The 57,671-nt window shown below is 43.2% G+C and carries 59 protein-coding genes (2 of these 59 running past the window's edge); 49 read left to right on the top strand and 10 right to left on the bottom strand.

The genetic code is table 11. The features are described 5' to 3' along the window. Window positions 1–342, top strand: partial view of a 2-oxoglutarate dehydrogenase E1 component gene (locus tag JWG44_RS15615; protein ID WP_205275931.1) — the 3' end only. Its footprint begins 2,430 nt before the window's first position; only the last 342 of its 2,772 coding nucleotides appear in the window; the start codon falls outside the window, past its left edge; its stop codon occupies window positions 340–342. Window positions 343–775: 433 nt separating this feature from the next. Further along, window positions 776–1,264 (top strand): GNAT family N-acetyltransferase, encoded by a 489-nt coding sequence (locus tag JWG44_RS15610; RefSeq protein WP_205275930.1) that lies wholly within the window; start codon window positions 776–778, stop codon window positions 1,262–1,264. Window positions 1,265–1,348: 84 nt separating this feature from the next. On the opposite strand, the gene JWG44_RS15605 is transcribed toward JWG44_RS15610, so the two are convergent. From JWG44_RS15605 to carA, 4 genes are all read right to left on the bottom strand, one after another. Then, entirely contained in the window at window positions 1,349–2,896 is a 1,548-nt protein-coding gene (locus JWG44_RS15605; RefSeq protein WP_205275929.1) for a tetratricopeptide repeat protein, read from the bottom strand. A gap of 236 nt (window positions 2,897–3,132) precedes the next feature. After that, window positions 3,133–4,398 (bottom strand): ankyrin repeat domain-containing protein, encoded by a 1,266-nt coding sequence (locus JWG44_RS15600; protein ID WP_205275928.1) that lies wholly within the window; start codon window positions 4,396–4,398, stop codon window positions 3,133–3,135. Between the two features lie 419 nt (window positions 4,399–4,817). Beyond that, window positions 4,818–5,006 carry a hypothetical protein gene (locus JWG44_RS15595; RefSeq protein ID WP_205275927.1) on the bottom strand — a complete coding sequence of 63 codons (189 nt, stop codon included), beginning with the start codon at window positions 5,004–5,006 and terminating at the stop codon, window positions 4,818–4,820. Between the two features lie 5 nt (window positions 5,007–5,011). Further along, window positions 5,012–6,100 (bottom strand): glutamine-hydrolyzing carbamoyl-phosphate synthase small subunit, encoded by a 1,089-nt coding sequence (carA, locus tag JWG44_RS15590; protein WP_205275945.1) that lies wholly within the window; start codon window positions 6,098–6,100, stop codon window positions 5,012–5,014. A gap of 134 nt (window positions 6,101–6,234) precedes the next feature. Here carA and thrS point away from each other — a divergent pair, with 134 nt between their 5' ends. The 26 genes from thrS (at window position 6,235) to JWG44_RS15460 (ending at window position 29,193) form a co-directional block, all read left to right on the top strand. Beyond that, entirely contained in the window at window positions 6,235–8,151 is a 1,917-nt protein-coding gene (thrS, locus tag JWG44_RS15585) for a threonine--tRNA ligase (protein WP_205275926.1), read from the top strand. Window positions 8,152–8,610: 459 nt separating this feature from the next. Continuing rightward, complete coding sequence (gene infC, locus JWG44_RS15580; RefSeq protein WP_069606589.1) at window positions 8,611–9,150, top strand: translation initiation factor IF-3; 540 nt, start codon at window positions 8,611–8,613, stop codon at window positions 9,148–9,150. 31 nt (window positions 9,151–9,181) lie between these two features. Then, complete coding sequence (gene rpmI, locus JWG44_RS15575) at window positions 9,182–9,385, top strand: 50S ribosomal protein L35 (RefSeq protein ID WP_002765180.1); 204 nt, start codon at window positions 9,182–9,184, stop codon at window positions 9,383–9,385. Next, on the top strand, window positions 9,385–9,738 hold the full coding sequence (gene rplT / locus JWG44_RS15570) for a 50S ribosomal protein L20 (RefSeq protein ID WP_069606590.1): 354 nt from the start codon (window positions 9,385–9,387) through the stop codon (window positions 9,736–9,738). The genes rpmI and rplT overlap by 1 nt, the downstream gene beginning before the upstream one ends. 87 nt (window positions 9,739–9,825) lie before the next feature. After that, the gene (locus JWG44_RS15565; RefSeq protein WP_205275925.1) at window positions 9,826–10,506 is read left to right on the top strand and encodes a coiled-coil domain-containing protein; all 681 of its coding nucleotides are present in this window, start codon (window positions 9,826–9,828) and stop codon (window positions 10,504–10,506) included. 8 nt (window positions 10,507–10,514) lie between these two features. Further along, on the top strand, window positions 10,515–10,829 hold the full coding sequence (locus tag JWG44_RS15560) for a cell division protein ZapA (protein WP_205275924.1): 315 nt from the start codon (window positions 10,515–10,517) through the stop codon (window positions 10,827–10,829). Window positions 10,830–10,872: 43 nt separating this feature from the next. Continuing rightward, window positions 10,873–11,403, top strand: coding sequence for a 5-formyltetrahydrofolate cyclo-ligase (locus JWG44_RS15555; protein ID WP_205275923.1), 531 nt, complete (start codon window positions 10,873–10,875; stop codon window positions 11,401–11,403). 150 nt (window positions 11,404–11,553) lie between these two features. Beyond that, the gene (locus JWG44_RS15550) at window positions 11,554–12,048 is read left to right on the top strand and encodes a chemotaxis protein CheW (protein WP_205275922.1); all 495 of its coding nucleotides are present in this window, start codon (window positions 11,554–11,556) and stop codon (window positions 12,046–12,048) included. After that, on the top strand, window positions 12,048–15,281 hold the full coding sequence (locus JWG44_RS15545) for a chemotaxis protein CheW (protein WP_205275921.1): 3,234 nt from the start codon (window positions 12,048–12,050) through the stop codon (window positions 15,279–15,281). Before JWG44_RS15550 ends, JWG44_RS15545 begins: the two co-directional genes overlap by 1 nt. Window positions 15,282–15,286: 5 nt before the next feature. Continuing rightward, on the top strand, window positions 15,287–16,354 hold the full coding sequence (locus tag JWG44_RS15540; RefSeq protein ID WP_232371676.1) for a protein-glutamate methylesterase/protein-glutamine glutaminase: 1,068 nt from the start codon (window positions 15,287–15,289) through the stop codon (window positions 16,352–16,354). Window position 16,355: 1 nt separating this feature from the next. After that, entirely contained in the window at window positions 16,356–16,718 is a 363-nt protein-coding gene (locus JWG44_RS15535) for a response regulator (protein ID WP_205275920.1), read from the top strand. 14 nt (window positions 16,719–16,732) lie between these two features. Continuing rightward, window positions 16,733–17,518: a segregation and condensation protein A gene (locus JWG44_RS15530; protein WP_205275919.1), complete on the top strand. Its 786-nt coding sequence runs from the start codon at window positions 16,733–16,735 to the stop codon at window positions 17,516–17,518. Continuing rightward, window positions 17,485–18,048, top strand: a complete 564-nt coding sequence (gene scpB, locus JWG44_RS15525; protein ID WP_118969754.1) for an SMC-Scp complex subunit ScpB — start codon at window positions 17,485–17,487, stop codon at window positions 18,046–18,048. The genes JWG44_RS15530 and scpB overlap by 34 nt, the downstream gene beginning before the upstream one ends. Further along, window positions 18,041–19,132, top strand: a complete 1,092-nt coding sequence (gene pheA, locus JWG44_RS15520; protein ID WP_205275918.1) for a prephenate dehydratase — start codon at window positions 18,041–18,043, stop codon at window positions 19,130–19,132. Before scpB ends, pheA begins: the two co-directional genes overlap by 8 nt. Next, a complete protein-coding gene (locus tag JWG44_RS15515; protein ID WP_205275917.1) occupies window positions 19,129–20,046 on the top strand; it encodes a prephenate dehydrogenase in 918 nt (305 codons plus the stop codon). Before pheA ends, JWG44_RS15515 begins: the two co-directional genes overlap by 4 nt. Next, window positions 20,027–21,349: a 3-phosphoshikimate 1-carboxyvinyltransferase gene (gene aroA, locus JWG44_RS15510; protein WP_205275916.1), complete on the top strand. Its 1,323-nt coding sequence runs from the start codon at window positions 20,027–20,029 to the stop codon at window positions 21,347–21,349. Before JWG44_RS15515 ends, aroA begins: the two co-directional genes overlap by 20 nt. Then, entirely contained in the window at window positions 21,342–22,034 is a 693-nt protein-coding gene (gene cmk, locus JWG44_RS15505) for a (d)CMP kinase (protein ID WP_205275915.1), read from the top strand. Before aroA ends, cmk begins: the two co-directional genes overlap by 8 nt. A 55-nt stretch (window positions 22,035–22,089) precedes the next feature. Beyond that, window positions 22,090–23,772 carry a 30S ribosomal protein S1 gene (locus JWG44_RS15500; protein ID WP_205275914.1) on the top strand — a complete coding sequence of 561 codons (1,683 nt, stop codon included), beginning with the start codon at window positions 22,090–22,092 and terminating at the stop codon, window positions 23,770–23,772. Window positions 23,773–23,796: 24 nt separating this feature from the next. Then, window positions 23,797–24,540 carry a YfgM family protein gene (locus JWG44_RS15495; RefSeq protein ID WP_205275913.1) on the top strand — a complete coding sequence of 248 codons (744 nt, stop codon included), beginning with the start codon at window positions 23,797–23,799 and terminating at the stop codon, window positions 24,538–24,540. Beyond that, on the top strand, window positions 24,540–25,157 hold the full coding sequence (gene hisG, locus JWG44_RS15490) for an ATP phosphoribosyltransferase (RefSeq protein WP_205275912.1): 618 nt from the start codon (window positions 24,540–24,542) through the stop codon (window positions 25,155–25,157). Before JWG44_RS15495 ends, hisG begins: the two co-directional genes overlap by 1 nt. 193 nt (window positions 25,158–25,350) lie before the next feature. Further along, window positions 25,351–25,551, top strand: coding sequence for a 50S ribosomal protein L32 (gene rpmF / locus JWG44_RS15485; protein WP_205275911.1), 201 nt, complete (start codon window positions 25,351–25,353; stop codon window positions 25,549–25,551). A 5-nt stretch (window positions 25,552–25,556) separates the two neighbouring features. Beyond that, the gene (gene plsX, locus JWG44_RS15480; protein ID WP_205275910.1) at window positions 25,557–26,564 is read left to right on the top strand and encodes a phosphate acyltransferase PlsX; all 1,008 of its coding nucleotides are present in this window, start codon (window positions 25,557–25,559) and stop codon (window positions 26,562–26,564) included. A 71-nt stretch (window positions 26,565–26,635) separates the two neighbouring features. After that, window positions 26,636–27,097, top strand: a complete 462-nt coding sequence (locus tag JWG44_RS15475) for a DUF4303 domain-containing protein (protein ID WP_205275909.1) — start codon at window positions 26,636–26,638, stop codon at window positions 27,095–27,097. 396 nt (window positions 27,098–27,493) lie between these two features. Continuing rightward, on the top strand, window positions 27,494–27,961 hold the full coding sequence (locus JWG44_RS15470; protein ID WP_232371674.1) for an acyl-CoA thioesterase: 468 nt from the start codon (window positions 27,494–27,496) through the stop codon (window positions 27,959–27,961). Window positions 27,962–28,170: 209 nt separating this feature from the next. Then, a complete protein-coding gene (locus JWG44_RS15465; RefSeq protein WP_205275908.1) occupies window positions 28,171–28,641 on the top strand; it encodes a DUF4303 domain-containing protein in 471 nt (156 codons plus the stop codon). A gap of 3 nt (window positions 28,642–28,644) precedes the next feature. Further along, entirely contained in the window at window positions 28,645–29,193 is a 549-nt protein-coding gene (locus JWG44_RS15460; protein ID WP_205275907.1) for a hypothetical protein, read from the top strand. A 10-nt stretch (window positions 29,194–29,203) separates the two neighbouring features. Here the strand turns inward: JWG44_RS15460 and arsN2 are convergent, their stop codons facing one another. Beyond that, window positions 29,204–29,638, bottom strand: a complete 435-nt coding sequence (gene arsN2, locus JWG44_RS15455; protein ID WP_205275906.1) for an arsenic resistance N-acetyltransferase ArsN2 — start codon at window positions 29,636–29,638, stop codon at window positions 29,204–29,206. 68 nt (window positions 29,639–29,706) lie between these two features. Between arsN2 and JWG44_RS15450 the strand changes: the two genes are divergently transcribed. From JWG44_RS15450 to lepB, 14 genes are all read left to right on the top strand, one after another. After that, the gene (locus tag JWG44_RS15450) at window positions 29,707–30,063 is read left to right on the top strand and encodes an ArsR/SmtB family transcription factor (protein WP_332460797.1); all 357 of its coding nucleotides are present in this window, start codon (window positions 29,707–29,709) and stop codon (window positions 30,061–30,063) included. Then, the gene (locus JWG44_RS15445) at window positions 30,060–30,503 is read left to right on the top strand and encodes an arsenate reductase ArsC (RefSeq protein ID WP_205275905.1); all 444 of its coding nucleotides are present in this window, start codon (window positions 30,060–30,062) and stop codon (window positions 30,501–30,503) included. The genes JWG44_RS15450 and JWG44_RS15445 overlap by 4 nt, the downstream gene beginning before the upstream one ends. A 7-nt stretch (window positions 30,504–30,510) precedes the next feature. Beyond that, complete coding sequence (gene arsB / locus JWG44_RS15440; RefSeq protein WP_205275904.1) at window positions 30,511–31,563, top strand: ACR3 family arsenite efflux transporter; 1,053 nt, start codon at window positions 30,511–30,513, stop codon at window positions 31,561–31,563. Window position 31,564: 1 nt separating this feature from the next. Then, window positions 31,565–32,857 (top strand): circularly permuted ATPgrasp domain protein, encoded by a 1,293-nt coding sequence (locus JWG44_RS15435; protein ID WP_205275903.1) that lies wholly within the window; start codon window positions 31,565–31,567, stop codon window positions 32,855–32,857. 920 nt (window positions 32,858–33,777) lie between these two features. Next, entirely contained in the window at window positions 33,778–34,542 is a 765-nt protein-coding gene (gene fabG / locus JWG44_RS15430) for a 3-oxoacyl-[acyl-carrier-protein] reductase (protein ID WP_205275902.1), read from the top strand. A 562-nt stretch (window positions 34,543–35,104) separates the two neighbouring features. Beyond that, entirely contained in the window at window positions 35,105–35,338 is a 234-nt protein-coding gene (gene acpP, locus JWG44_RS15425; RefSeq protein WP_000753030.1) for an acyl carrier protein, read from the top strand. Window positions 35,339–35,392: 54 nt separating this feature from the next. After that, window positions 35,393–36,136: a ribonuclease III gene (rnc, locus tag JWG44_RS15420; RefSeq protein WP_205275901.1), complete on the top strand. Its 744-nt coding sequence runs from the start codon at window positions 35,393–35,395 to the stop codon at window positions 36,134–36,136. Window positions 36,137–36,196: 60 nt separating this feature from the next. Continuing rightward, on the top strand, window positions 36,197–36,661 hold the full coding sequence (locus JWG44_RS15415) for an NUDIX hydrolase (RefSeq protein WP_205275900.1): 465 nt from the start codon (window positions 36,197–36,199) through the stop codon (window positions 36,659–36,661). Further along, window positions 36,658–37,749, top strand: coding sequence for a 3-dehydroquinate synthase (aroB, locus tag JWG44_RS15410; protein ID WP_205275899.1), 1,092 nt, complete (start codon window positions 36,658–36,660; stop codon window positions 37,747–37,749). The genes JWG44_RS15415 and aroB overlap by 4 nt, the downstream gene beginning before the upstream one ends. Then, a complete protein-coding gene (locus JWG44_RS15405) occupies window positions 37,749–38,630 on the top strand; it encodes a mechanosensitive ion channel domain-containing protein (protein ID WP_205275898.1) in 882 nt (293 codons plus the stop codon). The genes aroB and JWG44_RS15405 overlap by 1 nt, the downstream gene beginning before the upstream one ends. A 20-nt stretch (window positions 38,631–38,650) precedes the next feature. Further along, complete coding sequence (locus tag JWG44_RS15400) at window positions 38,651–39,031, top strand: hypothetical protein (RefSeq protein WP_205275897.1); 381 nt, start codon at window positions 38,651–38,653, stop codon at window positions 39,029–39,031. A gap of 535 nt (window positions 39,032–39,566) precedes the next feature. Then, window positions 39,567–39,986 (top strand): hypothetical protein, encoded by a 420-nt coding sequence (locus tag JWG44_RS15395; protein ID WP_205275896.1) that lies wholly within the window; start codon window positions 39,567–39,569, stop codon window positions 39,984–39,986. Window positions 39,987–40,216: 230 nt separating this feature from the next. Next, the gene (locus JWG44_RS15390) at window positions 40,217–40,591 is read left to right on the top strand and encodes an alpha/beta hydrolase (RefSeq protein ID WP_205275895.1); all 375 of its coding nucleotides are present in this window, start codon (window positions 40,217–40,219) and stop codon (window positions 40,589–40,591) included. Between the two features lie 94 nt (window positions 40,592–40,685). Next, window positions 40,686–41,717 carry a signal peptidase I gene (gene lepB, locus JWG44_RS15385; RefSeq protein ID WP_205275894.1) on the top strand — a complete coding sequence of 344 codons (1,032 nt, stop codon included), beginning with the start codon at window positions 40,686–40,688 and terminating at the stop codon, window positions 41,715–41,717. Window positions 41,718–42,412: 695 nt separating this feature from the next. Here lepB and pyk read toward each other — a convergent pair. Continuing rightward, window positions 42,413–43,840, bottom strand: coding sequence for a pyruvate kinase (pyk, locus tag JWG44_RS15380; RefSeq protein ID WP_205275893.1), 1,428 nt, complete (start codon window positions 43,838–43,840; stop codon window positions 42,413–42,415). A gap of 103 nt (window positions 43,841–43,943) precedes the next feature. Here pyk and JWG44_RS15375 point away from each other — a divergent pair, with 103 nt between their 5' ends. The 3 genes from JWG44_RS15375 to JWG44_RS15365 are packed head-to-tail and all read left to right on the top strand — an operon-like array spanning window position 43,944 to window position 46,780. Continuing rightward, window positions 43,944–44,849 carry a histone deacetylase family protein gene (locus JWG44_RS15375; RefSeq protein WP_205275892.1) on the top strand — a complete coding sequence of 302 codons (906 nt, stop codon included), beginning with the start codon at window positions 43,944–43,946 and terminating at the stop codon, window positions 44,847–44,849. A 4-nt stretch (window positions 44,850–44,853) separates the two neighbouring features. Next, window positions 44,854–45,669 (top strand): hypothetical protein, encoded by an 816-nt coding sequence (locus JWG44_RS15370; RefSeq protein ID WP_205275891.1) that lies wholly within the window; start codon window positions 44,854–44,856, stop codon window positions 45,667–45,669. Window position 45,670: 1 nt separating this feature from the next. Next, entirely contained in the window at window positions 45,671–46,780 is a 1,110-nt protein-coding gene (locus JWG44_RS15365) for a SpoIIE family protein phosphatase (RefSeq protein WP_205275890.1), read from the top strand. A gap of 385 nt (window positions 46,781–47,165) precedes the next feature. Here the strand turns inward: JWG44_RS15365 and JWG44_RS15360 are convergent, their stop codons facing one another. From JWG44_RS15360 to JWG44_RS15350, 3 genes are all read right to left on the bottom strand, one after another. Further along, complete coding sequence (locus tag JWG44_RS15360) at window positions 47,166–48,974, bottom strand: hypothetical protein (RefSeq protein ID WP_205275941.1); 1,809 nt, start codon at window positions 48,972–48,974, stop codon at window positions 47,166–47,168. Window positions 48,975–49,000: 26 nt separating this feature from the next. Then, window positions 49,001–49,486, bottom strand: a complete 486-nt coding sequence (locus JWG44_RS15355) for a putative lipoprotein (RefSeq protein ID WP_205275889.1) — start codon at window positions 49,484–49,486, stop codon at window positions 49,001–49,003. A gap of 62 nt (window positions 49,487–49,548) precedes the next feature. Next, a complete protein-coding gene (locus JWG44_RS15350) occupies window positions 49,549–51,489 on the bottom strand; it encodes a glycoside hydrolase family 36 protein (protein ID WP_205275888.1) in 1,941 nt (646 codons plus the stop codon). A 123-nt stretch (window positions 51,490–51,612) separates the two neighbouring features. Between JWG44_RS15350 and JWG44_RS15345 the strand changes: the two genes are divergently transcribed. From JWG44_RS15345 to JWG44_RS15335, 3 genes are all read left to right on the top strand, one after another. Then, on the top strand, window positions 51,613–52,251 hold the full coding sequence (locus tag JWG44_RS15345; protein WP_205275887.1) for a ribonuclease D: 639 nt from the start codon (window positions 51,613–51,615) through the stop codon (window positions 52,249–52,251). Then, entirely contained in the window at window positions 52,248–53,627 is a 1,380-nt protein-coding gene (gene radA / locus JWG44_RS15340; RefSeq protein ID WP_205275886.1) for a DNA repair protein RadA, read from the top strand. The genes JWG44_RS15345 and radA overlap by 4 nt, the downstream gene beginning before the upstream one ends. Window positions 53,628–53,772: 145 nt before the next feature. Beyond that, window positions 53,773–54,504, top strand: coding sequence for a hypothetical protein (locus JWG44_RS15335; RefSeq protein ID WP_205275885.1), 732 nt, complete (start codon window positions 53,773–53,775; stop codon window positions 54,502–54,504). Window positions 54,505–54,533: 29 nt separating this feature from the next. On the opposite strand, the gene JWG44_RS15330 is transcribed toward JWG44_RS15335, so the two are convergent. Beyond that, window positions 54,534–56,147 (bottom strand): lactonase family protein, encoded by a 1,614-nt coding sequence (locus JWG44_RS15330; protein WP_205275884.1) that lies wholly within the window; start codon window positions 56,145–56,147, stop codon window positions 54,534–54,536. Between the two features lie 519 nt (window positions 56,148–56,666). Here JWG44_RS15330 and JWG44_RS15325 point away from each other — a divergent pair. Further along, window positions 56,667–57,671, top strand: partial view of an LIC10775 family protein gene (locus tag JWG44_RS15325; RefSeq protein ID WP_205275940.1) — the 5' portion only. 21 nt of this gene lie beyond the right edge of the window; 1,005 of the gene's 1,026 nt are visible here — the first part of the coding sequence; the start codon lies at window positions 56,667–56,669; the stop codon falls past the right edge of the window.

The following is a 57,671-nucleotide window of genomic DNA, read 5'->3' as shown; positions in this document are numbered from 1 at the left end:
GCCGGTAAAGTATATTATGATTTAATGAAATACCGTGACGAGAATAAGATCAAAAACGTGGCTTTGGTCCGAGTGGAACAGATCTATCCGTTTGCCGGAAAAGAAATCGAAAACGCAGTCGTGAAAACGTTTAAAAACGCAAAACAATTCGTTTGGTGTCAGGAAGAGCCTAAAAACCAAGGAGCTTGGTTTTTTGTAAGAGATAGAATCGAAGACTTGCTTCCTTCCGGCATTCGTCTGAGTTATGCGGGAAGACATGAATCTCCGAGCCCTGCGGCCGGACATATGAAACTGCATTTGCAAGAACAAGACCAGCTCGTTTTGGATGCGTTTCAGGCGTAAGAAAGAATAGAATCAAAAGAAGAATTTTGCGATTCTTTGAAAAAGCCCGAGAGAAAAATCTTGGGCTTTTTTGTTTTAACGGTAAACGTAGTTTTGTCGTAGTTCCGGAAAAGGCGCGCTTTCGTAGGGTCTGTAATTCTTGTTCACTGGTTGAAAATGGATTTGGATAGGCACGCTTTTTTCATCGGATCTTTTGTAAGAGTTCCTACCTTCGAGACTTTGTACCTGCAAAATCCTAATTCTTTCCAACAAAAAGTAGGAACTCTTACTGCTCTCTATCGGAAAATTCGACTCATAACCTCGACGGAATGAATTTTAAAACAAATATGAGTTTTATTCTTTTTCCGTAACTTCTTTTTAAATATTACGAATCTTATCATGGAGATTCACTTCATTGGATCCTTCCAAGAAAAACGAAACGGATCCGGTAAAGATGAACCAGTTAGAAATAAAAATAAAACCTTACGAGGAGAAATTTCGAGAGCCGATGATCTTGCTCTGGGAACGTTCGGTTCGCGCAACTCACGATTTTGTTTCCCTGGAAGATATAGAATATTTCAAATCATTGGTCAAAAATATCGATTTTTCTTCGTTCCGAGTCCATTGCTGTTTTCAAGAAGATCAAAGTTTGAGCGGCTTTATCGGAGTTTCCGAAAACAAGATCGAGATGCTCTTTTTAGAACCGAAATATATCGGTAAGGGAATCGGAAAATCTCTCATCGAATTTGCGATAGAAGAATTGGCAGTCACTGAAGTAGAAGTGAACGAACAGAATTTGAACGCGGTTCGATTTTATTCAAAGTTCGGATTTAGAACCTATGATCGGACAGAATTGGACGGGGAAGGAAAAAACTATCCGATTCTAAAAATGAAACTTTCCAATTCGCAAGAAAAAAATGAGATCCGTTTTTCGTCCTTGTGATTGATGGAAACCCTACGCACAATAAGAGATTCGATTCTTTTATTGTTTCAAATCGTTTGGACCAAGTTTGTATTTTTTCGTTTTTTATGGTTTTCTTTTTACCGTTTCCCGAAAAATCGTTTCGACGATTTCAGATCTGTTTCCCAGACTTTTTGCCTTTTGGGCATATCGCTTGGCGGATCTTTTGTCTCCTAATTTCCAAAAAATTTTCGCGAGGTTTGCAGGATAAACGGACTCCTGCGGTGATAACTTTTCCGCTTTTTGAAAGGATTGGATCGCTTCTTCCGGTCTTTTTATTTCGTCTAACGCGCATCCGATCAGGTTGTGAAGTCTGCTTCTGCCTGTGTGATCGCCTGGGGCGGCCTTGAGTAGATTTTTTTCCGCGCGTTTTATTCCCTCTTCCGGAGATCCATATTTTAACCAAATGAGTCTGGCATCCAAAAAAAGGGCTTCTGCGTCTTCCGGATAATCCGAGAATATCGAAACGAGCAGTTCTTCGACTTTCGAATATTCCTTTTTCTTTATGTGTTCCCAACCCTGAGCGAGGCGATCGATGATCTTTTGATGTCGTATCTTATGGATATCTTGTCCGGAGAAAATTCCATCGGGTGACGAAAGGACAAATTCGTGAATTATCACAATCAGTTTAGATATCGTTTCCATCGCATTTCGATTCTTTTTGAGTTTTGAGGCGAGCGGATCGTCGGTCACGGTAAGAGCCCAATTCTTTGCGGTTTCGATGGAGCGTAGTGCCCCGATCGTATATTTTTGAATTTTAGAAATTTCTAAAATACCTTCCCAACGGTCCGGATGATAGAGTAGAATTGCGGAAATCAAATCTGCACCGCCTGCATATTCGGGTAATTTTCGGTCTTTTTCTAGGAGATTCTTAAATGTTTTAAATCCGAAATCCGCTGAAACCCACGCACAAATTTCCGCGCCCTTCCTTTCGTGATAAAACGCGTCTTCGGGATAATAATTTAGAATCCGTAGACATTTTTCTTTCCAGAACTCTTCCCGACCCGGATCTATTTTACCCATTCGAAAATATACGTTTGCTAATGCGAAATAGGCATCGTCCAGAGTGGAAGCATTCGGGTGACGAAGGATTGCGGTTTCTTGTTGATTGAGAAATTCTGAAAGTTCTTCGTCGGAAATTTTTTCCGCCTTTTCGTCCAGGTTGTAAGGAATAAAATCGAAGGCCCCAGAATATTCGTTCGGATCCTCCATCGTTAAAGATTCAATTTTATTTTTCCCTTCATAACTTCCCCATTGCGCTTCGATAAAGGGAACTAAATCCGATTTCATACTCGTCCAGGTTTGGTTTGGAAAAATATGAAGTTCATCATGACTGGAGTCCCAGGTTCCGTAGATTTGCAAACGGGGAAGCCAAACGAGTATCTCGGGATCTTCGCCATAGGCCTCGGAATTTTTGATCAGTCCAGCAGAGTTCGTGTAATATTGACCATCTTCTTCTTTTTGAAAGGGGCCGATCTTTACCGAGCTAAGATGAATTCCCTCGACGGACGCGAGATCAAACCAACCTTGGGAATCGGTTTCAATCCTTCTTCCAAATGATAAATCTTCTACGAGATCCCGAGGGAGATTCAGTATATTATGATTTTCTTTCATTGTTTTGATTTAATCCTTTAAACGGAGCCGGTTTCGGAATTTCAATTGAGTCGGAAACATTTAGCATTTCTCCCAAGGCCGATTTGAAAATCCATTTACGATTTTTTGAAAGATAGTAATAAAAACGCTGGAGATCCCACCGATCACTTTCCGTTAGCGGTTTACGAACTTTCTAATAGGCTGATTGCAGTTAGATTCTTATTGTGGTTCCTACATTTTGAGGTTGATACAAGTTTTTAATATACGTGCTCTAAAAACAGATACTTAAAATTTCCGCTTCTGTTCAGAGTCTCAAAAACTCCACGTCGATTCAGGTCTTCTAACATTTCTCTGAATACATCCGGACTTATATCACCATTCTCATAAGCGTCACGATCGAAAGATTCCTCCGGAATTTCATAATAGCCTTGGTATTTCCAAGAACCGGATTGATCTAAATTTTCACCTTCGATCGCAAAGGATAAGACGCCGTCTTCAACGGCAAAAACGGCTACGGTTTTGTCTGCGTGTTCGAGAGAGAATTTTTGAATGCCCGCTTCGATCGCTGTAACGAGTTTTTTCGGAAGAGAAGGATGCTCCTTCTTTTCCATTAAGTAGGCCACGGTTTTTCCGCAACCGTTTCCCTTTGCTCTTCCTAAGGCGGTATATCCTTCCCAGTTTTTGGTATTGGGATCGGCTCCACATTCCAACAAAAAACGAAACGGTTCTATATATTCGTTTTCGGAGGCCAATCTTACAAGACATTCCCCTAAGACGGGGTTCGGCGTTTTTTGAATGATTTTGCGCATGAGCTCGATCGTTTCCAAATCTTCTCTCGTGTACAAATGCCAAGCCGCTGCCTCCGGTAAATAGGCGGCGGAACCTTTGGGAGTTAAAATTTGGAGGGTTAAAAAAGAAGGAACGATGGTAAGTATGTTTTCAAAAGTTGTAAAATCCAAGGTCTCGATTGCGTTTTGGATCAATGTATCGATTTCGTGATATCGGTCGAGAATTGAAGTGAAATCGGAATCTTCGAAATAAACCTGAAAATATTCGTCCTCCAAAAAAAGGCTTTTGGAAGAACCCATGATCAAACAATCTCGAATCGATTCCAACATTTCCTCTTTTTGATCGGTGACCGCGTAATATCTCGCTTTCTGAAACGGTATATCCGAGTCTTCGCAATCGTAATTTTCAAGAATCGACTCCATCCGATCCGCGATTTCCTTATCTTTTACTAACGCCGCTAATAAAAACGAACTCGCGGCGAATTCTTTTGCTTCCGTATGCTTTTTTCCGGATCGTAAAATTTTGATAAAATCATCCTTTCGCGTAAGAAAAACATCAGTCCAGATGGATTTGGCCTTATTTAGGTTTTGAGTTTCCAAACATTTAGCAAATTGGCCGTATTCTCTTTTACACCGGCTCGTTAGGATGGAAAATTCAGGTCCTAAAGAATTTTCGATTTCATCGTATCCGATTGCTTGGATATCCTTGGGAAAGTGGTTTCTTGATTTCATCATTTTTGAAGTATATTGCGTTCTTTGTTTTTTTCTTTTTAGGTTATAACTTGATATTTGGTTTGTTTTTGCAGAACGATGTCTTGCTCGAGAAAACGGCTGTTCCTCTCAGATTCGCAGATTCCCCGCGATAGCGATTGAAGCGGAAATTCCCGACCGTTCTTACGGAGGAACTGAAGTGAACGTCGGAAATTGTCCGATTCTAAGTGCCTTTTGGCGGGAATTGAAGCGGAAAGCGCGGCCGCTCGCTTTTTTGAAATAAAATTCCCGAGCGGATCGCCCCAAATTTTTTTTATAACGGAGAATTTTAGAATATTCTAATTTTCTAAAATTTATTTTCTTGAGTTTTTTTATCGAGGAAGGAAGTAAAGGAACTCGTTCTAAAAATTACGTTTTGTGATCGTTAGAACGAGCGGCGGGTCTTAGAGAATTCCGGTTTTTCTTGCGATCGCGTAAAAGTTCACGCCATAGCCAAGTCCGAGAAAGTTTTTTGGCGGGAAGAGGTCGTCCGTTTCCGGATTCCATACGTCTTTTACCAACGCTTCTACTGAAAAATCTTTTCCCACGGGAAGTCCTAATACACGATCGGGGAGTTGCGGAAATTCTGCCATGTCATTCACCTTTTTTTTGTAGTTTCTACGAGATCGTAAAATTTCTGAAAGAGATATCTGGAATCGTTCGGTCCCGGTGCGCTTTCCGGATGATACTGAACGGTAAGTAAAGGATATCCCGATTTTAAAATTCCTTCCACGGTGTTGTCGTTCAGATTGATAAACGAAATCGGTTCTTCGACCTTGTGATCGTCGATGACCGCAAAACCGTGATTTTGCGACGTGATCTCCACTTTTCCGGTGGATAAACTCTGAACGGGTTGGTTTCCGCCCCTGTGTCCGAACTTCATCTTCTCCGTTTTTTTTCCGAGAGAGAGCCCGATGATCTGATGCCCTAAACAAATTCCAAAAAGCGGATATCCCTTTTCCATGATCTTCTTCGTCGCTTCAATCGCGTAATCCAAAGGAGCGGGATCTCCGGGGCCGTTGGAAAGAAAGAATGCGTCAGTTCCTTCCTTCATAATGTCTTCCGCTTTTGTAAGCGCCGGATAAACCGTAACCGCAAATCCGGTCGCGTCGAGTAGGCGAAGAATGTTGGTTTTTACACCGTAGTCATAAACCGCGAGTTTGTATTTTTTTCCGGTATGAGTTCCAAAGATATATTTGCTGGGTGTTGTTACTACCTTTGCCAGATCCGCGTTGATGATCCCGGGAAAGGATTTTACCTTTTCTAAAAAGGAAGGAGAGTATTCCGGAGCGATAAAAATCCCTCCGTTCGGAGATCCGTTGGTTCTTATAAAACGAGTTAATTTCCGAGTATCGATTCCTTGGATTCCGGGAATCTTAAATTCTTTTAAAAATTGAGAGAGAGTTTTTTGAGATTTAAAATTTGAAGGTCGATCCACGTATTCTTTTACGATCAATCCGCTTGCCTGGATCTTGGAGGACTCCATATTGTCCGGATGGATTCCGTAGTTTCCGATCATCGGATAGGTGAGAGTGATGATCTGATTGCAGTAGGAAGGATCCGTTAGGATCTCTTGGTAGCCCGCCATGGATGTGTTGAAGACAACCTCTCCGACGGATTCCGCTTCATAACCGAAGGATTCTCCCTCGATGACCGTACCATTATCGAGAACTAAGAACGCTTTCATCTCATACAGCGTCGATAGGGGTTCGGGCATAGTCAAGGTTTTTCCCCCACAAATGCAAATCGGTTGAAAAATATGTCCGATTTTCGCGAATGGAAAAGGGGGAAACCCCAATTTAGTTCCTGGAAAATAAAAGAATGTATAGGCTGACACTGCCCGATCAATCCGTTAAGGAAATCGCCGAGGGTTCTACCTTCCGCGACTTCATCGAAAAAGAATTACCGTTCTTAAAAAACAAAGCGCTCGCTGTACGTCTTGACGGCACGGATATCCAGGACTTATCCCGAACGGTGACAACGGACTCAAAGATCGAAGTATTGACCTATTCTGAAAAAGACGGATGGGAAACCTTCCAACATTCCGCAGCGCATTTGTTGGGAATGGCGGTTCAGAATTTATATAAGAATGCAAATCTCACCGTAGGTCCGGTGATCGAAAACGGTCCCGGCTATTTTTACTACGACATCGATTTCGGCGGAACCGTCATCACTCCGGAGGATCTTCCAAAGATCGAAGCCGAGATGGAAAAAATCGTAAAAGCCGATCATCCGGTTTGGAGAAAGGTAGTTTCGAAAAAGGAAGCGATCGAGACGTTTCAAAAACTCGGCGAAAAATATAAGATCGAAATCATCGATCAAATTCCGGGAGAAGAAGTTTCCATCTACGGGATGGGAGAATGGTTCGATCTTTGTCGCGGGCCTCACGTTCCGAACTCGGGAATATTAAAATCTTTTAAACTAACCGCGATCTCCGGAGCTTATTGGAAGGCTAACAAGGACAACGCGATGCTCACTCGTATCTACGGAGTTGCGTTCCCTTCCAAAAAAGAATTGGATCAGTATCTCTTTCAGATCGAAGAAGCAAAGAAGAGGGATCACAGGAAGATCGGAAAGGAAATGGATCTATTCTCTTTTCAAAAGGAAGGTCCGGGATTTCCTTTCTGGCATCCAAAGGGAACGATTCTTTGGAATTCACTCGCGGAATATCTCAGAGGAGAATGTAACAAAAGGGGTTATCAGGAAATCAAAACTCCCGCGGTCCTTTCCTCCGAACTCTGGAAAAAATCCGGTCACTGGGATAATTTTCATGAGAATATGTATTTCACGGACATCGACGAAGAAGACTACGCACTAAAGCCGATGAACTGCCCGGGGTGTTCCCTCATTTACAAACACCACCTTCATTCTTATCGGGAACTTCCTCTTCGTTTTGCTGAATTCGGAAGTGTTCATCGTCACGAGTTGCACGGGGTTCTTCACGGACTTTTTAGGGTAAGAGCCTTCACACAAGACGATTCTCATATCTACGCGCCTCTGGAATTTTTGGAATCCGAGGTGATGGATATCATCGACTTTACGTTTACCGTATATAAGAAATTCGGATTTTCGGAATTTAAAACTTTCATTGCGACAAGACCCGAGAAGTCGCAGGGAAAAGACGAGGACTGGGAATACGCGACCAACAGCCTCAAGGCTTCTCTGGAAAAAAGAGGAATTCCTTATGCGATCAAAGAAGGCGAAGGCGCTTTTTACGGACCGAAGATCGAATTTAATATCAAGGATTCGATCGGAAGGCTTTGGCAATGCGGAACGATCCAAGTCGACTTCTCCATGCCTGAACGATTTGATCTGGATTATACGGACAGCGACGGTCAGAAAAAAAGACCGGTTATGATTCACAGAGCGATCTACGGTTCTTTGGAAAGATTCATCGGGATTTTGATCGAACACTACGAAGGAAAGTTTCCTCTTTGGATCTCTCCCAATCAGGTAAGAATTTTGACGGTCACCGAAAAGGTAACCGACTACGCGAAGGACGTTTATCGCGAGTTAGTCGACGCGGGGATTCGTGTGGAATTGGATACGAGAAATGAAAAGATCGGCGCGAAGATCCGGGACTCCATTTTGAAAAAAGCAAACTATCTTCTTGTTTTAGGAGAGAAAGAATTGGAATCGGGGACGATTGCGGTTCGCAAACTGGGCCAGGAGGAAACCAAAACTCTGACTCGTGCGGGATTTATTGCGAATCTTCAAGAGGAAATCAAAGCGAGCTGAAGTTTTCGAGAAGCGTGTGAGTTCCTACTTTTTCGAAAGTCCTTGGATTTTCTTCAAAAAAGTAGGAACTCACACGTTTTCAGAAGCGAAGTCTCCCGGTTCTTTGGATTCTCCTTCTGCACAAATCAAAAAGTAGGAACTCACACGTCCCTAAAGTTCGGTGAACCGACCTTATCTGCGGAATCATTCTTCCGAAAAACTTGTCTGTGGGAACTCCCATCTTTCTTGATCGTAAAGGGAAAGTTCTTTGGAACTTTGAGAAACTTAAAAATCGAACGTTTCCATCTCCAAAAAAATCGCTTTGGGCGGAACTCTTTGAAGAGAAACCGAGAATTGCAGTCAGAAGGAGCGCTTTCGGAAAATCCGCTTGAAATAAAGGCCGATTCACCCGAAATAGAGTCAAAAATCGCTTGAAAACAGGCCTAAGAATAAAATCTTGGAAATCTAGCCGGAGAATGAATGCAGAGGAAACCGAGTCAAAAGTCAGCAACTGATAAGCTTTTCAACCATAGGATCAATGAGAAAATCACTGGTGTATCCAGGGTCCGTTTGGTTTCGGATGACGGAGTTGAAATCGTCACTTTCGATGAGGCGCTTCGAAAAGCACGGGAAGAAAATTTAGATCTCGTGGAAGTCTCCGGAGATCAAGAAGTTCACGTTTGCAAGATCATCGACTATGGTAAGTATAAATTCGAGTTACTCAAAAAGAGTAAAGAAGCTAAGAAAAAACAACACGTAATCAACGTAAAAGAAATCAAGATTCGTCCTCGAATCGAAAGTCATGATTACGATATCAAAAAGAAACACGCGCAAGAGTTTCTAAGCAAGGGAGACAAAGTAAAAGTAAGTCTCCGCTTCCGCGGTCGTGAGATGATGCACTCCGACCTCGGGATGAAAGTTGTTTATAGAATGGTAGAAGATCTGAAAGAATTCGGAGCCGCAGAAAGGGATCCGATTCAAGACGGTAAACAGATCGTTGTAATTATTAATCCGAAATAATTTCCGGAAATAGGATCGAAAGGTAGAGAAGATGCCAAAGTTGAAGACGAACAGAGCCGCTGCAAAGCGTTTCAAGTTCACAAAGAACAACAAAATCAAACGCAAGAGTATGAATACCCGTCACATCTTGACCAAAAAAGGACCGAAAAGAAGAAGACGTCTTCGCGGTTTGACTCTGGTCAACAATTCTGACTGGAAATCAATCGTCAGATTAATGCCTTACGGAGTAAGATAATGCCTAGAGCAGTCAACGGAACTATCCACAAAAATAGAAGAAGAAGAGTCCTAAAGGACGCCAAAGGATTCCGCGGCGCTCGTTCTAAACTTTACAGAACGGCAAAAAGTGCGGTGATGAAAGCGGGCCAGTGGGCCTATCGCGACCGCAAGGCGAAGAAAAGAGATTTTCGTAAACTCTGGATCATCAGAATTAACGCAGCCGCAAGAGAAAATGGTTTGTCTTATTCCGTATTCATGAATTCCCTTAAGAAACTGGGAATTGACATGAATCGCAAGTCCCTTGCAGAGCTGGCTTTTAGCGACCGGGAAGTTTTTAACGCCCTGGTTGAGAAAATCAAAGTAGCCGGATAATCAATCCTGCTTGACCAGAATCGTCGGCCCTGTAAGTTTACAGGGCTTTTTCTGTTTTCAGAGAACGTTTTTTAAGGAGAATCAGGTATGCTCACGATGGAGACCATTGAAGAATTAGAAAGCAAGGTCATAAAAGCCCTCGAACTCATCAGTGACCTTCGTGCTGAGAATGGTCGCTTAGAATCTGAAAACGAAACTCTTCGCGCTGAAAACGACCAGATGAAACTGGCGATGGAAGAAAAGGAAAAAGAACTTTCCTCTCTCCGTGCTCAACTTCAAAAAACTACTACCGAACTCAACGAACTCAAAGAAAGAGAACAAAAACTCGAAGGTAAGATCAATCAGCTCTTGGGCCGATTGGATTCGATTCCGGCAAGCGGAGGAGCAACGGCCTCATCCTCGTCGGCGCCTTCTTCCTCAAGCTCAGCTCCGATTGTTGCCGCCTCCGCTGCGGCCGCAACAGCGGCGACGACGTCTAACGTTGTCAAAGAAACCGCCTCCGCCGAAGACGAATTCGGCGAGGACGACGAAATCATCCTTCTCGACGAGGAAGACGACGATATTTCCCTCATTACCGAAGTTCCCGAAAAGGACGAAGACATCATCGAAATTTCCGAAGACGACGAAGCGGTGGAGGATTTTTCCCCTCTTGCTTCCGGAGACGATGACGACGACATTATCATTGAAGACGATGACGACGCGATTAGCGTATTTGACGCTGACGAAGACGATGATTTTCTCATCATCGAAGACGATCCTAAATCCTGAGTTGGTCGATGGAGCCCCGTAGGGTAAAAGTCAGAATCCTCGGTGAGGAATATACGATCCTCGGCGAAACCGGCGAAGACTATATCCAAAACCTCGCCGATCAAGTGGATCGAAAACTCAGAGAACTGGGAGCGGGAATGCCCGGAGCTTCGCGACAAAAATTAGCGATCTTAGCCGCGCTCAACTTCGCAGACGAGCTCCAACAAGTGAAAGAAACCAAAAACGAAACCTCCTCTCCTGCAACCAAGGGGACCGGAGAGATCGAAGAAAAAACCCGCAAGCTGATTACGATGTTGGAAGAAGGAATCATCGGAGACCTTTGATTTTTCCTCTTTTTTAGAAAATAGATCCCTTAGAAATTCTCCTTTGAAATTACAATCCCGAAACGCACTCAGAACACTTCTTACCCTTCTGGAAGATAGGGAACAAAAAGATCGCGAAATCCTTCGAATGTTAAAAGAAGCGAGCGCCGATGCCAAGAAAATCATCGCGTATTCTCCGGATAAATGGGAAGTCAAAGTGGATCCGATCGTTCTTGGATGGAATACTCCGGAAAAGGAAATTTATTTCCCAAAGATGATGGAACAAAAGTTGGAGTTCCTATTACCGGAAACCTGGGAATCCGGACCTTTCGGAATTTCGGAGCCCGTAGGAACAAAGACATTGGATTTCCACGAAGCTGATTTGATTGTCGTACCTGCCTTAGGTTATGATGATCTTGGATATCGCCTTGGACGCGGCGCGGGCTTTTATGACAGAACCCTCTACGAAATAAATCCGAGTAAATTGATCGGACTCACATACGAGGAACTCTTTCCGGCGCACTTTGACAAAGAGAAGCACGACATAAGGGTAGGCCGAGTCATAACGGAGAAAAAAATCTATCAAATCGTCTGAAAAAGCGGTAAAATACTGTCTATTTCCAAATACGGTGAAGAATTTTTAGATTTAGAGATTTCATGTTTCGAAATTTCTTGAAAAACAAATCGCACTCTGTTTTATATATTGATCCTGGATTTTGCATGGAGAACCATCTGGTAAACAATCATGGCCTCATTTGATAACCGACAATACCTAGAATCCTTGGAAACGGAAAAGACCACAGAGTCTCAAAAAGAATATTTAACGTTCATCGTGGAACAAGAGATTTTCGGAATCGATATTTTGAAGATTCACGAGATCTTAAAACCGGTTCCGATCACAAGAATTCCCAACGGGGAAGATTATATTTTGGGAGTGATTAATCTTAGGGGAGAGATCATTCCGATATTAGATCTGAAACAAGTTTTCGGAATCGGTTACAGCGAAATCATTCCTTCAACTCGAATCATCGTCGTCGTCCACGAAGAAAAACGCGCGGGAATTCTCGTAGATACTGTGAAACAAGTAGTAAAGATCCAACAAGACAAGATCAGTCAGGCGACCGACGACCTGACTCTCAATTACAGTTCGTTGATCGAATCTGTCAGCCAGGCGGACAACACTCTGATACTCAATTTGAATCTATCCGTCCTGATCAACTTTGAACAGGAGGCAAATTAATGGCCGGAATTCTCGGAGAATACACGGAACTCTTTTTAGAAGAATCCGAAGATCAGATCGAAGAACTGAACGCGAATCTTCTCAGACTCGAAGCCGATCACAAAAATCTTTCCATCATCAACGATATCTTTCGTGCGGCTCACTCTTTAAAAAGTTCAGCCGCCTTTGTCGGTCTTTATAATCTCTCCGACCTTTCTCATAAAATGGAGAATCTTCTGCAACTCGCGAGAGACGGAAAACTCGACGTAAAACTTCCTTTAGTAAATCTTCTCTTTCAGTGTTTTGATTTGATCAAGTTCGTGATTCGAAACGTCGCGGAAGGAAAAAAAATCGATACTCCGTTTACCGAGATGATCCAAAAATTGGACGTCTACGAAAAAGATCCCGCATCCTTTACGGGAGTTACAAAAGCTCCCGCAACTCCGCCTACTTCCGCTCCCGTAGAAACAAAACAAGCCGATCCCGTTTCGGAAACTTCAGCCCCGGTAGTAACTCCTTCCTCGGCGCCCGCACCCGTCGTTCGCGGAAATTCCACAAACACTCTCGATATTCAGTTGGAAGCCGAAGAAGCGAAAGAACTCGAAGAGGAAATTCGCAAGGCCGGAAAATGTCTGAAAATTTCCGTGACCTTGGGAAAAGATTCTCCGATGAAAGGACTTCGTTTTTCTTTGATTCTTCAGAATTTAAAAAATCTCGGAGTCGTTTTTAAATCCATTCCGGATCTCGAAGAATTGGAAAAGGGAGTCGACGTTACTTCGATCGCGCTTTTATTCTTATCTTCCGAATCGATAGAACAGATTCGTCACGCTGCAAACGTGGACATGGTGGAATTTCTCGACGTCCAAGAATACGTTCCCGTTATTCAGGAAGAAACGGCGGTTTCGAGTTTCAAAATGGACGACGACATGGCGGCGTCCGAATCCAGAGTTACTTTAAAAAGTATTAAAGTATCTTCGGATAAACTCGATCAACTCATGAACAACGTGGGTGAGTTGATCATCACAAATTCCGGTTTTCAAAGAATCTACGACGATCTTGTCCGCATCTTCGGCGAGGATCAGTTGTTCAACGATCTCAAATCCAGAATCGATCTCATCAACCGTATTTCCAAAGAACTTCAATCGGGAATCATGAACATCCGTATGGTTCAGATTTCCACCGTTTTCAGAAGATTCTCCAGACTCGTCCGGGATCTTTCTCTGGAAACGGGTAAAAAAGTAAACTTGGTCTTAAACGGCGAATCGACGGAACTCGACAAAAAGGTCATCGACGCGTTAGGCGAACCTTTGCTTCATCTTCTTCGCAACTCCGTGGATCACGGGATCGAAACTCCCGCAGAAAGAATCGCCGCCGGTAAATCCGAAGTCGGAACCGTGGAACTCAATTCCTACCAAGGTGGGAGCAATATTATGGTCGAGATCCGAGACGACGGTAGAGGTCTGGACTCCGACAAAATTCTTCGCAAGGCGATCGAGAAAGGACTCATCGGCGCGACCGAAGCCGGCAATCTTACCGAACAAGATATCTTTCAATTTATCTTTCAGGCCGGATTCTCCACTGCGGATAAGATCACCGATATCTCCGGTCGAGGCGTCGGTATGAACGTCGTCAACAATCTCATCCAGGAATTCAAAGGTAAAATTCTGATCAACAGCACAAAGGGGCAGGGGACTTCCTTTGTGCTTTCCTTTCCGCAGGCACTCGCGATCATTCCTTCCATCCTCGTTCTTATGGAAGAAGAAGTGTACGCTTTTCCTCTTTCCGAAGTCAACGAAACGATCAAAATTCACAACGATCAGATCACGACTCTCGAAGGAAACGAAATCATCAATCTCCGCGGAGAAGTCCTTCCGATCTACAGACTCAACCGCATCATCGGTCTTCAGGACAAAACCGATCGGGAAGAATTTCCGGTGGTCATCGTTCAATACAAGGGTAGAAAACTCGGCTTTATGGTCGATGAACTCGTGGGGAAACACGAGACCGTCATCAAATCTCTCGAGAAAAATTTCAAAAACGTCCACGGTCTTACCGGCGCTTCCATCATGGGAGACGGAACTATCATCATGGTTTTGGACATTCCCGGAATCGTGGAAATCGCTTCCGAACTCGAAGACTCCGACACGGTAATTCACTACCACCTCGAAACGATGCAAAGAATCAGTTCGATCCATTCCGCCGATCGGGAAGAAGAACTCTATATTCAAAAAACGACAAATCCGACGAACGTTTACAACCACAAACTTCACGAGATCACAAATCGGGAACGTCTGAAAAAGAAAAAGACGGAAAGGTCCAGAGATACAAAACGAATCGTCGTTGAAAAAGAAGAAGTCTACAGAGAAGAAAAAGAATTGGCCGCGGCCCTCAGCGTGGAAATGAAAGCTCCGGCGGAAAGACAGATTCCTCCTTCCAGCGACGCTCCGGATTCTCCCGTTACTCCTGCGATTACCTCTTATTCCGATACGCCGTCTTCTCCGAAAAAACCGTTTGTTTCTTCCGAAGAAGAATACCGTTCTCATATCACTGACATCGCTCTCGATCAAACTGCAAGTGAAGAAGAACAAAAACGCGCCAAATCGATCATCGACAGTTTTTTAACTCAGAAAAAAGAAAGAACGATGTCGGTAGCCCCTTCCCATGATTTCAAGGGCGCGCTTTCCAAAGAAGAACTCAAAAAATTGGAGAATGTGGTCAACACCGGTATGATGAACGCCGGCATGGTCCTTTCTCAACTTCTAAAAAAGAACATCGATCTTTTTATTCCTGAAATCATCATGAACGATCGGGACGGTCTCGCGGAAGAGATTCGGTTTTCAGAGGATCATTTCTATGGTCTAAAAATCCGTATGAACGGGGATCTCAACGGAAATCTTCTTATGATGTTTTCCCGTGAAAACGCGGGCAACCTCGCCAGAGAACTCCTCGGCAAAGAACCGATTCCGGGAGAAGGTTTGAACGACGATTCCAAATCCGTCTTGAGCGAAATTTCCAACATCGTCTGTTCTTCCGTCATGAACTCGATCTCGAACAAGGCAAAAGCCACCGTGATGCCTTCGGTTCCCGAATTTTTAGAAGGAACTTTTATGCAGGTTCTGGACGTCGTAAAACCGGAAAGAACGAAATTCTTAAGTATGCTTACGGAATTCAATCACGAAGGGAACGACCTTTTGGGAGTTCTTCTTTTCCTTCCGGACTTTGACGAACTGATCCAATTGCTTCCGAGGTTCTGATTCAAATGAGCCCGGTCCGCGCGGTCATTGTAGATGATTCTCTTCTGGTGAGAAATATCATCTCCGATCAGATCCAAAAAGGTTCAATGATTTCGGTAGTAGCCACTGGAAAAACCGGAGTGGACTGTATCGAACTCGCACAAAAACTGCAACCCGATATCATCATTCTCGACGTCGAAATGCCCGTTATGGACGGGCTCACTGCTTTGAGCGAACTGCAAAAGAAGAGGATCGGAATTCCGGTGATTATGCTTTCGGTTCTGACTCAGAACGGAGCCGAAGCTACGTTCAAAGCCCTCGAATACGGCGCCATCGACTTTGTTTCCAAACCCTCGAGCGCGTTTCAATTCGATCCGGAAGAAATCGGAAACATTCTCAAGGCAAAAATTCTAGCTTACTTTGAAAGTAAGGTGCAAACTCCAGCTCACGTCGGCATCAAAAGAGTTCCGATCACGACGCTTCCTTCCGACGGAGTCGCCGGAAAAAAATCTCCGATTCATGCGATTTGTATCGGTACTTCCACCGGCGGTCCGCGCGCTCTTCAGGAAGTTTTTTCTAGAATTCCCGCCGATCTTTCTCTTCCGATTCTTGTAGTTCAACACATGCCCGCAGGTTTTACAAAGGCCTTCGCGATGCGACTCAACGATCACTCAAAGATCAAAGTAAAAGAAGCCGAAGACGGAGAAGCGATCGAAGCGGGAACCGGTTATGTTGCACCGGGAGACGCGCATCTTTCGATTCAATCTCGCGCCGGGAGGAAATGGATTGCCCTCAACAGGGAAGCTCCTGTAAATGGACACAGACCTTCCATTGAAGTTCTCCTGAACAGCGCGGTAGAAGAATATAAAAGCGGCATCATCGGTGTGATCATGACCGGGATGGGCAAAGACGGCTCGGCGGCTATGGTAAAAGTCCGAGAAGCCGGAGGTTCTACGATAGCGCAGGACGAACAAACTTCCGTAATTTATGGAATGAACCGTCAGGCCGTTGAAATGGGAGGCGTCGAATATATCGAGCCTGTTACTGAAATCATCAATAGGATCCAAATCATTTTGAAAGAGAGAGGAATTTAATATGGCCAGAATTCTCGTTGTGGATGACGCCAAATTCATGAGAACCATGGTAAAGGATGCGCTCACCCAAACCGGTCACGAGATCGTTGGGGAAGCTGAAAACGGAAATATTGCAGTCGAGCAGTATAAAACTTTAAAACCGGATTTAGTAACGATGGATATTACCATGCGTGAAAAAGACGGAATCGAAGCCGCTCAGGAAATATTCAAGTTGGATGCGAAAGCGAGAATCATCATGGTTACAGCGCTCGGACAAGAAGACCTTTTAGCCAAAGCCATAAAGATGGGAGTAAAAGACTTCGTTGTAAAACCGTTTTCACCCGAAAGACTTCAGCAGGCGGCGGACAAAGCTCTCAATTCCTAAGGAACCGTCTTTGAATGGAGAATGAAGAATCCGGTAAGTCCTTTGTAGTTCAATGGAACAATTCCGAGGGAGGTTTGTCAGAGGGTCCTCTGTCAGTCCTTTGGAATTTGATTGAAAGTTACAAAGTGGACATCTTTGATGTTTCTCTCTCTCGCATCACCCGGGATTTTTTAAGTTTTCTGCGAATTTCAGAGACTCTTTCCTTAGAACTCAGCGCGGAATATGCGCTGATGGCGGCCAATCTGATCTATCTTAAATCCAAGGCGCTTTTGCCGGATCCCGGATTTGAAGAAGAAGACTACGAACCTCCGCTTCCTCCCGAACTTGTTGAAAAACTTTTAGAACACAAAAAATTCCAACTAACAGCCAAAAGACTCTCGGATATCGATCTGACCCAGGCCGGAGTTTTTAGAAGAGAATCCAACGTCACCTTGGACGACGACGAAAACTGGCTCGACGTTTCTCTTTTGGAATTGATTTCCGCATTCAACGAAATCTTAGAATCGAAAGTGGACGAGGCGGAAATTCCCGCTCTCCTGACCGCTCCTCATCGATTTACCGTTGAAGAAAAAATGGAAAAAATTCTCGCTTCCCTTCGTGAAAAAAAGGAAGTCTCTTTCCCGGAATTATTCGAGAAGGAACATCCGGAAAAAGCAGAAATCGTTGCCACTTTTCTGGCATTGCTGGAACTAAGTAAGCAGAGGATTCTCCGCGCAAGGCAACACAAGCTTTTCGGTGAAATCCGTTTATTTCTGATAGAGGGACAGTGGAACGGGACAGAGCAACACTCAAAGGATTGATTGAAGCATTACTTTTTGTTTCCGGTGAACCTTTAAAGCTGGCGAGCGTCGCCAAGTCGGCGGGAATCGAAAAGACGGAAGCGAGAGAAATCCTAGACGAACTCGTTTTGGATTATTCCGAAAAAAACGGCGGTTTTCTTTTGAAAGAAATCGGCGGCGCCTATCAGTTCGTTACCAACGAAAACTTTTCCGAAATCCTCGGAAACATTTTCAAAGAAAAAAGAAGGGAACAACTTTCCCGATCCAGTTTGGATACACTTGCCATCATCGCATACAAACAACCGATCACACTTCCTGAGATCGACGAGATCCGAGGAGTTTCTTCTCGGGCTATGGTAACTTCTCTCATTTCCAAAAAACTCATCAAACCGATCGGTAACAAAGAAGTCCCGGGAAGACCGGCGCTTTACGGAACCACGAAAGAATTCTTGATTCATTTTGGATTGAATAAACTATCGGATCTTCCGGCTCCCGTGGAAGTCAAAGAGCTGAAATTCGAAAACTTGGATGATCTACTCGAAAATGAGTGACCTGGATCAAAAACTAAAAACCTTTCGGGATCAGATCGATTCCCTAGACAAAGAAATCGTAAAGGCAATCCAAGCCAGGGCGGAGTTTGCGTCCAGGATCGGAGAAATCAAAAAAGAAAGAAACGAGCCCGTCTTTCGTCCCGATCGCGAAAAAGAAGTTTATGAAAAGATAAAGTCTCTCAGCGAAGGGCCGCTTCCCGACAAGGTGCTCGTTGCGATTTATCGCGAGATCATGTCCGGTTCGATTTCGGTCGAAAAAGGATTGGAAGTCGGTTATCTCGGACCTGCGGGATCTTTTTCCAACCAAGCGGTTCGCACTCGTTTCGGAGCTTCGATCAAAGCCCTTGAATTCAATTCGATTCCCGATGTTTTTCGCGCCGTGGAAACCGATAAGATCGACTACGGAGTGGTTCCCGTGGAAAATTCGAGCGAAGGTCTCGTCAATTCCACGCTCGATCAGTTTTTGGTTTCGGATCTTCTCATCTATTCCGAACACTATTTAAGAATCAGCATCAGTCTTCTCGGATTTGAACACGATCTTTCCAAGATCAAAACTCTCTATGGAATCAAGATCGCAAATTCTCAATGTAAGAATTGGATCGCCGCAAATCTGCCTCATATCGAAATCGTGGAAACTTCCTCCACCGCAAAAGCGGCTCAGATCGTTGCTGAAAAAAAAGAAGGATGTGCCGCGATCGCATCTTCCATCGCCGCTGAAATCTACGGACTCAGTTTGATCCGGGAATCCATCGAGGATCTCGCCGACAACACGACTCGTTTTTTGATCATAGGGAAGAATCAATGCCCTCCGACCGGAAACGACAAAACTTCGGTGGTCTTTTCCTGTCCGGATAAACCGGGGGCTTTGTATCGCGTCCTAAAACCTTTTTTTGATCATCAGTTGAATCTTACAAAGATAGAATCGAGACCAACGAGAAGAAATTCTTGGGAATATAATTTTTTCATCGATTTTAACGGTCATCAGAAAGACGAATCCATCCAGAAAGTTCTTTCGAGTCTGAAGGAAAATACGATCTTTTTAAGAGTCCTCGGTTCGTATCCGATGTCTCCGCAAATCCTGTGAAAACAGAATATTCTAATATTCTTATCTACGGCCTGGGACTTATGGGCGCGTCTCTGTCTCTTGCGCTCAAAAAAAAAGGAATCGGCTCCCACGTTACCGGAGTTGTGAGTTCTCTCAAAAGTAAGAAGCTGGGGGAACTTTTAAAGTCGGCGGACGCGGTTCTGACGAGCGAGGAGTTTCATTCTTCCAAACAATGGAAGGATTACGATTTTATCATATTCGGAGTTCCGGTCGATCTAACGGTAAAGCTCATTGCCGAACTTCCTTTGGATTTTACCGGAGTTTTGACCGATCTCGGATCCACAAAAAAAGAAATCATACACGCGGTGGAAGCCCGCTTTCAAAATTCCCATAATTATGTTTCCTCACATCCGATGTGCGGATCCGAAGAATCAGGACTCGAGTCTGCGAACGTTTCCTTATACGAAGGAAGACTTTGTATTCTTACTTCTCCCAAAAACGCAAGGCCCGAGATTAAAGAAAACCTGGAGTCTTTTTGGAAATCGGTCGGGATGGACGTGATCGAAATTCCCGCATTTGAACACGATTCCATCCTTTCTTATCTATCACATTCTCCTCATATTCTTTCTTCGATTATGGCGGATTGGGCGGCCAATCAGAAGATCGTAAAACAATACACGGATCTTTCTCCGATTCCTCTCAACGGCGGAGGTTTTCGGGATATGACAAGAATCGCGGGTTCCAATCCGAAGATGTGGGCCGCCATTTTTAATTCCAATCAGGACGAGATCTATCGTTCGCTATTGGATTTTCGCGAACGTCTCGATATCATATTAGAAAAATTGAATCCAAAAAACACTCTGAATCCGCAGGAATGGGAAAAGTTTATGGAAACCTCCCGCAGATCCAGAGATTATATTTTGAAGAACCAGGATGATTCCAAGAAACACTAAACTCAAGTCCAAGGAAATACGAGTTCCCGGAGACAAATCCCTTTCCCATCGTTCCGTTTTGTTCGCGGCCCTTTCCAAAGGAAAATCCAGGGTCACGGGTTTTTTGGAAGCCGAAGACCCTTTGAACACGATGTCCGCCTTTACAAAGCTCGGACTCGTCGCCAAAAAAGTAAAAGTGGGAGAATACGAATTCGAAAGCCCCGGAAAAGACAAACTTGTTTCGCCTAACGTGGAATTGGACTTTGGAAATGCAGGTACGGGAATTCGTCTTTCGGCCGGACTGATCTGCGGTCTTCCCGGAATAAACGCGGTTTTAACAGGAGACGATTCCTTAAAAAAACGTCCCATGGGAAGAATCATCAAACCTCTCACGGCGATGGGAGCTTCGATCGTCGGACTCGGAGAGAAGGAAACGGCCCCTCTCAAAATCCAGGGAAAAAAACTCGCGTCCTTTCGTTATGAAAGTCCGATCGCGAGCGCCCAGATCAAATCCTGTCTGATGCTCGCGGCAATGGCATCTGAAACGGAATTGGAATATTCAGAAAACATACTATCCCGCGATCACACTGAAAATATGTTTCGTTTCCTTGGAAACAAGATTACTTATTTTTCTCAGCTTCATTTCAAAATTGCACCTCCGTATACTTTTCAAGGAGGAGAATTCAAAGTTCCCGGCGATATTTCCTCGGCGGCGTTCTTTTTAGTTCTTGGAGTTTTGGCAAAAGAAGGAAATCTTCTGATCGCCAACATAGGACTCAATCCCGCGCGAACCGGGATTTTAACCGCGCTCAAACTTATGGGCGCTAAGATCGAAATCGAAAACGAAAGGATCGAATGCGGAGAACCCGTGGGCGATCTGAGAACTTATCCTTCTACTTTAAAAAAAACGAATATTCCGGAGGAGTTGATTCCGTCGATCATTGACGAGATCCCGATCCTTTCGGTTGCCGGACTTTTTGCGGAAGGAGGTTTTGAAATCCGTCACGCGGAAGAATTGCGCGCTAAAGAATCCGATCGGATCCATACGATGGTTTCCAATTTCCGCTCGCTCGGGATCGAAGTGGAAGAATTTCCAGACGGATATGCGTTAGACGGAACCTCGAAAAAATCAAACGAAATCTGGACGTCTTTGTCCTCCGGAAAAAAAGTTTCGATTCTTTCCTATATGGATCATCGAATCGCGATGAGCTTTTTGATTTTAAAAGCGCTTTCCGGATTTGCTCTGGAAATAGACGAAACTTCCTGGATCGAAACTTCGTTTCCGGGATTTGAAACCCTGCTCGAGGAATGTCTGTATGAATGAAAACGTGATCGCACTCGACGGTCCTGCCGGTTCCGGAAAAAGCACCGTTGCAAGACAAATTGCCGAAAAGATCGGATTCAACTACTTGGATACCGGCGCCTTTTACCGCGCCCTCACTCTTTTTCTATTTCGTCTCTACGAAAAGACGCCTAACGCAGGAGAATTCTCCGAATGGGCGAAAACAAAGGAAGCCGAATCGTCGATCGGCAACGCTCATGTTCTCTGCGAATTCTCCGCAGGAAACGAAAATCGAATTTTGTTAAACGGAGAGGACGTTTCTCTTGCGATTCGAACTCCGGAAATTACGAGAGAAATCAAACACATCGCGAACAAAAGGATCTATCGTGATTTTGTGAACAAGGAACTGCATTCTTTGGCAAAACTTCACAAACTTCTTATGGATGGAAGGGATATCGGAACCGAAGTTTTTCCGGATGCGAAGTTTAAATTCTACCTAACGGCTTCTTCCAAAGTTCGGGCTGAAAGAAGAACTCTGCAACTAAAAGAACAGGGAATTTCCGCCGATCCAAATGAGATCGAAAGTGAGATCATTCTTCGTGATAAATCCGATATGGAAAGGGATATCGCGCCTCTCTATCAGGCAAAGGACGCAATCCTGATTGACACTGATATACTCTCCAAAAATAGTGTAATTAGCAAGATCCTCGAGATTCTGGATCGATGACCCCCGACATCCAGCGGATCCCAGACTACCATTTTAGCCGAGTAACCTACGCCCCATGACAAACAAGGAAGAGAAGTCCACTTTTGCAGAAGTATTCAAACAGTGGGAACAATCAATACACGAAGAACCGGAACTCCGGAAAGATCAAGTCGTTGAAGGAAAAATCGTCTCTGTAGACAACGACTACGTTTATGTGGCAATCGAAGGGCTCAAACAAGAAGGCCGTATTCCAAGAGGAGATTTCGACGAAACTCCGGAACGCGGAAATTATGTCTCTGCAATCGTAAAAAGAAAGGAATCCCAAGATTCCGGATGTATTCTTTCCAAAAAAGAAGCCGACCAAAGAAAAGGTTGGGAAATCGTCAAAGAAGCTTTTAAAAACAGCTACCAAGTTACCGGCCGTTTGGTAAATGAAATCAAAGGCAAAGGTTATATCGTAAACGTAGAAGGAGTCGATCTCTTTTTACCCGCCTCTCAACTCAGCTATAAATTCAAAGAAGGTGAAACCTTCAAAAGTAAGGAACTTGAGTTCAAGATCATCGAACTCAACGACCGTACTCGTTCCGGGGTAGTCTCCAGAAAAAAACTTCTGGATGAAGTGAACGAGGAAAAATGGGACGCTCTTCTTCTCAAACTCAAAGTAGGGGACAAAGTAACTTCCACCGTAAGCAAAATCGCTTCTTTTGGAGTTTTCTGCGAAGTAGACGGAGTGACCGGCTTGCTTCGTCAAAGAGATATCTCTTATAAAAAATACGCTCCATTCAAACAATACTTTCAGATCGGACAAGAAGTGGAACTTGTAGTTCTCGAACTCGACAAGGAAAACAACAAACTCGCGTTAGGTCTAAAACAACTCTACGAAGATCCTTGGGTCTGGGCGGAACGTTCTTTGGAAAAAGAAATGGTCATCCGCGGAACCGTAACTTCTCTTACAAAGTTCGGCGCTTTCGTAGAATTAAAAGAAGGTTTAGAAGGTCTGATTCATACGTCGGAACTTGCGTGGGCTAAAAAACCTCCTCAACCAAAAGACATCTTAAAAAAAGGTCAAGAAGTGGAAGCTCTGGTTTTGGACATCGATTTCAAAAACAGAAGACTTTCCTTAGGACTAAAACAACTTCAACCGAATCCTTGGGATCAACTCGGTCCTGAAATTCGCAGAGGAAATATCCTCGAAGGTGTAATCACCGGAATCACGAAATACGGCGCGTTCGTAGAAGTCGAAAACGGAATCGAAGGTTTGATTCACATCAGCGATATCACATGGGATGAAAAGGCTTCCAACCCGACTTCCCAACTGAAAAAAGGCGATACCGTGAAGTATATGATCCTGGACGTAAACTTAGACGCACAAAGAATCTCCTGCGGTCTAAAACAACTCCTGGAAAACCCTTACGAAATTTTCCGCAACGAACATCCGATCGGAACCATCGTAGAAGGAAAGATCAAGTCCATCAAAGAATTCGGAATTTTTGTGGAAGTGGCTCCGGGAATCGAAGGACTGGTTCATATCTCCGAAGTTCCTAATGGAAGAGAAACCAACATTCTGGAAGTTTACAAACCGGATGAAATCGTAAAAACCGCAGTTATCAAAGTGGATGTGAAGAATAAGAAAATCTCCTTATCCATCAAGGATTTTGACAAAGCTCTTGAAAGAGAAGAAATGTCCAAATACCTCAAAACTTCGGATACTCCTTCTCGTGAAAGTTTGGGAAGTTTCCTAAACACTTCTCTGAGATAAGAATCCAAAGTTAAGGACTAAAGGATGAAACGGTACGAAGTCGGTCAGACCGCAAAAGAAGTCAAAGTCGATCCTTATGCGGATTTTCAAGGCAGTAAGCTCGAACTCATTCTGATTAAATTTTTCAGATCGGTCGCGGCTCATATCAAGGAAGTTCTGATCGGAGCAGGGGTGATTCTCGCAATCGTCCTTGCGATCGTTACTTACGTTCAATACCAAGAATCCCAATTCGAAAAAGGAACCATCGCCCTCGAAGCTCTGGACAAAAAATTTCGTCTTAACCCTGCGATCGATCTAAAAGAAAAAATCCAGGCTTACGAAGAAGTTTCCTCACAGTATTCTTCTAAAAAACTCGAACTCAGACTTGCAAAAATTCTTTCCGATCTTTATGCGAGAAACGGAGAATTTCAAAAGGCCGCCGACAAACTGGAATGGGCCGGTAAGAAGATCGACGAGCCGACGGAAGTAAAGGCGTATTACTTCTATTTGGCGGGAAATCTTCGTGAGAGAGAGGGAAATCTCGCATCCGCCGAGACCAATTACGGCACCGCAGCGAATCTTCTGACAAACACAAGAGAAGCAAACGGCTTCCTCGCTTGGAGTTTGTATCAAACCGGAAGATTACAGGCTAAGAACGGTAAAAAGTCGGAAGCGATTCAATCCTTGAAAAAAGTTTTGGATCAGGATATCAAAACTCCGGCCTCCGATTACAACACCGTAAAACAATACGCAACTTTTCTACTCGTTCAACTCAACCAGAAAGGCTGATGCTTACACTGGCCCTGCCAAAAGGAAGACTCGCTGAGGAGAGCGTCGATCTGATGATCTCCAAAGGTTGGCTTTCGGCAAAACCCGATCCAAATTCCAAAGAACTGATTTACAACGATCCATTGGGAAGAATCCGAATTCTTCTCGTGCGCTCGCAAGATGTGGCGACTTACGTGGAACAATGCGCCGCAGACGCCGGAATCAGCGGATGGGATGTCTTAAAAGAGGGCGGTTACGATCTCACGACTCCTCTCGATTTGAAAATCGGAAAGTGCAGACTTTCTCTAGCGGCGCCTGAGGGATATACGCTCGAAGCCCGTCATCGTAAGATCCGAGTCGCGACGAAATATCCGAATCTTGCAAGAGAATTCTTCTTTCACAAAGGTTTGTCCTGTGAGATTTTCAAACTCTACGGCAGCATCGAACTCGCTCCGCTCGTCGGACTTTCGGATTGTATCGTGGACCTTGTTTCAACCGGCGGAACCTTGAAGGCCAACGGACTCAAAGAATTGGACATAATTTTAGAATCTTCAGCTCGGCTGGTATTCAATCGTTCTTCTTTGTACGGTAAACGGAAAGAAGCCGTGGAATTTATGGATTCTCTTTCGAATCTTTAGAACCCGATGAGCGACAAGATCGGCTCCGGTGTTTGCGTCCGAGTTCAAGAAGATTTTCAAAGCACTTTTCAAACTCGGTCCGTTTTTATCGGCAAAAGAGTCTTCATTCTTATCGATTCCATGAAATAATGGTTGAGGAATACCAGCCTCAAAAAATTATAGTTTAACAATTCATTTTCCCAAGAGGAAATCAATGGCAGTTCCCAAAAGACGCAAATCGAAATCAAAAGTAAGGACAAAACGGGCCCATCATGCCATCGGAAAACCAAATTTGGTTCCTTGTCCTAATTGTAATTCTTACAGACTCCCTCATAGAATCTGCCCTACTTGCGGGTTCTATAAAACCGGAATCGTTTTAGAGCCGAAAGTCAAGAAGCCTAAAGAAGATAATTAACTCCTATGATGTGGGTCGCCGTCGATGTAATGAGCGGCGATTACGGGCCGGAGAAGATTATTGAAGGCGCCGTAAATGCCGTTAACCAGGATGGGGCTCACGTCGTCTTGGTCGGCAGAGAAGAAGAGATTGGGGAGATCCTCCTCAAGTTCGATTACGATACAAACAAAGTAAGAATCCAACACGCATCGGAAATCATCGATATGAATGATTCTCCGTCGATCGCCGTACGCACCCTTCAGGATTCTTCCGTAGTTCAAGCCACACAACTCGTAGCGGATAAAACCTGTGTCGGAATGTTTTCACCCGGAAACACGGGCGCTACTATGGCTTCCGCGCTTTTGTATCTGGGAAGAGTTCCCGGTGTTTTACGACCTCCAATTGCCGCTCCGATTCCGCAAGAGAACGGTCCGCCGATGCTTTTGTTGGACGCAGGCGCTAACGTGGATTGCAAGCCGGATTATCTCGCGAAGTTCGCCGTTATGGGTGAAATTTATTCTAAACTTATATTCAATATTTCTAATCCAAAAGTCGGAATTCTTTCCAACGGTGAAGAGGATAAAAAAGGAAACACGGTTTCTTTAAAAGCATTCGAGATGATCAAAAAACTTCCTTTAAACTTCGTGGGAAACGTGGAAGGAAGAGATCTCTACGGAGGCGGAAAAGACGTGGACGTAGTCGTCTGCGACGGCTTTATCGGAAACATCGTCCTCAAAGCTACGGAAGGTCTTTCCAAATCCATATTCAATGTGTTAAGAGAAAGTATCAAACAATCCAGTCTTGCTCAGACGGGCGCTTTGTTACTCAAGCCGACTTTTGCCGCGATCAAAAAGCGGCTCGATTACGCGGAATACGGTGGAGTGCTTTTGTTGGGTGTGGACGGGGTTTGTCTGATCGGACATGGATCGTCTAACGCACTCGCAGTTCAGAGTGCGATCCGAGTTGTGCTCGAATGTGCAAAGCACCAAATCAACGATCGGATCGCTACCGATATCAAAAAATACAATATCTGATTCGAAAAGGAATCAAAAAATCATCCGCTGTTTGTAGAGAGGATAATACTCTTTAAGCAGGATTGAATCTTATGTTTGATGTGCAGAGATTGGCCAATTTTGCCCTTTCCGAAATTGAAAAATTCTCCAAAGAACACCCGAACGAGACTTTTTATACGTTTGCAATCGATTCCAGTTTACTTTGTCTGAATTCCATTGAACATTTTGAAAAGTCTCTGAAGGAATTCGCTTCTAAATCGCCGAGATACTATGATTCTCCCGATCAAATTCGTAAACTCAGAGAAAGCCCGTCAGCCTGGGCGTACAACGGCTTTGTTTGTTTTCGTAGCTTAAATGGCTTAGGAAAGGACGAGGGACCGTTCGACGAAAATCTCTATCAAGAACATTGCGACTTAGACAAAGAGGCTCAAAAAAAGAGCGCTTACGCCGTTGCCATGGATCAGGTTCTGGAAATTCTAAAACAGAAGGATGCGTTCCGTGTTTTAAAAAAGATCGGTGATTTTAGAATTCTGAGCGTGACTCATCCCAATTAAAGTCTTGTTTTCAAATTCTCTCGCGGAAAATAAATGAGTTTCTTGAAACAATCAAGAGATTCATTTTGCGATTCAATTCCAAAAAATCTCGGAAGTCTTCCGATTCCGAATCGATTTTTACGGTTAATGAAAAGTTTCTCAGGAAGCAATTTTTCGTTCGAGGCTCTTTTGTCGTAGTTCCGACAAGAGTTCTTGAGAGAGAATTCTACTTGCAAAAAATATGATTTTCTGATAGAGCAAAGTCACCCGGAGTTTTCCGCCACCCACCCCTCCACCCAAAAATTCAGGGCGGGGCGCGCAACTTTCACAGAAGATTTTGTCGTATTTCCGACAAATCCGCCCGTTTTGAGATTTAAACAACTTGTGGGTAAGGATATTTTTTCGAGAATATGTTTTTTGAATCGTTCGGATTCTTATTCTACAATTCTCTTGAGCGCTTTTATGAGTTTTTTCCAAGTAAACAAACTGATTCGTTTTCAACACTGCGATCCGGGCGGGGTGGTTTTTACGCCTCAGTATTTTAATCTTTTTACCGAAGTAATCGAGGATTGGTTTGATCAGGTTTTAGGTTTTAGTTTTTCCAAAATGGTTGTTGAACAAGGATTTGGGATTCCTGCGATGAAAATTGTAGCGAAGTTTTCAAAAACTTCCCTTCTTGGAGACCGTCTTACCTTCCAACTTCGAGTAAAACGTTTGAGAAAAAACAACGTTCTCTTACAAATCACCGGTTTTTGTCAGACTGAAAAACGGTGTTCAGCCGATTTTCTTTTGGGTTTTGCATCGGTATCTACGAAAAGTCTTACCGATTGGCCGGAGTCTATTTTCCGGAAACTTCAACTCCAACTCGAAATCGGCTCACAATAAATCTCTTTTTCGGATAAGTCAGGGATTCGAGAAGAATTCAGATCTCATTTGCCTTGTTTTTTTATTCTTTATACACTTTTGGATCTTAGAATTCCTAATTTTCTCAACCTATCATGGAATTAGAATATTCCTCTCAAAATAAAAACATCAAAAAATAAGTTGTCCGATTGTAGAATGAAAGGAATCCATTTTACTTACCGGCGGTTCTTATGTTTGACGTTCCTGTACTCGCGGAATTCGCTCTTGCTGAAATCGAAAAGTTTTCAAAAGAGCATCGGGAGGAAATATTTTACGCATTTGCGATCGATGCAAGTCTGCTCTGTTTGAATTCTCTGGAATCCTTTGAAAAGTCTCTGAAAGAATATTCTTCCAAATGGCCGAAACACTACGATACCGACGAAAAGATCGAAAAACTAAAATACAATCCGGGTGATTGGGGCTATCAAGGTTTTGTCAGTTTTCGAGATCTCAACTTAGAGGACGAAGAAGGATATCGAAGAGGGCCTTTTGATGACGATCTCTACGACGAACACTACAACGCGGATGATGAGAGCCAAAAAACAACCGAATATGCAAAGGCAATGAATGAAATTCTTGAAATATTAAAAAACAAAGATGCGTTTCGTTCCCTAAAAAAGACTGAGGATTTCAAGGTGATACGAGTGGAGCACAACTACTGAGTTATGAATTTAGAAACAAACCCGAAACCGACCAACTCCTACTCGAAAAAAACAAAAAAAATCATCGGCTTAGATCTGGTCTTTGCCTTCTTCTTGTATTTGATAAGCGCCTCTATGAATCATTTTTTGGGACTCGTTGGAGATCCTGAGGACCCGGAGGGATTGAGTAACTTTCATCTACCCTTGATGATTTCGACTTTTTCGCTGATCTATTTCGCGCTCCTAGACGGTTTTTTGATACTGGATAAAAAGATCGATAGAAGAATTTTGATTTTTTCCGGAGTTCTGATTTTTGCCGTTCTCATCGCCGAATCGTATACAATTCGGAATTGGTTTTTTTTCTTTTATACTCTGTTTTGGAAAACGACTTCGGACTTAGAAGCTGATCGTTTCAACGGGATGGAAAGAATGCAATCCGAATTGCGGCAAATTCTATCGGTATCTTTTCTTTTTCTGATGATCTTGAAAACAATCGTAAGAGTGGTCTGGAATTCTATTTGGATAAAAGCGATTCTATCTCAGGAAAGAAGCGCGGATTCTTCTTTGAATTGAATTTTTTCGATCAAAGTTTTTTCTTAAGAATCGAAGAACTCGCCGGGCAAAGAGACACAAATTCTTCGGTCCTTTTGATTTCTTCAGGAAGGGAATCTCTTTCCGTTTCCAGGTATCCCAATTTTAGAAAGAATTCCTTTGCGGTCGTCGTTAAGAGGAATAGAGTTTCGATCGGAAGACGGCGAGCTTGGTCTTCGATCTTTCGAACCAACTGAGTTCCCAATCCTTTTTTTTGAAAGCCGTCAACCACCGCCAAAGAACGTAACAAGGCAAATTTACCGTGCAATTCCAAACCGATGACCGCTTTGAGTTCGGATTCATTTCCAAAACCGATAAAACGATTTAGATCCTGATTTTTAAGATCTTCTACGGGAAGACCTTTGTCTTGAAGAAGATTCAAAACATTCTCAAAAGAAGGGTGAAAGAAAAAATCCAATGTCGGCATGGAGAATTCCTTTTTCTAAAATTCGAATTTGCAAAGAAGATTCTTGACTTCTTTATCGTATAATTACGATGAAGATTATGGTTGTCAACAAAAAAGCGAAGTTTGCAAAGGATACGATGCTCCTTGCTGAGTTTTCCAAGGCTTTTGCTCACCCAGCCCGTTTATCGATTCTTCTAACGATCGCCGAAAAAAACGAATGTATCTGCGGCGAAATCGTGGAAGTGCTTCCTTTAGCGCAGGCAACTGTGTCTCAACATCTCAAAGAACTCAAAGAAATCGGACTGATCAAAGGTGAAGTGGAAGGAAACAAATCCTGCTATTGTATCGATTGGTTCCGGTTGAAAGAGTTCCAGGAAGAATTGAATTCTTTTTTCCAAAATCTTAATCAATTAAAAAAATCACAAAGTGAGAATTGCTGTATATGAATAAACCTAACATACTCGTGCTCTGCACGGGGAATAGCTGTAGAAGTCAAATCGCTGAAGGTTGGTTACGCCATTTTGCCGAAGATCGCGCGACAATATTCAGCGCGGGAATTGAAACTCACGGAGTCAATCCAAAGGCGATTCAGACGATGAAAGAGGTCGGGATCGATATTTCACATCACACTTCCAATCATATCAACGAATATAAGGACATAGAATTCGATTACATTCTCACGGTTTGCGATCATGCAAAAGAGAACTGTCCTTATTTCCCTTCGAACGCTGTGAGATTTCATTACAACTTTCCGGATCCCGCCAAAGCCAAAGGTAACGAAGAGGAAATCATGGAAGAATTTAGAAAGGTCCGTGAGATGATCCGCGTTTATTCTCAAAACTGGATTCAAGAATTGAGACTGAACTCGGCTGTTACAAAAGGCTGATACGAAAATGAAATCAAAATTGAATTTTGTGGATCGATATCTCACACTTTGGATTTTTCTTGCGATGGGGGGAGGTGTTCTTTTCGGTAAAATGATTCCGAGCGTGGAGGAGAAATTGGGCGGTCTTTCGATCGGAACCACGAATCTGCCTCTGGCGATCGGTTTGATTCTTATGATGTATCCTCCTCTTGCAAAAGTTCAATTTGAAAGAATGAAGGAAGTCTTTTCAAACGTAAGGGTTCTTGCGATTTCACTTTTTTTAAACTGGGTTGTAGGACCTTTACTCATGTTCGGTTTAGCGACGTTTTTTTTAAAAGATTATCCGGAATACAGAATAGGACTCATTTTGATCGGGCTTGCTCGATGTATCGCGATGGTAATCGTCTGGAACGAATTGAGCGAGGGAAGCAGAGATTACGCCGCCGGTCTCGTCGCGTTGAATAGTATCTTCCAGATATTCTTCTATAGCGTTTATGCTTATTTTTTTATTTCTGTCTTACCTCCTTATTTGGGCTTTTCAGGCGCGGAAATCAATCTTACGATCGGACAAATTGCGGAAAGTGTTTTGATTTATTTGGGGATTCCCTTTTTTGCCGCGATTTTAAGCCGAGTGATTTTGATTCGTTCCAAGGGAAAAGCCTGGTATGAGGAAAAATTTCTCCCGGCGATATCTCCGATCACGCTTATTTCGCTTTTATTTACGATATTTTTTATGTTCAGTCTCAAAGGAAATTTGATCTTTGAAATTCCTTTCGACGTTCTGATCATCAGCGTTCCTTTGCTGATCTATTTTATTCTTATGTTCTTTATCAGTTTTTGGATCGGAAAGATTATGAAAGTAGAATATTCTAAAACGGCTTCGATCGCTTTTACTTCCGCCGGTAATAATTTCGAACTCGCGATCGCCGTTGCCATCGGAGTTTTCGGCATTTCGAGCGGTCAAGCCTTTGCGGGGGTAATCGGTCCGCTTGTAGAAGTGCCCGTCTTGATTCTTCTTGTAAGAGCGGCCCTAAGAATGAGGAAACGATGGTTTCAAAGTCCCGTCGTAAAGGAAGCCTAATATGACCACCGTTTCAAAAGTATTCAATAGAGAATGTCAGTGTATCACGATTGAAAAGGAAGTATTGGATAAGAGTTTTTTAAAAAAAATAAAGGCTTCTATGAGCGAAGAAAATTCCGATCTTACTTCTTTGACGGATCGTTTTTTTGCCTCGAGCGCTTCCTTTTTGGATCCGAGTGATTTTTTTAAGATCCAAAAGACGATCCAAGTGATTCAGAAAATTCTTAGAATCGAAAAGATCAGAAGCGAAATTCTCAAAGAATTTCCTGAAAACTTAAGAAAACGTTTTTCTAAGGGCGGGGTTTTTTTGAGTTTTGATTTTCATCTCGCGGACGAGGGCCCGAAGTTGATTGAAATCAATACGAATGCGGGAGGCGCTTTTTTACAGACAAAACTCGTGGAAGCTCAGAAAGAATGTTGTCCCGAAGTGAGGGAAGCTCTTGCGAGTCCGGAAGAAATTATAGCAATTGAAAAACGATTTTTTGAATCCTTTTTAGAAGAATGGAAGGCCGCAGGGAAAGAGGGAGATCCTACATTTGTTGTGATCGTGGACAATCGACCCAAGGAACAGTTTCTCTATCCGGAATTTCTTTTGTTTCGAGAAATGTTTTTATCGAAAGGAATATCTTGCGAAATCCTGGAACCGGAACTTCTAACCTTAGAAGAAAATGGTTCTCTTTCTTTTGAAGGGAAAACGGTGGATCTAGTTTATAATCGTCTCACTGATTTTTATCTTTCAGAACCCGTGAATCAAAAAATAAGAACCTCTTGGGAATTGGAAAAGACGGTCGTAACTCCGAATCCCCTCGATTACGAACTCTACGCAAAAAAAACGAATTTGGTTTTTTGGAAAAACGAGGAGTTCCTACGCAGCGCCGGCGTGGAAGAATCGGATCTGGAAGTGTTGGCGCGTTCGATTCCTATAACAGGAATTGTAAGAAAAGAAAATGCGGAAGAACTCTGGAAGGAGAGAAAAAAATTCTTCTTTAAGCCCGGTTCCGGTGGTTATGGAGGCAAAGCTGCATACAGGGGCGATAAACTGACCAAAGGAACTTTCGAAGAGATTTTGGAGGGTGAGAATATCTTTCAAGAAATCGTTCTTCCGTCCGAGAGGATTCTTCTCAAAGACGGGGAGAAGGTTCCCTATAAGATGGACCTTCGGACCTATGTTTATCGGGAGGAGATCCTACTTTTAGCGGCGCGTTTATACCAAGGGCAAACAACGAATTTTAGAACTCCGGGAGGAGGTTTTTCTCCCGTTTATGTTCTTGGAATGGAATCCTCCGTCGTTTAAAACAGGATATCTTTTTCGCAAAAAGAAAAGCGGGAAAATCTAACGATCTCAAGGGAGGTTTGGAACGAGTTTCAACAAAAGTGTGGGAACTCTTACTTGCGAAATGATGTTTTCGTGATATAGAAATTTCTCCGGATTTTTCCCTGAATACGATCAAGGTGTCGCGTTCACTGATTCTCATTTGCTTCTATTCAATGTCAGGATAAAGAGGATTTAGAAACAAGAATTGAGCTAAGATGAGTCCTTGTAGGAGTTCCTACAAAAGCACTGAGAGAGAATATTCCTTGCAAAGTTTTAATCCTGTGATATAGGAAAATTGCCGGGAGTCTTCCGCCTCCCGCCCCTCCACCCAAAATTTCAGGGCGGGGCTTTCGTTTTACGGAGGACTGTCGTTGTTACGACAGATTTTTCTTAAGATTCAAAGCACTTTGTGGGTAAGGTTATGCCCAATCAGGGTGGGGCGCGCGACTTTCACGGAGGACTGTCGTTGTTACGACGAACTCGATCGGAGGCGGATTCTCCTCCTAAAATCGAATCGGGGAGTTCCCACATTCTAAAATTCTCGGAACGTTTCTGGACCGAACCGGATTCTTGATTTTAGAATTGGTTTTGCCTCCGCAAAAAGGAGTTTGGAGAATCATTTATAGGAAAAACCTGGATCCTTTTCTTACAAGTTCCAAAAGTGTGAGTTCCTACTTTGCGAGGTGATTCAAACCTTTTACCGTTATTGTCTTGGAAATGTGTGAGTTCCTACTTTTTTAGATTTCACAAAAGATTTTTCTTCCAAATGTGATTTTACGAAAGAGAAAAGCAAAAGCAGAACGTTCGTTCTGTCTCATAGTCTCAAAAGCGGGAAAACTCCCTTGACCCGGTATTCGACCGAAATACTTTAGCCGCAGAGCACCCGAAAGGAAAGAATTATGATCGATTTAAAAGGTAAAAACGCTGTTATCACCGGAGCCGCACGCGGAATCGGAAAATCCACAGCCCTCGTTCTTGCAAAAGCAGGAGCTAATATTGTTATCGCAGACCTCAACGAAGAATCCAGCAAGGCAACTGCGGAAGAAATCGCAAAACAGGCAGGCGTAAAAGCCATCGGAGTAGGAACCAACGTCGCGGATTCGGAATCTGCCGCAAAAGCGATCCAGGCGTGTGTGGAAGAATTCGGTTCCGTTGATATTCTTGTAAACAACGCGGGAATCACAAAAGACACTCTTCTCATGAGAATGAAAAAAGAACAGTGGGACGCAGTCATCGCAGTAAACCTAACCGGGACTTTTAACTGCACACAAGCCGCAATCAAATATATGATGAAAAATCCGAACGGCGGATCCATCATCAATCTTTCTTCGATCGCGGGAGTAAACGGCAACATCGGACAAACCAACTATTCGGCTTCGAAAGCGGGTGTGATCGGTTTTACAAAAGCGGTCGCATTGGAAATGGCCTCTCGTAAGGTTCGTTGTAACGCGATCGCTCCGGGTTTTATCGCTACTGAAATGACCGATGCGATTCCCGAAAAAATCAGACACGCAATGGTTGCCGCGATCCCACTGAAAAGAGCGGGACTTCCGGAAGATATCGCGAACACCATCGCATTCTTAGCTTCCGACATCTCTTCTTTTATTACCGGTCAGGTGATCGAAGTGAACGGCGGAGGTTTTCTTCCAGGCGTTACCGAATAATCGGTTTCGAAATCTTCTTCCATTCCGAAATCGGAGTGGAAGAATTTTCCAATTTTCTTTATTTCCTTTAATTCGTTCGAAAAAAAAAGAATTCTCACTCAATTCTTCTTACCTTCCCGTACTTAAATACAAATTTTTTCTTTTTAAAAATTCTTTTGGGAATAAAATTCTGAAAGAGAAAAACTTTGGATTCAAGGCGATTCTAATGAGACAAACTCTTATCAAAAACCAAGAAATTTTCCCATCGTAGAATTGATGCAGAGAACGACTCGAGGCATTCTATGAGAATCTTTGTTCAACATTCTTGAGAATCTTCCGGCTCGGCTCGGATGACTTTTCCTGAGTTTTTTTCCACAATACATCCGAACGTTTTTTGAATGATAAAATCGAATTGAAAAACAAAAACTTAGGAATATTTTAAGGGAGTTTTTTTCTGAAAAAAAGTATATTGGCTTGCCAAATATTTTCGGAATTAAATCTATAAAATTCGGTGGATTTTATATCCACCTGACTAAATCTAACAAAAAATCATCATACCACAAAATGTGGTACGGAGGAAACAATGGCAGACTTTGAAAAAGTTAAATCTATCATCGTAGAACAACTTGGAGTGGATGAATCTGAAGTTACACCTGAGGCTCACTTTATAGATGACCTCGGTGCAGATTCTCTGGACACAGTTGAATTAGTAATGGCTCTTGAAGAGGAATTCGGAATCGAAATCTCTGACGAAGACGCTGAGAAAATTCAAACTGTTGGTGACGTAACAAAGTTCATCGACAACCTCAAGTCCTAATCGTTTGAGACTTTCCGGGTTCTTCACGGAACTCGGAATTCTTTTTTCCCTCCTTTGATCTTTAAAAAATCACAAACTCCTTCTTCTCTCAAAAACCCCGAGCGGGTCAAAACTCTACAGAAACTTTCTAAAAAGATCGGAATCAAATTTTCCAATCTAGAATTTTACAATACCGCATTCATTCATAGTTCCTATAAAAATGAGAATCTGGAAATTCCGGAAGACAACGAACGTCTGGAATTCCTCGGAGATTCCGTTCTCGGTCTTGTAGCCGCGCGATATCTCTTTCAAAACTATCCCAGAGCGAGCGAAGGCGAATTGTCCCGGATTAAGTCGAGAATCGTCTCTACGCCCATTCTAAACGCAATCTCGGAGAAGTTAGGTCTTTCCGAGTATCTCTTGTTAGGCAAAGGAGAAGCGAGTTCTCAGGGAAAGGGGAGACGCAAACTTTCGGCGAATCTTTTCGAGTCCTTGGTCGGAGCGATCTATTTGGATCTCGGATTCGAGGCTTCCGAAAAATTCATATTAAAACATTTAATAGAATTTGCGGAAAATCCGGAAAAAGAGGAATCTGTCAGAGACTACAAAACTCAACTCCAGGAATACGCGCAGAAGAATTTTAAGATTCTTCCCGTTTATCGTATGAAAGGAGAATCTGGTCCGGATCACGCAAAGGTCTTTCAAGTTTCGGTTCGGATCCGTGATCAGTGGGAAGCGAGTGGAACCGGAGTGAGCAAAAAAGCCGCAGAACAAAACGCGGCTAAAGAACTTTACAATCGGATTAAAAGAGGGTCTTAGAAGAAAACGTCCCTCGCCAAATCAAGATTCAACGGATGAAAGGACGACAATCAAGATAGTATGGATTTTTTCTTTAAAAAGAAGGGAATGCGCGTAAGAGTCGCGGCTCTTATATTCAATTCCCAAAACGAAATCCTTCTCATTCAACAAAAGAAAAAAGATTCTTACTATTGGCTTTTGCCCGGAGGCGGAATCGAATTTGGTGAAAGCGCCGAAGACGCTCTTCGAAGAGAATTAAAAGAAGAACTTTCTCTGGAAATGAAATCGGCTGCCTTTTTACTTCTCAACGAATCCATCGAACCCGGCGGGAAAAGACATCTCATTCAACTCGTATTTTTAGTGAACGTAAAAAAGGAAGTTCCCGAACTCAATCTCAACGAAAAGGCGATCACCGGTTTCGGTTATTTTAGTCCGGCCGCCGTTCGAGAAATGGATCTTAGACCCGATATAAAATCCTTTCTTTTCGAAGGAGATTTGAGTCCGGCTCCCTTTATCAAAAGTATCTGGGTATCGGAAAAAAAATGAGTCATATCGAAACCATACAAGTGAATACGGAACACAAATCGGTTCCCGTACAACTTCATACGGACCTCTCCGGTTTATCGGAAGAGATCGCAAAACTTCCCGACGTTACTTCGATCTTCTTGATTACTGAAAGATCGATTCATTCTATCTATTCAAAGTATTTAGAAAAAGAACTTTCTTCTCTGGGAATTCGTTTTCAAGAGATCTATATCAAGGGCGGAGAAAAAGCAAAACACATCGAAAAGACCGGAGACGTCTACAATCAACTCATCAAACACGGTGCGGATCGTAAGTCTTTGATCCTTGCTTTCGGGGGCGGAGTGGTCGGAGACTTCGCGGGTTTTATCGCTTCCACTTTTTTGCGTGGAATTCGTTTTGTTCAGATTCCTACAACTCTTCTCGCTTGTGTGGATTCTTCCGTGGGCGGAAAGGTCGCGGTCAACGCGGATCTGGGTAAGAATATGGTCGGTTCCTTTTATCAGCCCGAATTTGTCTTTGCTCCTTTGTTTGCCCTTTCCACGCTCCCGGATCGGGAATGGAGATGTGGTCAAGCCGAGATCATCAAACATTCTCTTCTTTCCGGTGGAGAATACTGGGAAAAAGTGAAACAACATTCATTCCAAGATTTGAATGTGGATTCTCCCATTCTTCCTTATATGATCGCAGAATCGGTCCGTTTTAAGGCATCAGTCGTTTCGAGCGACGAGAAGGAAACGGGTCTTCGAAAAATTCTCAACTTGGGACATACTACCGCTCACGCGATCGAATCCGTTACGAAATATAAAAAATATTCGCATGGGGAAGCGGTCGCGATCGGGCTCGTTACGGCGCTTTTGATCAGCGAGGAAAAATCAGGTTTGAATCCGGAGACAACGAAGGAAACGATCGAGTCTTTGAAGAATTATGGACTTCCGTATCAGACAAAATTAAAATCGAAGGAACTCGCCAAACACATGCTGCACGATAAGAAGAACGTCGGCGGTTCGATCCGTTTTGTACTTCTGGAAAAACCGGGTTCTCCCGTGTATGATATTCCCGTCGATTCCCGCGACATCATCCTAAACATTCGAAAACAAAAAGGGCTGTAATGAATTTCGAATTCGATTTTTTCAAGTCCATCAATCCTTTGATCCTTCTCAAGATGAAGGAAAGAAGTCTTGCGGAAGAATTGATTCTTATCGTTTATTTTATTTTCTTTCTGATTCTTTCATACAGAGTGATTCTTTTTATTCTGGATTTTTTCAGACCTACGATAGACGTCACCGCGCGCTACAATCGAAGAAAGATGGCTCGGATGTCGTTTGTGATCCTCGGGTTGATCATTCTTCTTCCCGTAGCTTTTTCCGGACTTTCCTATCTTCCCACAGTGATGGGTCTTGCGGGAGCGGGGATCGTCATTTCCTTAAAAGATATCACTTTGAATTACGTGGGTTGGTTTTTTATCCACGGGAGCAACGGTTTTGAGGTGGGAGATAGGATAGAAATCGAAAGTGTTAGAGGAGACGTCATCAATATAGGAATGAATCGTTTTACCTTGATGGAAATTTCCTCGGATCCGAAATCGGACCAATCCACGAATCGACTCGTTCATTTTCCGAATCACTACGTGATCCTAAAGCCGATTGTCGTCGTAAAGGACAAGATGAATTATGTCTGGGATGAAATGAGGATTAAAATTCCTTACGACTCTGACTTCGAAAAAGCTGAAGAACTCCTAAACGGCATCGTTCAAAACAACGCGGTCATCAACCAGGAGGAGATCGATTATACTCTCCAGGAGCTTTCGAAAAATTATCTGGTTCGACTCGGGAAAACTTCCCCGATCGTTTATCTTTCGCTTGAGGAAGGAGGAATCCTTTTTTCCTTGCGTTATCTGTCGCACGTTCGTGAAAGAAGGGATATGAAAACTAAAATCGCACATACGATTCTGAAAGAATTCAAACTTTTTCCAGGTATTCGAATATTATAATATAGCTTAGGAATTTTTCTATGATCAATCCGGAGGACATCATTCAGTTCACGTTTTCCCAAGGGGCGGAGGTCCGTTACGTCGCGATTCGATGGAATGGCATAATCACAAAAAAACAACGTTCCGGAGTCGAAAACTCGTCTTCTTCCGATAGTGATTACTACGAGGAGCAGATCGTAAATCCGGCGTTGCTACTTCTCGCGAAACAAAGGGGAGACATTGATTGCGGGGGGTTGGATCATATCATCGTTTCATACGGAAATTTCTTTCAAATTGTTGCGCATTTGGCAAACGGTCATATTTCCATCTGTATTGAAAAACACGCTTTTCCGGAAGAATTTGCGAAGCGGACTTTTCCCGCATTCAAAGAGCGTTTTCCGGATCTCTATCGGAATCAATAAGGCAAGAGGTTTTGAGCGTTTCGGATTAGATTTGATGGATGACTCTTTTCGAAAACTTAAATACTTACAGCGCGTCCATAGATTCAATTTTACCTTATCAGAAAGATCAAGCTGCAAAGTTACTCTCGAGGATGCGTCTAATTTTTTTGAATGATTCCTATTCAAACCGTTCTCGTTTTTTGAAATCCTGCCGATCTGTTTTACGGCGATAGAAAGAATTACCGATCGTCTATCTTTCGTCTGAAGAAGGTGAAGTCCTTTTTGTTTACGTTACTTGTCGCACGTTCGGAAAAGAAGGGCATGAAAACAAAACTAGCCCCAGTGATTCTAAAGGGATTTAAACTTTTATATTTATTCTAAATATAGAATATTGTATTTTTTTATTCCCGCCTTTGAAAGATTCAATGTATAAAAATAGACTTGTCCTTTTGGTGCAGATATTTGAATGTTTCAATTCATCCGAATTCCCTCGAAAAAAAATTTCTTATGGGGTGAGAATCTATAAGAAGCGAAATGTTTATTTGAGGAGACTTTTATGAAATCGTTTGTAAAATCAATGCGGACTCTTGGATTCTTTTTGATCTTCGCAAATTTTATCCAATCTTGTGATTTCGACACCGAAGTCTCGATTCCGAAAGAAATCATCGTATCGAATCTTGAATCCGGAAGGGATCAAACAAATCATGGGCCTCGTGGTACTACAATCTATTCCAAGGATACAATCGTTTGGAATTGGATCGAGCGTGAAATTTCGAAATTTCGTTCTGGATGGAGATCTTACTACGCGACACTTCCCTCTAGAGGGATTCTTATCGATTTGGATCAAGGAAGAAGCTTGTTGATTCTCGATCACGTAATTCTCTATAAGACCAGAGACACGGTTTTATATCACGAATTTCAGAAAGAAAAGTTTTTGCAATTGCAACAGTTGATAATCGAAACGGGAGAGAAATAGACTCCGATAGTTTTAATTTTCTGAAAAAATTCTTAGCTCCGATATCAAGACGCGTTTTGGAGTTTCAGTTTAATTAAAATCCATGCATTGAACCAGATTCCCAAAAGAGGTCGTCGCCGAATTCTTACCTCCGAAATACAAAATCAAAAAACAAAGACTGATTTTACTTTGCGACGGAATGCCCTCGATTCCAAAAAGACAAGACCTTGCGGAATTCCTTTCTTTAAAAGGTGATCGCAAATTGCCCGGTCGTAGACTGGGAAAATTTAAAGGAAGAAGAATACGCCGAGACCTCAAATTCAAACTACGTTTCTTATCTGAAGGAAACGTTCGGGAACGCGTATCGGCTGCCCGAAAAAAATTGGAAAAAACTTTACGACGGGAAATTTTTCAATCCTTCCTTTTATGCGGAAGAATTGATTCCGGAAAAGATCCGCATGATTCACGCGTTAGACGATCCCTATGTTTCTGCAACAGTGGTGAAAAACTTTGCGGTTCGGACAAAGATTCGATTAAAACGTCTCAAAAGGGGAGGGCATTTGAGCACGGACCGGACCGTGAGAAAGTATTGGGATGAGATCCACCGGTTTTTTATTTCGGATTAAAACAAGCACTTGGATTGTATATTCGTTTTATGATTTCAATATTTTTCTTGGTTTGATTTTCTAAACGAAACGACAACATCGAAGTAACAAAAGTATGAAGCGAAAAATTATCGGAATTTTTTTAAATTTTATTTTCCCTCCCTTCGGTTTTTATTATCTCAAAGACCGTTTGTTGTTTTGGATTTTCTACGGATACACAGTCATCGCGGGTCTACTCGTTTCCGTTTTTACTTATATTCTTTTTGAAAACCGCTCGGGAAAATCCGCGTTATTTTTTCTCATCTTTTGTCTTTTATTGAATTGGGGAATCCTGATCTTTGCAACTCTCGTCTCGGAATCGAAGATCCGAACATCCGGTTCTCGGCGTTTTCCTTCTCCGTATTGGTTTTTGCCTGTGACTATTCTTCTTCTTTTGTTTTTAGGAATCGGAATCGACGAACTCGTAAAGGATCGAATCTTAAAAGGAAAGGTTCAACTTTCTTCGGGAATGGTTCCGAGTATAAACGTGAACGATACTTTCTATATTACGGAATTATTTTATAAGAAGGAATTAAAACGAGGCGATATTGTCGCCTATCAAAATGAAAAGGTGGGTCGTCAATCTCTCGGTAGGATCGTAGGTCTTCCGGGCGAAACCATTTTGATAAGCGAAGAGGCAACTTCGGATCATTTTTCCGTAACAAGAATTTTTGTGGACGGTGAAAAAATACCGCAAGAGAGATCGGAAAAAAAAGCTACGGAATTTCACTCCGGATTGGATTCCCAGGAAAGGATCGTTTTGGTGGAAGCTCTTGGCGATCGTATCGTTCCGATTCTGGAATCGAAGTCCGACTCGGGGATTCTTCTTTTTCCCAAGGTCAAACTTGCGGAAGATGAACTCTTTTTGTTGGGGGACAACCGGGACGGTTCCATCGATTCCAGAATGCTCGGGCCGATTTCCTTTGACCAAGTGATTGGAAAGTTCGCTTTTACCTATCTTTCTTCGAATCAGGATAAAGTCCCCACAAAAATCTGCGAAGGAGACCAGGACTATTTTTGTTCGTTGAAACGATTTTATAAAATTCTAATATTTCTTAACATTCGTTGGAGTTATCTGGGTTTTGATAATTCTCCGGTGAAGAGATGATTTTGCGGTTTTCCCTAAGACCTGTCGAGCTACAATAATCGAGAGACTCTGCGTCTTACAAAAGTAGGGATTCCAAAAGTGATTTTTTCCAAAACCTCCAAATGTAGGAACTCCAATGAAATTTTTTCGGCCATCGATTCTTTAGAAAGTTTGTACCGCGCTTGTGGGCTTACTTTGTGGGAACTCCCGCGTTTTCTTACGAAGATACCGGACGTTGGAAGCGGCTTTATTTCGATAAATTTTTTCGAAAAATATACGGATTTTTGTAAGAGTTCCTACATGGAAACCTTTTTAGAAAAATACTCGTAAACTGACTTGAAGTCCGTTTATAATTGACTCGCGGAAAAAACGATTCTTAAGAACTTTTCCCAAAACCCCGTCAAAATGTGGGAACTCTCACAGAGAAATTTGAATATTATAAAATGCAAATCTTTCGTATTTCAGTGGTTTAGAAAATGAAGTGGGGTTGTAGGAATTCCTACGCGAACGTTTTTTAAAAAAGGTTTGTGAACGGACTTTGAACCCGCGCGCCTCGATTCCATTGCGGAAAATCCTTCCTTTACGAGATTCTATAAAAACGATTCAAAACGGATTTTGTCTTCTCTCTTCTTGAAATTTTTAGAAAGAAGAATTTTTTCGATTCGTTCTTTGTCCCTTTGTCGGATCGAGAATGATTTTCTATGATTTTTTCGAAATCAATGGATCTTATAGATCTGTAAAAAATCCACGCTTCGGACGCTGGTTCCCGGAGCTCCGGAAAGAATCACTACCTTATCACCCGGAAAAAGAAACTCGTCTTCCTTGAGTTTTTGATTCATATAGGCGATCATATCTTCGAGTCTTGTAAAAAAAGGCATCACAAACGGAACCACACCTCTGTAGAGTTTCATCTTTCTCGCGGTTGTCGCAAACGGAGTAAAGGAATAGATCGGAACCTTGGGTCTCATCTCCGAAGTGATCAAAGCAGAATAACCGCTTCTTGTAAAATTTACGATCGCTTTTGCGTGAATTCCGTGCGCGATCTCTCTCGCCGCGTTTCCAAGCGCGGTTCTTTCGGATTCTAAAAACGTCTTCTTGATGTTCCAATGAATTTCGTAGATATGATCGATGGTTTCGGTTTCTTGGATGATTTTCGCCATGATCTCCACGGATTCAACGGGATAATGTCCGCTCGCGGATTCCGCCGATAACATCACTGCGTCCGTTCCGTCCATCACCGCGTTTGCGACGTCGCTCGCTTCGGCACGGGTCGGTCTTGGATTTTCGATCATCGATTCCAACATCTGAGTCGCGGTGATTACGGGTTTGCCCGCTTGATTGAGTTTGTAGATCAATTCTTTCTGAAGGATCGGAACCTTCTCCGTTTCGATCTCAACTCCAAGATCTCCTCTCGCGATCATAATTCCATCCGCGCGTTCTATGATCTCCTCGATGTTTCCGATCGCTTCGGGTCTTTCTATTTTTGCGATCAGTCCCGTATAAGTCCCGGCTAACAGAGATCTTGCCAATTCGAGATCGGCTCCGGTTCTCACAAAGCTGAGGGCAACGTAATCGACACCCAAGGAAAGTGCAAACTTTAGATCGTCTATGTCTTTCTCCGATAATGCGGGAGCGGAGATCGGAGTTCCCGGAAGATTGATTCCTTTGTTGCTCCAGAGAATTCCACCTACGATGACTTTTAACATCGCAGAGTCCGATTTTTTGGAGATGACTTTGAGAACTAGTTTTCCGTCGTCGATGAGAATCTTGTCTCCTTCCTTGATGTCCTGGATCAGATTCGGATAGGTACATCCGATCGTCCCTTCGTCTCCTTGGAGTTCCGCGTCGGGAACAATTTTGATTTCCTGATCCTTATGGAGTAGAATGGAGTTTAACTTTAATTTTCCGGTTCTGATTTTCGGGCCTTGAAGATCGGCCATGATTCCGAGTGGAAACCCGGATATTTGCTCACATTTTCGGAGCGTTTCGTAGACTCTCTTGTGGGATTCGTGAGTTCCGTGCGAAAAATTCATCCGCGCGATGTCCATTCCCGCCTTGAGAATGGAAAAAATGGTCTCTTCCGAAGAGGAAGCGGGGCCGATTGTGCAAACGATTTTGGTTTTTTTCCCGTTTAGGGTTTTCATGAACGGCAATTCTAAAGAAATGCCTTCCGTTGTTCCAGCGAATATTTCCTCTTTACGAACGGAAAGAGGAAAATAGAATGAACCAAAAATAGGCGTCCTCTCCTTGGAGAAGCAGTTAGAACGAATTGGATTAGTATATCATCCGGATTATAATATGGATCTGGGTCCCCACGTATTTCCGGCAAGGAAATACCAGATGGTTTATAATCTCGTAAAACAAGATCCTAAACTCGCGGATCTCTTTGTGCACAAACCGGACCCGGCCAAAGAGAAAGAATTGGCTTTGGTTCACACAAAAGAATTCTTAAAGGATTTTTTTTCCCTCAAACTTACGGAAAGAACTCAATACTCCGAACTTCCTCTTACAAAACAAATCGTCCAAAGTTTTGTACTCGCGGTCGGAGGAACGATTCTCTCTATGGAACTCACAAAAAAGTATAAATTCGTATATCATATCGGCGGCGGATTTCACCACAGTATGCCCGATCGTGCGGAAGGATTTTGTTATCTAAACGACGCGGCGATTGCGGGAAAATTATTCCAAAGACAAAATCCGGGAAAAAAAGTTCTCTATATCGATCTGGATCTTCACCAGGGAAACGGAAATTCCGTGGTATTTCAAAACGACCCGCATGTGTTTACGTTTTCCATGCATCAGGAAAATCTCTATCCAAAAAAAGAAAAGTCCGGAATGGACGTCGCTCTTCTGGAAGGAACGGACGATAAGAAGTATCACGAACTTTTGGAAGAATCTCTCGAGAAAATTTATTCTTCCTTTCAACCCGATCTTATCTTTTATATCGCGGGAGCGGATCCGTTTGAAGGAGATTCCTTGGGAGATTTGAAACTTACGTTTCAAGGTTTGAGAAAAAGAGATAAGATCGTAAAAGAATTCGCTCTTCGTGTGGATGCTCCCGTTGTGATTCTTCCGGCGGGAGGATATGCAAAGGACTTTCACGATACGGTCACGATTCACTACAATACGATCAAGGTATTTGCGGCCGATTAACGTTATGGGTATCTTTTCCGATTCGGATAAAAATAAGGGCAACCCCGGTTTTTTGGACGGTCAAGAACTTGGGATGATCGACATCTCTCGCGAATTTCAAACCTCTCTTGGAATTGAAAACAGCCTTTTCAATCGTTTCACGATCGAAGAAGTAAGGGTGATGATGGAAGATGCAGGAATGTTTCGCATTCTCGAGGCGAGAGGGTATTCCGATTTTCAGATCACCTTAGACGGAATCTCCGAAATGGACAATCGGATTTATATCAAAGATCCCTCCGGCGGGATTCTTGTTCACATGCGTTTAAAATTTTCAGACTTTCAGTTTAAAAAGCTGGATCAATCCTATAAGCTCGTTTATATTGACTGGCTCCTGACCCAGAACCTAAAAGCGAAAACGATGAACTTAAAAAAGAAACTCCATCAAGGTCAGGAATATCCCGGCCTAAGCGTGATGAACGAGATCACCGGTTTTATCCGAATTCTCGCCACCAAAATGGGAGCCTACGGAGCTTTTAATATTCCGGAATACTTTCACGACGCGGTTCTTTTTCATAAATCGTTTCAATTTGTGGATCCGGAAAAGGAAGGAAAGTTTCGTGCGATCCTTCAGTCTTTTAGTAGGACGAATTTGAGAGAACTCAGCAACGAAATTCACGGAGAAAAAATCTGCGATTCGACGACCGGAGAAGTTTACGTCTGGAAATACGGAGAGATGGTCTCTTGTATCAGCAATTATCTCGAATCGACTCTTTTTGACGAAGAATATTACAAAAAAGTGAAAAAGATCGTTTCAGGTACCCATTATATAAGGAAAGTCTAATATGGCAGAATTTTCCCTAAGACCGGAAATTATCATTCTCGACGACGATAGAGACGTAGGCGAGACACTGGAACTCATTCTTACTAAGCTGGGTTACCAGAGCGTATTTTTCGATTCGGTAGAACAGGGGAAACAGTATTTCGAAAAAGAACTCAATCCGATCGTTTTTCTGGACATCCACATGCCCGGAAGCAGCGGGCTCGAAATACTTCCTTATTTTAAGAATTTAGAATCTAAAACCCAGGTTATCATGATGACCGGGGAACGCGATATCAACAACGTAGTAACTTCTTTGACCCACAAGGCGAGCGACTTTCTTCTCAAACCGTTCTCCATACAGACGGTGCAAATCGCGATTCAAAGGGCCTTCGACTATTATACGATCCTAAAAGAAAGAGATCTAAGAGACGAAGTGATCATGAGAGATCTTCGACTCGCGTCCAGGGTTCAAGGAAAAATTTTTACGATTCCGGATCTTTCTCCCTTTCGAGTGGAAGCCGATATCACTCCCGTTTCCTTCGTAAGCGGGGATTTTAACGTGATTCTTAAAAAAGAAAAATCGATTCTTCTTCTTTTAGGGGACGTCGAGGATCACGGAGTCACTTCCGGTTTGATCGCACTTTTGATGACAACACTCGCAAGGGAAGAGTTTAAGAATTCGGACAATCCTTCTGAAATTCTGCACAAGATGAATCAGGAACTCTGCTTAAATATCGGGACTCACAGTATGACCGCGGCCTGTGTGGTCCTTTTTCCGGAACAAAAAAAGTTGGTCTATGCGAGAGGCGGTCATCCGTTTCCGGTTCACTTTCATAAGGAAGAATTTTCTTTTTTGAAGGAGAAATCGGGTCAGCTCATGGGAATTTTGGAAGAGGTCGAGTTTCCTAGTCACGAGGTTTCCGTGAATCCCGGAGATATCCTTTTTCTTTTTACGGATGGAATTATCAACAATCTCACTCATCCTCTGATTTCAGAGTTGAATCAAATCCACAAATCGGGTCAGGACGCGATTGGAAGAATGAAAAACTCGTTGGATACGTATGTCCGTTCCGCGATTCCCGCAAAAGAATACAGGGACGACGCTTCTTATATTTTGCTGGAAATCCGTTGAATCTTTTCGGTTTCCCGAATTTAGAAAGTGAGTGCAGGGTCTTTCCCTAAAACTAAAAAAGTAGGAACTCTTACTTTTCGGGACGTGGCACGGTTCAACGTTTTCGGTGGCCGATAACGTTGTGATTTGTAGGAACTCACACAAAAGATTCGAGTTTTACGGATCAGAATCTTTTCTGGCCCTTCTTAGGTTTTGAGACAAGACCTGAACTCTAATTTGAACAAAACTGAGATTTAGTCGAATTTATCTCAAAACGGACTTGAAGTCCGATACAACCTTTTTTACGGGAGTTTATCCTTTGTCGGACCAAATGTTCGATGGAAATTTCGGTTTACGGCGACTAATAGATGTCCTCGACGACGGATTTGATTTCGATCCGACACGATCAATCTTCATCTTGAAATTCAAAAAGTTCCTTCGGAAGTTCTTTCATCGGAACATAAGGAAACGTTCCTTTTCGAATATTAAAAAAAACGAATTCAGGCAGGCTGAAAAAAGCCGACTGAAAGCCCTTTTGAAGACGTTCGCCTTTGTCAAAGGGAAGACTGAATAAACCTAAGGTTGTGAGACCGACACCGGCGCTAAAATTCACGAATCCGTAGAGCGGTCGTTTCCAAAAAACGTCGTCCGTAAAAAGCGGGAAAAAAGGATCCTCCCGATTGGATTTGTAAATCGAAGAGGAAAACGTAAACGATTCCCGGAGCATCGTTCGAATCCCCGGTTCATTTTCCAAAATATCCCGGAGTTTTTTTCTTCTGTAGGAAAGAAGAACCGTATCCCCGGAATTTTTCCATCGTTTTGAAATCGAATAAGATGCGTAGAATGGGACGAGGGACGGTGAAAGTTTCGGGTCGATCTTTTCTCCCGGAAAAGATTTTTCCTTCAAGTCGAAGGTTTCCTGAACTCTTTTTACGATTTCCGTCGTACAATTTTCGGAAAGAAGATGAAAGGGATAGAGCTTTTTCAAACGGGAATGATATTCCGATTCCCTTTCTTTTGAAATTCTGGCGTATTCTTTGAGTTGCGAATTCTCCGGCAAAAACATCGAGATCAAAAAATAATTCTCTCTTTCCGGAATCAACTTTCCCGAATACATTCTTACGGGAATCGTTTTGGCAAGACCTTCTTGGAGTTCGAAGGCTCGGTTGGTGGCGTCCTCCCAGATCTGATATTCTTTTTCCGTAATAGAGTTTAGAGTCGAGATTTTTTCGCGGGCCAAGGAAACGATCGAAGAAGTTTCTCCTCCTATATGACGGACGTCTTCCCGATCTCTCGCTACTTCCCTATGAATGAGCGGAGAATCGTCGGGGAAACTGGAAAGAAATACCGGAAAACCGGATTCTAAACTTTCTTCGACGGCCTGCATCCTTCCAAACGCGACTAACGCGCTAAAAGCCCAGCCCGGATCTTGTTCCTCGAGGATTTGTAACAACCCTTCTTTTTGTTTTTGGAAGAATGTTTTTAAAAGTTCGATTTCTTTTTTGGACAGAGTTTCTTTTCGATCGGAGATCAGAAGTTCGGGATTCAGTCCCCATTCTTCCCTTAAAATTCGACAGAGTAAAATTCCTTCGAGTGTATCGCGGATTTTTAAATAAGGGCCTTGTGTAAAAAAGGGAAACCGGTTTGCCGAAACGTTTTCCGGCAAAGGAGGAAAAAAAACTTGGGTGAGCTCGTTCTCCGGGGATAAAACGTTTTCTTTTAAACGATTCTCCAATTCGGAAAGAAATCGTCTTCCGAGTTTTGTTTCCAATTCTTCTTTGAAATCCTTTGTAATTTTAGAATTCCGTTTTTCCGTGAAGTAGGCCGTCGCTCTCAACCCGATTTTTTTTTCGGGAGAATTCAATTCTTCAAAAAACTTTGCCTCTTTTTTGAGAACTTCCCAATTCTGCAAATGTTTGAATTGAACAAGATAGAGATGGTTGAGTCCGGATTCTAAGATCGCGATTTCTTTTTGGTTCCAGTCGAGTCTTGTAAGAACGCTCGTTCGATTGGAAAGAATATTATAACTAAACGCAAAGTCGTCATAGGATTCTCTTACGAGATGAAAGATATCGTCCGGAAAAAATTGATAATGATAGACCTTGTTTCCGACTCGGATTCCCGTATGTCCTCCGCTCGATTGTCCGGTGTTTGCGTCGACGTAGATAAAATCGGCGGTTGCGGGTGTGGAAAGAAGCCCCGCCGGAAATAGCAGGGCCGTCGACAAGAGAAGAAATAATCTCAGAGCTGAGAAAATCCTTTTTGAATGGATTCTACGATTTCAGGTTTGGAGGTTCCCAATCCTTGTACGAAGGTCTGGAATTTTTCTTCGTTTACTCCGGCTTTTTTCAATCCGCTTCCGATCCCGAGATACGTTACGCGCAACGCCTTCCAGTTTGTAAGTCCGTTTTGAAGCGCAAGGGTCGAAAGATCGTTTTTGAATTCGATTTCCTGAAATCCGTTTTCAACGTGCATCGCCGTGAGATCACGAACGTCTTTTAAATACGCCTTTTCTTTTTTTTCATCGTCTCCGGAAGAAGAGGAGAAGATGGAGCTTACGGAACCGGAGATCGATTTGATCGATCCGGAAAGACTTTGCAAAGAATCGGAAGATTTGCTGAGAGAGTTGATTCCTGTCGAGATCGATTCAGAGATAAAGCAGTGATTGAGGCTCATTATAAAAAGGCTTATGACCAAAGCCAAAACTTGTTTTTGAGTGCGTTTCATCAGATGGAGTCTCCGTGTGGTTTGTTTTTTCGGTTGGAATTTTATCCGGGATCGAATTCCAGTCAAACAACTTTTCCCGTTTGCAAAATTACGGATCCGAAGGCGGGAAGTTTTAATTTGAGAATTCCGGTCTTTGGAGAAAAGTCCAGAGACTCCGGAACCTTGCCCGTCCAGAAATCCGGGAACTGTTTTTGTTTCGTAACAAAAGGCGCTTGGATTTCGATCGTGTTTTCTACTTCACTCGGATTCCAAATTCCTAAAAAGCCCGCCGGATTATAAAGCGCCGGTGGAAAAAGTCCGGACGCGATTCCTACCGGAATCGGAGTTTTGCTTCTGCACTTCGCTCCGAGTTCCAAGGTTTTTTTCAAAAGAGAAAGTCTTTCTTCTCCGATCAAGGCAAGGTCGTCGCTCACAAGAATCATTCCTCCGCTCACAGCCATCACGCTCGCCATAAACTGAGTTTGCGCGGGTGTCATCTGATTTTTACTTTCTCTCACGAGAAGACAATCCGGATCGTTGTACCATAAGTTTCTGTGCATAGACGCGCGCGTGATATCGTTGATCAAAGCCCTTTCCGTGCAGAGCGCGTGACGATCGTTTACGAGAATTCTTTTCTTTTCCCTTCCCCAAAACGGAGCGACGTCGCAGCTGATTCTCATCGCGTCAAAAAGTCCGATCGAAGGATAGGTCGGAGCGCCACATCCCAAAAGAAAAACTTCCTTTCCAACTACCTTTCGGATAAATCGAATCGTGTCCGCATAACGTTTGTGAGGGGAAACTCCTCGGTCGTAGGTCCAACCCGGGAGCAAGGCCGCATATAAAAAGTCGAGTTTGAGATAGGGATATCCGTATTCTTTCACCAAGGTTCGAAAGACGTTTTCCAAAAAGTCTCGTGAAGTCGGATGTGTGACGTCGATACAATACGTGTAGTCCATTCCCCAAAGAGGATTCCAGAGCGCGGGCACCGGTTTTCCGTCCCGGTCTTTTAAAACGGCTTCGGGATATTTTTGGAAGAATTCCGATTTTTTTCTCACCAAAAAAGGAGCGAGCCAAATTCCCGGAGTGAGCTTTTCTCTTCGGATTTCTTCGGCTAAAAGACGCATTCCTCCGGGGAATTTATCGTTGGTTACAAGCCAGTCTCCGATCTCTTTCTGATAACCGTCGTCGATCTGGAAAAATTGGATCGGAAGTTTTTTCTCCTTCACGAGGGCCAGATTTTTCAAGATGATCTTTTCCGAAATTTTGGTGTAGTAGTGATACCAGGAACACCAGCCCGTTGGAACCTGAGTCGAAGAGAGTTTTACTTTATGAGCTTTTCCTAATTCGCTAAAATACTTTTTGAGATAGGCTTCGGGGCTCGTGTTAAAACGAACTACGCTGATCGGAGTTAAGGAAAGTTTATTTCCTCTAAAATCCTCGTAACGATAAAAGTCGTAGATCAAAGAAATTCCGGAATTCGGAAACCAGGATTTTTTCTTTTCGTCTTCGAGTTCTTGTTTTCGTTCCGAGGAAATCGCTCGGAACTTGATTCCTTGTTCTCCGGGCCCGGTCGCTCCCGCAAAATAATGAGGATCCTTGGTGGAAGAGAGGAGAAGAATCATTCCTTCACTGTGCCAGTCGCCGCCGACTCCCGAATGTTTTGTGTAGATATTCTCCTGGATGTATTGAAGAAATTCGAGACGAGGGGATTCGTCAGCCTCGCTCAAAGGGTGAACTCCGGTGAGACTCCAGGACTGATAACCGTGTTGAAAAATTTTCGGATCGTTTAGAGAATGCGGAGGAAGTTCGATCTCTAAGGTAAGAATTTCGGTTCCCGCCTTGGGTCTGAGTTCTCCGATCCATTCTAAAGTCGGTTTGTAAACGCTGTTCTTTCCCGTTTTTTTATAACCGAGCGCGAGAGAGAAGTTTCCGCAGTCGCTCTTTGTTTTTAGTTCTTTTCCTGAAAATTCGAAAGTGGAAACGAACGCGTCCTCATAGACTTTGTAGTTTAATATGGCTCTCATTTTTTTGTTCTATCGCTTTGGGTCGCCTTTCGTTTTTGCAAACGGGAACTTTTCTAAAATTCCAGCGGCCTCGTTTTGTATTTTTGGTTCCCGAAACCACGCGGTACGGATTATTATGAAATTATGCCTCCAAAACGTTCAACTATAAAACCGGAGCTTTTTCCCGGGGATCTGACACAAAAAAGATTCGAAGAATATCTGGCCGACGATCGATTGGCCGTCGACTGCGAGATGATGGGACTCAATCCGAGAAGAGACAGACTCTGCGTAGTTCAGATCTGCGATTCTTCGAATAACGTGAGTTTGGTCCAAATTCTTCCGGATCAAAAAGAAGCTCCTCATCTTAAGTCCTTATTCGAAAATCCGGAGATCGTAAAAATTTTTCACTTCGCAAGAATGGATACTCTCTTTCTTCGTTATCGTTTAGGAATCGCGATGCAGAACGTTTTTTGCACAAAGATCGCGAGCAAACTCGCAAGGACTTATACCGACAAACACGGTCTCAAAGATTTGATCCGGGAATTCTACGATGAGAATTTGGATAAGAAGAATCAATCCTCCGACTGGGGTAAAAAAATTCTCACAAAAGACCAAGTCGACTACGCAAGCGGAGACGTGAAGTATCTGATTTCTCTCGAACAAAAACTCACGGAAATTCTCGTAAGAGAAGGAAGAGAATCTTTGGCAAAAGACGCGTTTCGTTGTCTTCCCGTTTTCAACCAGATCGATTGGCTTGAGATGCCCGCGCTTTTCGAACATTGAAAAAGAAACTCACTCGAAACTTTGTCTGTCAGTCCTGCGGTCAAGACTACGCGCGCTGGGCCGGGAAATGCGAGTCCTGCGGAAATTGGAATACGATCGTAGAAGAGGTTGGAGGTGAAAGATTCGCCGCCTCCAACGGAAATTCTCAGAAGAACAAATCGTATAAGGAGCCCATCGCTCTAGACAAGGTGGAAGAAGAATCACTCAAGAGAATGGGAACCGGTTTGAAAGAACTCGATCTCGTTTTGGGCGGAGGTCTCGTTCCCGGTTCTTTGACTTTGATCGGAGGAGAACCCGGAGTAGGGAAGTCCACACTGGTTTTGGAAGTTTCCCGGAATCTCACGAGCGCGAACAAAAAAGTTCTCTATATCTCGGGAGAAGAATCTCCTTCTCAGATTCGGATGCGCGCCGAAAGAATGGGGATTCGTTCGGCGAATCTTTTTCTCACTTCGGAAACCTACGCCGAAAATATTTCGGCGATGATCGAAGGAGAAAGGCCGGCTGTCGTTTTTGTGGATTCGATCCAGACGATCGCGAGAGAGGCGCTTCCCAACCAAGCGGGAACGGTAACTCAACTCAGAGAATGTACACAAGTTTTACTCGAGACCGCAAAAAGATCGGGGATTCCGATTTTGATGACGGGTCATATTACAAAAGAAGGCGCGATCGCGGGTCCGAAAGTTTTAGAACATCTCGTGGATACGGTTCTTTACTTTGAAGGGGATCGTCTCAATTACTATCGTCTGTTGCGCGCGGTGAAGAATCGTTTCGGCGCGGTGGGAGATCTTGCGATCTTTGAAATGTTCTCCGGAGGTCTCCGGGAAGTCGGGGATCGGAATCAGGTTTTTATCAGCACGGGAGCCGAAGAAAGAAGCGGGTCCGTGATCAGCGCGGTTCTTGAAGGAAGTCGGGCTCTGACCGTGGAAGTCCAAGCTCTTGTGAGTAAGTCCGGTTTTTCGCAAGCGAGAAGAATGGCGGAAGGTCCGGATACGCGCCGTTTGATTCTGCTCGCTGCCGTGATTGAAAAGTATCTCAAACTCAAATTAGGAGAATGTGATATATTCAGCAATCTCGCTGGAGGTCTCGACGCCGACGAACCCGCGCTTGATCTCGCGATCTGCACATCCATCATCTCGAGTTATCTCGATCAACCGCTGCCCAAAGGAACTTGCGTTCTCGGAGAAGTTGGTCTTTCCGGAGAAGTCCGGAGTATCGGTCAGGCGAGTTTAAGAATCAAAGAACTTGCGGGTGTTGGGATGAAGAAGGTGATTGTGCCCGAGGGAAACCTGAGCGAGATCGATCAGAGTTTGGAGATTCAGGTCCAAGGGATTCGTTCTTTGAACGATTTGCGTTCTTTGTTTCCAGGAGCGAATTGATCCTTGGGGTTTTTGTTGTTCTCACAAAATAACGTTGGAACTCCAATGAACTGTTGTTCTCACAAAATAACGTTGGAACTCCAATGAACTGTCCTAAAAAACAGGAAACAAAGATATCAAAGTTGTATCAGGGAGCGAAAATCGAATGAAAAAGAGAGTCTGGATTCTAATGATATCGTTACAGATCGGCTGTGCGAGCACCGGTTATGACCGAGGCCCTCTCCCGCAAGTTGATCCGAAAAAAATCGTGATCGATTCCGGGGAGATCAAACACTATCTTTCCCTCAAACCGCAACTTCGTCTTCCGTTTCGAGTCGGCGTTTACTTTTTAGAACCGGAAGGATCGAATTACAGAATCGACGCGAAAAATAAATCCGCGATACTCACGATCGAAGAAAATCTAAAAGCGGAGAAAATCGTCTCGCAGATGTTTCTCATTTCGGCGTCCGTTTACGACTTGGATTCCGAAAGATACGAAAGCGGATTTAAGAATTATTATCAGAACAGAACCAGGACCTTGGATGGAATCAAAAAGATTCGCATTCTCGCATCCCGTTACGGAGCTGACGCGGTCTTGGTCGTAAAATCGACTCCGCGCTACGAACAAAAACCTAATATCCTCAGTTTACTCTACGCGACGATCGTAGGAATTTGGCTCGTTCCCGGTTCTCATGGAGAATCCACATTTACTTTTGAAGGAACGCTCTGGGACGTACGAAACGAATATCTCTATCTCACTACCGAATCCGAGGCGTCTTCGTCTTCTACAAGGCCTTACGGATGGATCGATGAAATGTCGATCGTAGCGGACAGTAAGGAAAAGGCGATCCAGGAATTCTCCGCCGAGCTTGTAAAACGATTTAGGAGTATGAAATAAATTATAATTTTAGAATATTCTAAAATTGATTAGTATATCTCGATCGCGTAACCGCCCGTGGCGCCGACCCCGGTAAAGGAAGGAGTATTCAAACTTATATTACCGCTCGAGTCGACGATTTTATACATGTAGACCGTATTACCGCTCGACTCGGTGGAATAGGCGTATTTTCCGCTGGGATCGACGATAAAGTTCCGCGTAGAAAATCCGGCCATCAGAGGGCCGCCGACCGGAGTCAAAAGACCGTTAAACGGATTTAAGACGCCGATGCTCACGTTAGTCGAGATCGAAGCGCTGTTTGCCACGTAAGCGAAACGCCCGAACGGATCAAAGTGAATACTCCACGGAGTCGTGCTCGTCGCAAATGCACCGGCCAAGGTTAGGGCTCCCGCAGAATCCATACTGAAGATACTTACGCTATTGCCGACGGAATTTACCCAGTAGAGAAACTTACCCGAAGGATCCATGTTGATACCGACCGGATTTAAACCTCCCGGCGTAATGGAAAGGCCGTTCAAAATTCCGAAAGAATCAATCGAGTAACTATTGACATTCCCGCTCGCAAACAAGGTCGCAAACGCATACTTTCCGGTCGGGTCGATCGTAATGTCTCGCGGATCTCCGATCGCTAAAATTTGTGCGACCGTGTTCGGACTCAGGGCTCCCGTATTCGGATCGATTCTATATTCGTAAATTACGTTTGAGGGAGCTGCTGCAGTCGCAAACGCAAAATTTCCTGAGGGATGAATTTTGATGTTTGTTACGTCCGCCGCGCCGATCGCATTGAGATAGGTTAAATTACCGGTGGCGGGATCGATCGAATAATAAAAGATCGAACCCGAAGTTTGATTGGCGCAATAGAGAAATTTTCCCGAAGGATGAATCGCGAGTGAAATTGCACCGGGAGCTGAAGGAATCGTCGGCGGAGTATTGTTGATAAGAACTCCCGTGCTCGGATCGATCGTAAACATCCAGATATCGCCCGTCGTAGCGTTGGTAACGTAGGCCCAATAACCGTTTGTATAAAAGCCGCTTTGGGAAGTAAAGGTATCGACCATATTTTCTCCGGAAGAATTGAGAACATCGGCCGTAATTCGGATCTTATAATTTCTTCCTCCTTTCAAAAGATTTTTCGGCAGAATTTGAATTACAGGATTCTCCGCGACGTTGATGGAAGCGCCTTCGCAGGAATTAAAATCGTCGGCGCTGAGTCGAATCGAACCGGAACAGGTTCCCGAGACGGATTGAATCGTAAGGCTGTTTATATCCATCGGCTCGCTAAATGAAAATTGAATATACCCTCCTCTCGAAACAAAAGAGGAACCCTCCGAAGGAACGAGGTTTGCCACTTTAAGATTCGTACTGACCTTGTTTTTGAAACCGCAGGTCGGGGTTTTATCGTTGAGGGCGGCCTTGATCAAAAAGACAGTATTGAAATCTTTGTGGAAAGGATCGCAGCCGTTTTGAGACGGCAATGGATTACAATTTATCAGGGATAAAAAAAGAAAAACCGAACACAAAAATAAAAAGAAGAATGTTTTGAACGAACCCTTTTTATAAATTCCTTTGTTTGAATTTGTGAGCGACGGTTTCCAAACGGATTTGAGTCTGTCTTTTGAACCTGGAGAATAAACTTTTTCCATATCTCAGACTTGAAATAGAAAAACGAGCTGTCAAGAGGATCGGGCTTTTGAGAAAGATTCAAAAAATCGTAACTTATAAATGGAATATCCAAAGAAAATTAGGAAATTCTAATTTGTTTTTGATTCATCGATCGTTTTGTATAAAGTCGGATTATTTTTCGTAACATTCAGAATCGAAAGCCGGAATTTTATTTCCCCTGATGGGATAAAACTCTTTCGACATTTCGTCTATGACGGAATGGAAGTCCGAACCTTACCTTTTTCGATACGATTCTTATCCAAACAAAACGAAATGAATTCTCCATTTGAATTCGAGGAAGCGGTTTTGTGAAATTCTGGGTTTTATAAGAATTCTTTTAGAATTCCAGGATCGAATTCTAAAATTGGATCGTTCTTTTTCGTGAAAAAACAAGGTTGTGCCCAATCCTGATGAACCGAAGAAAGTTGAATGACTAAAAAGAAAGAGAATGAAACACCATCATCGTGGCTTCGGTTTTAAGACAATTTCTTCTCTTTTTAATCTTCTTGGGAAACCTCCCTATACACGCTCAAACGGATCCTTTGCTTCGCGGCTCCTGGTATGAAGATCAGGAAAATAAAGAGGAAATTCTACACAATCGAGTGATGAAGCTCTTTCGACCGGACCAGCACTTTGTATGGAAGACGGATCTTCACGGACGGAACTACAGATTCTATAAAGACGGAAGGGTGGAATTTCTCATCGATCGCGATTACAAAGAAGTTTTTCCGGACGTTTCGGAAATGGAAGTTCACAGAAGCGAGGCCGTCGCATTGGCACAACACGGGGAGCCGTATTCTGCAATTCGTTTATTAAAAGGGATCGGACTCTGTTATCGGATCCAATTCGGCAAACTTGTTCCCGAAGGATATCGGAACGCGACGGAAGAATTGAGCCGATTGATGAAACACATGGCTCACAAAAAAAAGGACGTCGCCGATCTCACCGACCCTTACGGATGTTCCAGAAAGAATATTCTAAAAATTGAAAGCGCTCCCTTCCGATTTTCTCTGGAGACAACTTCGGATTGGAAACATTATTTTCCGGAACTCGAAACTTCCGAGAGCGGAGAAGAGGAAGACCATATCTGGAAGGTTCGTCGATTTTATAAAACCCTACCCGCCGATCTGAATTTGGGAGAATGGGAAAAAGCCTATCAATCCCAGTCACAAAAATTTCTCGAATTCAAACCGGATCGAATTCTTTTTACGATCGGCCTCTCTTACCATCCGGTCGCCGCGATATACACTTCCAAAAACTACTTTCAACTCTGGGATCTCAAACGTGGAATCAATCCTCGAACTATCAAAGAAACGAATCTTCGAAGAAAAAAAGAGGACGATGCCTACGTAACTCGTTTTAACTGGATTCACCCCGACGGAAGACAAGTCCCCATGGTAATTTTGGAAAAATATTATTTACGCGAGAATCGGGGACTACTGTTTTCGATCTCAGGTCCGGAAAAACAGATTGATCAAGTCAGACAACTCTGGTCACAATTGAAT

This window comes from Leptospira ainazelensis, assembly GCF_016918785.1.
Lineage (GTDB): Bacteria > Spirochaetota > Leptospiria > Leptospirales > Leptospiraceae > Leptospira > Leptospira ainazelensis.
The sequence above is the reverse complement of the archived record's forward strand: the minus strand, read 5'-3'. Positions and strand labels throughout refer to the sequence as shown.

Coding starts and splice junctions, on each gene's coding strand:
- JWG44_RS15610 (WP_205275930.1), top strand. CDS start 776: ATGAACCAGTTAGAAATAAAAATAAAACCTTACGAGGAGAAATTTCGA.
- JWG44_RS15605 (WP_205275929.1), bottom strand. CDS start 2,896: ATGAAAGAAAATCATAATATACTGAATCTCCCTCGGGATCTCGTAGAA.
- JWG44_RS15600 (WP_205275928.1), bottom strand. CDS start 4,398: ATGATGAAATCAAGAAACCACTTTCCCAAGGATATCCAAGCAATCGGA.
- JWG44_RS15595 (WP_205275927.1), bottom strand. CDS start 5,006: ATGGCAGAATTTCCGCAACTCCCCGATCGTGTATTAGGACTTCCCGTG.
- carA (WP_205275945.1), bottom strand. CDS start 6,100: ATGAAAGCGTTCTTAGTTCTCGATAATGGTACGGTCATCGAGGGAGAA.
- thrS (WP_205275926.1), top strand. CDS start 6,235: ATGTATAGGCTGACACTGCCCGATCAATCCGTTAAGGAAATCGCCGAG.
- infC (WP_069606589.1), top strand. CDS start 8,611: ATGCAGAGGAAACCGAGTCAAAAGTCAGCAACTGATAAGCTTTTCAAC.
- rpmI (WP_002765180.1), top strand. CDS start 9,182: ATGCCAAAGTTGAAGACGAACAGAGCCGCTGCAAAGCGTTTCAAGTTC.
- rplT (WP_069606590.1), top strand. CDS start 9,385: ATGCCTAGAGCAGTCAACGGAACTATCCACAAAAATAGAAGAAGAAGA.
- JWG44_RS15565 (WP_205275925.1), top strand. CDS start 9,826: ATGCTCACGATGGAGACCATTGAAGAATTAGAAAGCAAGGTCATAAAA.
- JWG44_RS15560 (WP_205275924.1), top strand. CDS start 10,515: ATGGAGCCCCGTAGGGTAAAAGTCAGAATCCTCGGTGAGGAATATACG.
- JWG44_RS15550 (WP_205275922.1), top strand. CDS start 11,554: ATGGCCTCATTTGATAACCGACAATACCTAGAATCCTTGGAAACGGAA.
- JWG44_RS15545 (WP_205275921.1), top strand. CDS start 12,048: ATGGCCGGAATTCTCGGAGAATACACGGAACTCTTTTTAGAAGAATCC.
- JWG44_RS15540 (WP_232371676.1), top strand. CDS start 15,287: ATGAGCCCGGTCCGCGCGGTCATTGTAGATGATTCTCTTCTGGTGAGA.
- JWG44_RS15535 (WP_205275920.1), top strand. CDS start 16,356: ATGGCCAGAATTCTCGTTGTGGATGACGCCAAATTCATGAGAACCATG.
- JWG44_RS15530 (WP_205275919.1), top strand. CDS start 16,733: ATGGAGAATGAAGAATCCGGTAAGTCCTTTGTAGTTCAATGGAACAAT.
- pheA (WP_205275918.1), top strand. CDS start 18,041: ATGAGTGACCTGGATCAAAAACTAAAAACCTTTCGGGATCAGATCGAT.
- aroA (WP_205275916.1), top strand. CDS start 20,027: ATGATTCCAAGAAACACTAAACTCAAGTCCAAGGAAATACGAGTTCCC.
- cmk (WP_205275915.1), top strand. CDS start 21,342: ATGAATGAAAACGTGATCGCACTCGACGGTCCTGCCGGTTCCGGAAAA.
- JWG44_RS15500 (WP_205275914.1), top strand. CDS start 22,090: ATGACAAACAAGGAAGAGAAGTCCACTTTTGCAGAAGTATTCAAACAG.
- JWG44_RS15495 (WP_205275913.1), top strand. CDS start 23,797: ATGAAACGGTACGAAGTCGGTCAGACCGCAAAAGAAGTCAAAGTCGAT.
- hisG (WP_205275912.1), top strand. CDS start 24,540: ATGCTTACACTGGCCCTGCCAAAAGGAAGACTCGCTGAGGAGAGCGTC.
- rpmF (WP_205275911.1), top strand. CDS start 25,351: ATGGCAGTTCCCAAAAGACGCAAATCGAAATCAAAAGTAAGGACAAAA.
- plsX (WP_205275910.1), top strand. CDS start 25,557: ATGATGTGGGTCGCCGTCGATGTAATGAGCGGCGATTACGGGCCGGAG.
- JWG44_RS15475 (WP_205275909.1), top strand. CDS start 26,636: ATGTTTGATGTGCAGAGATTGGCCAATTTTGCCCTTTCCGAAATTGAA.
- JWG44_RS15465 (WP_205275908.1), top strand. CDS start 28,171: ATGTTTGACGTTCCTGTACTCGCGGAATTCGCTCTTGCTGAAATCGAA.
- JWG44_RS15460 (WP_205275907.1), top strand. CDS start 28,645: ATGAATTTAGAAACAAACCCGAAACCGACCAACTCCTACTCGAAAAAA.
- arsN2 (WP_205275906.1), bottom strand. CDS start 29,638: ATGCCGACATTGGATTTTTTCTTTCACCCTTCTTTTGAGAATGTTTTG.
- JWG44_RS15450 (WP_332460797.1), top strand. CDS start 29,707: ATGAAGATTATGGTTGTCAACAAAAAAGCGAAGTTTGCAAAGGATACG.
- JWG44_RS15445 (WP_205275905.1), top strand. CDS start 30,060: ATGAATAAACCTAACATACTCGTGCTCTGCACGGGGAATAGCTGTAGA.
- arsB (WP_205275904.1), top strand. CDS start 30,511: ATGAAATCAAAATTGAATTTTGTGGATCGATATCTCACACTTTGGATT.
- JWG44_RS15435 (WP_205275903.1), top strand. CDS start 31,565: ATGACCACCGTTTCAAAAGTATTCAATAGAGAATGTCAGTGTATCACG.
- fabG (WP_205275902.1), top strand. CDS start 33,778: ATGATCGATTTAAAAGGTAAAAACGCTGTTATCACCGGAGCCGCACGC.
- acpP (WP_000753030.1), top strand. CDS start 35,105: ATGGCAGACTTTGAAAAAGTTAAATCTATCATCGTAGAACAACTTGGA.
- JWG44_RS15415 (WP_205275900.1), top strand. CDS start 36,197: ATGGATTTTTTCTTTAAAAAGAAGGGAATGCGCGTAAGAGTCGCGGCT.
- aroB (WP_205275899.1), top strand. CDS start 36,658: ATGAGTCATATCGAAACCATACAAGTGAATACGGAACACAAATCGGTT.
- JWG44_RS15405 (WP_205275898.1), top strand. CDS start 37,749: ATGAATTTCGAATTCGATTTTTTCAAGTCCATCAATCCTTTGATCCTT.
- JWG44_RS15400 (WP_205275897.1), top strand. CDS start 38,651: ATGATCAATCCGGAGGACATCATTCAGTTCACGTTTTCCCAAGGGGCG.
- JWG44_RS15395 (WP_205275896.1), top strand. CDS start 39,567: ATGAAATCGTTTGTAAAATCAATGCGGACTCTTGGATTCTTTTTGATC.
- lepB (WP_205275894.1), top strand. CDS start 40,686: ATGAAGCGAAAAATTATCGGAATTTTTTTAAATTTTATTTTCCCTCCC.
- pyk (WP_205275893.1), bottom strand. CDS start 43,840: ATGAAAACCCTAAACGGGAAAAAAACCAAAATCGTTTGCACAATCGGC.
- JWG44_RS15370 (WP_205275891.1), top strand. CDS start 44,854: ATGGGTATCTTTTCCGATTCGGATAAAAATAAGGGCAACCCCGGTTTT.
- JWG44_RS15365 (WP_205275890.1), top strand. CDS start 45,671: ATGGCAGAATTTTCCCTAAGACCGGAAATTATCATTCTCGACGACGAT.
- JWG44_RS15355 (WP_205275889.1), bottom strand. CDS start 49,486: ATGAAACGCACTCAAAAACAAGTTTTGGCTTTGGTCATAAGCCTTTTT.
- JWG44_RS15350 (WP_205275888.1), bottom strand. CDS start 51,489: ATGAGAGCCATATTAAACTACAAAGTCTATGAGGACGCGTTCGTTTCC.
- JWG44_RS15345 (WP_205275887.1), top strand. CDS start 51,613: ATGCCTCCAAAACGTTCAACTATAAAACCGGAGCTTTTTCCCGGGGAT.
- JWG44_RS15335 (WP_205275885.1), top strand. CDS start 53,773: ATGAAAAAGAGAGTCTGGATTCTAATGATATCGTTACAGATCGGCTGT.
- JWG44_RS15330 (WP_205275884.1), bottom strand. CDS start 56,147: ATGGAAAAAGTTTATTCTCCAGGTTCAAAAGACAGACTCAAATCCGTT.